The sequence below is a fragment of the Xenorhabdus sp. KK7.4 genome, from assembly GCF_963876465.1.
Taxonomy (GTDB): domain Bacteria; phylum Pseudomonadota; class Gammaproteobacteria; order Enterobacterales; family Enterobacteriaceae; genus Xenorhabdus; species Xenorhabdus stockiae.
Genome location: NZ_CAWNQF010000077.1, coordinates 1 through 49,391 on the forward strand (window position 1 = coordinate 1; position 49,391 = coordinate 49,391).

The following is a 49,391-nucleotide window of genomic DNA, read 5'->3' on the forward strand; positions in this document are numbered from 1 at the left end:
TCACTAGAATGCAAATGTCAGATTGCGATGCGCCTGTTAGGGCGCGGCAGGTAAGAGAGCCTTATAGGCGCATATGAAAAACCCCCGGCTATGCCGGGGGATACTTATTTTTATAAGAAATTACAATACGTAATTACTCAAATATTTGTGGTTTTGACATGCCGGATGTTGCGACATTTGTTGCAGAGTGACCACCCGCACCACCTTTCCCTTTGAATGGATGAGCAGGGCGCTCCCATTCACTAATAATGACTGGCTGTGCAGCCATATCCGGTGCCGGAGCCTTAGTCATTGGGGAGTAAGAGTGATGATTTTTTGCCACGATAACCTGAGACTCAGTAGCTTTTGTCTCTTTCGCTTTAACTTCTGCTGTCTGAGAGCATACTTCCGTTGCGACAGTCGGCTGTTCTTCATGATGTTCCTGTTCAGCGATAGAGTCCACAATGATAGGTTCAGCTACGTGAGCAACTTTTTCCTCAGAGTCATATTGCACTTTGTTAGGTGCAGTTTCAGCCTGATTTGAAACCTCATGGCTAACAACAGACTTGGTAGCTTCTTGAATAGACTCAATAGCTGATTCAACTGTTGATGGGATCACTGATTCAGGTTTCGCATCTTCATAAGCAACTGTGGTTTGTTCTGTAGCTTTAGTTTCTGCAAAAATAGGTGCTGGTTCAGCAGTTTTTGCAGCAACAGGTACTGGCATAATTTCAACAGCTTGTTCCGATGCTGCCTCTTCAATTATAGAGAGTTCTGGCTCAGAAGTCGTAGCCACTGGTGTAACAGGGTAACGAACCCAGACTTTACCAGATGCTAACTCAGGTGAAGCTACCGCGACTGCCAGAGGTACCGGTGACTGCGTCAGATTGCGTTCATCACGATAACGACGACGGCGTTGTCCACTAACACGCAAATGACGCGGTGAACGGCGGGAACGACGTGGCATGATGTTATCTTGCTGTTCGTTATTTTGCTGAGAACCAGACACAGCAGCGTTTTGTTCAGCAGTATCCTGAGCGATAGATTCATTTGCCGCGGCAGGTTGAGCTGTTGTTTCAGTTTCTGTATTGATAACAGCTGGAACAGCAGCTTTTTTCTCTTTTTCCGCGATTACAGGTACAGAATCAGATGTAACTACCGGCAGTGCCGCAATAGTTGTTTCTTCTTTCACGCTATCTGTAATACGAATCTTTTGCTCAAGCTGGCGACGCTGGCGTCGAGGCATAACAGGTTGACGTTCCTCGGTTTCTTCTTCCGGAACTTCAGGTTTAATTGCCTGTTGAGTCTTACTCTCCAACTGTTGCTGGCGTTTTTCTTCCTGACGGCGACGTTGGCGCTCTGCACGCTGCTCGCGACGCTGTTGCTGCTGAGCCTCACGCGCTTCATTATCTACCGCAGTATTATCCTGAACGTTATTTTTCGCCTGAGCATTACGACCTTTACGCTGCTCATCACGCTCGCGATTGTTACGATTTTCATTCTCGTTACGCTCACGACGTGGGTTTTGGCGGCGTGGATTACGGCGATCTGATGAACGACGATTATCATTGCCAGAAGGTCTCTTGGCTTTTTCCTGAGACTGCTTCTCTTCTTCGCCGCTGAATACTTTTTTCAGGGCATTTAAGAAGCGGCTGAATAGGCCAGGTTTTTCTGCTTTTTGATGACTATTTGCTTTGGTTGCGACTTTTTTCTCTTTTGTTTTTGCTGCGGCAGGAGCTGGAGCTTCAGCAGGCAAATCAAAAGTGGAAATAGCGGGCTGTTCAGGACGTTTACGTTCATGCTGCACATCTTCCTGAATATTTGCCATTTCTGTTTCATGAATCTGTGGCAACTGATAGCTCAGAGCCGAGATTTCTTCGCCTTTACGAACACGTAAAACGGAGAAATGCGGTGTCTGCATTTGATCGTTTGGTACGATAACAATACCAACGCCACCCTGACGGTGTTCAATCGCACTGACAGCTTTACGTTTTTCATTCAACAGATAGGAGGCAATCTGTACAGGAACAATAGCATGAACCTGATGAGTATTTTCTTTCAGGGCTTCTTCTTCTATCAGGCGAAGAATGGACAGAGAAAGTGACTCATTATCACGAATGGTTCCTGTGCCGCTACAACGAGGGCAAACATGGTGGCTGGATTCACCCAGCGATGGGCTTAAACGCTGGCGTGACATCTCCAGTAAGCCAAAACGGGAAATGCGGCCGATCTGAATACGGGCGCGATCCTGACGTACTGCATCACGCAGGCGGTTTTCAACCTCGCGCTGATGACGTACTGGTGTCATATCGATAAAGTCGATAACAATCAGACCACCAAGGTCACGCAGGCGCAACTGACGGGCAATCTCATCTGCGGCTTCCAGATTCGTATTAAAGGCCGTTTCTTCAATATCGCCGCCACGGGTTGCACGGGATGAGTTGATATCAATAGCAGTCAGGGCTTCAGTAGTATCAATGACAACAGAGCCACCGGAAGGCAATCTTACTTCGCGCTGGAAAGCAGATTCAATCTGCGATTCAATCTGGTAGTGGCTGAACAGCGGGACTTCACCGCTATACAGTTTAATTTTGCTGGCAAAATCAGGACGGCCGAGGGCAGTGATATGCTGGCGTGCCAAATCAAGAATTTTCGGATTATCGATGAGAATCTCACCAATATCGGGACGCAGGTAATCACGGAAAGCGCGTACAATAACGTTACTTTCCTGATGAATCAAAAAAGGAGCCGGATGGCTGTTGGCCGCTTTTTTGATAGCTTCCCAGTGTTTCAGACGAAAATTCAGATCCCCCTGAAGGGCTTCTGCGGATTTGCCGACACCAGCGGTACGAACGATAAGCCCCATACCTTCGGGTACATCAAGGGAAGAGAGAGCTTCTTTTAATTCGATACGATCATCACCTTCGATACGGCGTGAAATACCGCCAGCTCGCGGATTATTCGGCATCAGAACCAGATAACTACCTGCCAGACTGATAAAGGTCGTTAAAGCAGCACCTTTATTGCCTCGTTCTTCTTTATCTACCTGAACGATGACTTCCTGACCTTCTTTAAGGATATCCTTAATGTTAGGACGCCCATGAGCATGGTAATTATTTGGGAAATATTCACGTGCAATTTCTTTTATAGGCAGGAAGCCATGTCGCTCTGCACCATAATCAACAAATGCGGCTTCAAGGCTGGGTTCAATCCGTGTAATTTTACCTTTATAGATATTGGCCTTTTTTTGCTCGTGTCCAGGACTCTCAATATCCAGATCATAAAGACGTTGCCCGTCAACAAGGGCAACACGCAACTCTTCCTGCTGGGTTGCGTTGATTAACATTCTTTTCATTCTAACTTACTCATTATTTTTTACATTAGTATAGAGCCATGAGTAAAAAGAGGAGCATTTACTGGAAACCGATGGCCTCGTGTCTTTTACAAAACCGTCAGCCTCACGGCTATCGGTTGTATAGAGGCGCCTAAATGTCGGCGAGCCTGAATTTCATTTCTTTCATTGTAAGAAACGCAGCGCTCTTTGTTGGGAGATACTGTAATAAATTAGTACAGGTTTTACCCAATCCAGTAAGTAGCAACTCACAGCCCATAAATTGTTTGATTAAACATTACGTCTTACGCCATTGCTGCGTTTTTGTTCAAACAAACAGATAACAAACAATTTCAATCTGCCATTCATAGTTTAGTAAATCGTGGCCGGAAAGCATTATTCCATTGCTATTGGGGTGATAGCAAGGTGACTTTATCTCTTTAAGAGTTTTTTATCATGAAATAGTGATAAGTTGTTAATCTTTAGCCTTTATTCTAAGGCAATTTAATAATAAAGAATAAAAATATGGATATTATTTATACATGATTTAAAAATGAGTGGCACTCTGTTTGCGGGATAATTAAAATTGCGCCCATGAAAACAAATAATCAAGTTGTACAGTTTGTCACTATTGATGACGATGAGGCCGGCCAGAGAATTGATAATTTTTTGCTGGCTCGGTTAAAAGGTGTACCTAAAAGCATGATCTACCGGATCTTGCGTAAAGGTGAAGTTAGAGTCAATAAAGGAAGAATCAAGCCTGAATATAAATTGACAGCAAACGATGTTGTCAGAATTCCGCCTGTCAGAGTGGCGGAAAAACAGGAGGCTCCTGTTTCTGCCAAGTTGGGTAAAGTTGCCGCGTTGGCAGAATGTATTCTTTATGAAGATGATTATATATTGGTCATTAATAAGCCTTCAGGAACTGCTGTGCATGGTGGAAGCGGGTTAAGTTTCGGTGTTATTGAAGGATTACGGGCATTACGTCCCGAAGCTCGCTTTCTTGAACTGGTACACCGTCTTGACCGTGATACTTCCGGGGTTTTGTTGGTTGCGAAAAAACGTTCTGCTCTACGTTCACTGCATGAACAATTACGCCTGAAGCAAATGCAAAAAGATTATCTGGCCTTGGTACGTGGGCAGTGGCAGTCTCACTGCAAAGTCGTACAAGCTCCTTTGTTAAAGAATCTTCTGCAAAGTGGTGAAAGGGTCGTGAAGGTCAGCAGCGAAGGTAAACCTTCTGAAACGCGTTTTAAGGTGGAAGAACGTTACGAGTTTGCTACATTAGTGCGGGCCAGCCCTGTAACCGGGCGTACCCACCAAATTCGTGTACATACTCTGTATGCGGGGCATCCGATAGCATTTGATGATCGCTATGGTGATAAAGCGTTTGACGGGCAGCTTGCAGAAACAGGGATCAACCGGCTGTTTCTGCATGCCAGTTCACTGAAGTTTACGCATCCATCCAGCGGTGAAACGATGCGTTTCGAAGCACCAATGGATGCGGCATTACGACAATGCTTAAAAAAATTGCGACAAATATAATGCAATAATCATTTGCTTAATAATGTGCCGTCAGGGGGTTTACTCCCTGACGGGTAAGCATTTCAGCCAGTGTGATTAATGGCAGACCAACTAATGTATTGGGGTCTTTGCCATCTAGTTTTTCAAATAATGTGATCCCTAAGCCTTCACTTTTAAAACTGCCGGCACAATTAAACGGTTGTTCTTTTTCCAGGTAGCCGATGATTTCAGTATCAGTAAGTTCCCTAAAATGGACATGAAATAGTTCACAGCGAGTATCAGTACTCCCGGTTTTGCTATTGAATAATGTAATACCGGTATAAAAAGTGACACACTGACCACTGGCTTTTTTTAACTGTGCGAAAGCGTTCTCAAAATTATGCGGCTTTCCTGTTAATTCTCCATTTAAAATACAAACCTGATCTGAACCTATAATAAGATGACTGGAATAATCGTGTTGTAATGCTGTAGCCTTTTCTTGTGAAAGTCGCATCACTAATTGTTCAGGATTTTCATTCTCCTGTGGGCTTTCATCAATATTTGGTGCTGCACAGGTAAAAGGCAGGCCAATTTTTTCCAGTAATAAGCGGCGATATATCGAAGTTGATGATAAAACAATCGGAAGCATCATTTTTCCATAAAATACGTAGAGAAATATTTGCAGGCATTTTAAACTATGCACCGCTTATTAAGCGAATATTTGGTGGAAAGGTGCAGATGTGTGGCCTTTTTCTTTGACTATATCCCGTTACAAAGATAATATGCGCGCCTTATGCAGAAGGTAAAATTACCCCTGACCATTGATGCACTTCGTGCAGCCCAGAAAAGACTAGACTACACTGGCAGTTATTCTGCTGAACAGGTGTCTCGTCTTCTAGAATCGGTGGTCAGTGTGGATAGTGATGTAGATAACTCATTATCATTTCAGATTGATAATCAGCGTCTGGCAGTTGTAAAAGGGCATTCAGATGTGGATGTTACGCTTGCCTGTCAGCGTTGTGGTGGTAAATTCAGTCATCATGTTCACACAACGTATTGTTTTAGCCCGGTCGTCAATGATGAGCGGGCCGAAGCATTACCGGAAGAGTATGAGCCAATTGAGGTTAATGAATTTGGCGAAATAGATTTACTGGCAATGATAGAAGATGAAATAATTCTTTCTCTGCCGGTAGTTCCGGTACATGATTCTGAACACTGTGAAGTGTCCGACGCGGATATGGTGTTTGGTGTACTGCCTCCTGAAGCAGAAAAACCAAACCCATTTGCCGCATTAGCCAGTTTAAAGAAAAGTACTTAAGGAGTAAGGTCGATGGCCGTACAACAGAATAAACCAACTCGTTCTAAACGTGGTATGCGTCGCTCTCATGACGCACTGACTGCAACAAAAGTCTCTGTAGACAAAACTTCTGGTGAAACTCACCTGCGTCACCATGTGACTGCTGATGGCTACTACCGTGGCCGCAAGGTAATCAACAAGTAATTCAGCTAGTTATTAGCAAGTTGATATCTTGGCTAATCTAACCTTAGCGTTAGATGCTATGGGCGGGGATTTTGGTCCTCGCGTCACGGTGCCTGCTGCATTGCAGGCACTGGCATCTAATCCGCGATTAAAACTACTGTTGGTCGGTGACCCCGAAGCCATTTCTCCTTTGCTTGCAAACAAAAATGCCGAGCTGCTCAGCCGTTTGCAAATTATTCCTGCGGAACATGTTGTTGCCAATGATGTTAAACCGTCTCAGGCAATTCGTTCCAGCCACGGTACTTCGATGCGTATTGCACTAAATCTGGTGAAATCAGGTGAAGCGCAGGCGTGTGTCAGTGCAGGAAATACAGGAGTATTGATGGGGCTGGCTAAACTGATGTTGAAATCGATAGAAGGAATTGAACGGCCAGCCTTGGTGACGGTCATACCAAATCTGAAACAACAAAAAACAGTAGTATTAGATTTGGGCGCTAATATTAATTGTAATAGTCGTATGTTAGTGCAATTTGCCATTATGGGCGCTGTAATGGCAGAAGATGTTGCGGGTGTAAAAAATCCACGTGTAGCATTACTTAATATCGGGGAAGAGGAATCCAAAGGGCTGGATAATATCCGCGAAGCCGCCATAACCTTGCGGAATAGTGAGTTAATCAACTATATAGGCTATGTGGAAGGAAATGAGCTGTTAACGGGGAAAACAGATGTCCTCGTGTGTGACGGCTTCGCAGGTAATGTTACGCTGAAAACAATGGAAGGCGCGATCAGAGTGATTCTGTCTCTGCTTAAGTCACCGGAAGGGCAAAAGAAAAAATCGTCATGGTTGATGAAAATATTCAGGAAGTTTTTGCTTAAACTAATAGCAAAACGCTTCGGTCATCTAAACCCTGATCAGCATAACGGCGCAACACTATTAGGATTGCGTGGTATTGTTATAAAAAGTCATGGTGCCGCGAATGAAAATGCTTTCAAAGCTGCAATTGAGCAAGCTGTTCAGGCAGTAGAAAAGCAGGTTCCTGAAAAGATTGCAGCCCGACTGAATGCAGTATTACCCAAGAGTGAATAAGCATAAATGTATACAAAGATCTTAGGCACAGGCAGTTACTTGCCGTCTCAGGTGCGTACTAACGCAGATTTAGAAAAAATGGTGGATACGACTGATGAGTGGATTGTCACTCGAACTGGTATCCGTGAACGTCGTATCGCCGATGAAGGTGAAACGGTGGCAACCATGGGATTCAAGGCTGCTGAACAAGCCATAGAAATGGCAGGCATCGATAAAACGCAAATTGATTTAATAGTTGTTGCAACAACAACGGGAACGCATGCTTTTCCCAGCAGTGCCTGCCAGATCCAAAAACTGCTAGGCATTAACGGTATTCCGGCTTTTGATGTTGCGGCGGCTTGTGCCGGGTTTACATATGCATTGAGTGTAGTTGATCAGTTTATAAAAACGGGTGCAGCTAAATGTGCACTGGTTATTGGTTCTGATACGCTTTCCAAAACGGTTAATCCAGAAGATCGTGGTACCGTTATCCTTTTTGGTGATGCGGCGGGAGCGATGGTGGTAGGTGCTTCAGAAGAGCCTGGTATTCTGTCAACCCATTTGCATGCTGACGGTCATTATGGCGAATTATTATCAGTGCCTCATCATGATCGTCAAAAAATCGATACACCAGCATACCTTACGATGGTTGGCAATGAAGTATTTAAGGTTGCTGTGCGAGAATTAGCGAATATTGTCGATGAGACACTGGAAGCTAATGGTTTGGCTCATTCCCAGCTTGATTGGCTGGTGCCCCATCAGGCGAACTTACGTATTATTTCAGCGACAGCTAAAAAACTGAATATGACGATAGATAAAGTTGTTGTGACACTGGATCGTCATGGTAATACCTCAGCTGCATCTGTCCCGACTGCATTTGACGAAGCGATCCGTGATGGAAGAATTCAGCGTGGCCAACTTGTTTTACTTGAAGCATTTGGCGGTGGCTTTACCTGGGGCTCAGCGCTAGTACGTTTTTAACTTAACAGGATGATAAACATGTCTGATTTTGCAATGGTATTTCCCGGCCAGGGTTCTCAATCTCTTGGCATGCTAGCTGACTTAGCCGCGGAATTCCCGCTTGTAGAGCAAACTTTTGCAGAGGCTTCTGCGGTTTTGGGATACGATTTATGGGAGTTAGTCCAGCAGGGCCCAGCAGAAGAACTGAATAAAACGTGGAAAACACAACCTGCATTGCTGACCGCTTCTGTTGCTATTTGGCGGGTTTGGCAGCAACAGGGAGGGCAAAACCCTTCCGTGATGGCAGGTCATAGTCTTGGCGAATATTCAGCACTGGTTTGTGCTGGTGTCATTGAATTCCAACAGGCAATTAAGCTGGTTGAATTACGTGGAAAGTTGATGCAGGAAGCCGTGCCTGAAGGGCAGGGTGCTATGTACGCCATTATTGGTCTGGATAATGAATCCATTGCAAAAGCATGTGAAGAATCAGCGCAGGGACAGATTGTTTCACCTGTGAACTTTAATTCCCCGGGGCAGGTTGTTATTGCCGGCGAAAAAGAAGCTGTAGAACGCGCGGGTGCCGCATGTAAAGCAGCGGGAGCTAAACGTGCTCTGCCTTTAGCAGTCAGTGTTCCTTCACACTGTGCATTAATGAAATCCGCCGCAGACCAGTTAGCTGTTGCATTGCAGTCTGTTGAGTTTAAACAGCCGCAATTCCCTGTTATCAATAATGTTGATGTAAAAACAGAAGAATCTGCGGATACAATCCGGGCGGCGCTGGTGCGTCAGTTGTATAATCCGGTACGCTGGACAGAATCTGTTGAGTATATTGCCGCTCAGGGTATTGATAACCTGCTGGAAATAGGGCCGGGTAAAGTACTGACTGGCTTAACAAAACGAATTGTTGGTACTCTGAGTGCTGTAGCAGTGAATGATGTATCATCACTTACAATTGCTCTGAATAAATGACTGAGGAAAACATGGGCTTTGATGGAAAAATTGCACTAGTTACTGGTGCCAGCCGTGGCATAGGTCGAGCGATTGCAGAATTATTGGCTGAACGTGGCGCGCGTGTTATTGGCACCGCGACCAGTGAAAATGGAGCCGAGGCAATCAGCGCCTATCTGGGCGATAAAGGCAAAGGTTTTGTACTGAATGTCACAGATTCAGAATCCATTGAACAGGCACTATCGAATATTCGTGCTGAATTTGGTGAAATAGACATTCTGGTTAATAATGCGGGCATCACACGTGACAACTTGTTGATGCGCATGAAAGATGATGAGTGGCAAGGTATTGTTGACACTAATCTTTCTTCGATTTTTCGTCTGTCAAAAGCAGTAATGCGTTCTATGATGAAAAAACGTTATGGACGTATTATCTCCATTGGATCTGTTGTTGGAACAATGGGAAATGCAGGGCAGGCGAATTACGCGGCAGCGAAAGCAGGAGTTATTGGTTTTAGTAAATCACTGGCTCGTGAAGTCGCTTCTCGTGGCATTACCGTCAATGTTATTGCTCCCGGTTTTATCGAAACCGATATGACCAGAGCGTTGACAGACGAACAACGTGCGGGCATTTTATCTGATGTTCCTGCTAATCGTCTCGGTAATGCAAAGGAAATTGCCAGTGCTGTAGCGTTTCTTGCTTCTGATGAGGCCGCTTACATTACGGGTGAAACATTACATGTCAATGGTGGCATGTACATGATCTAAAAAATGAGCGAACCCGCTGTTTTTTTATGTATTTCTTATACAAAATAAGCAGTTAGTGGTTCGACCAGCCGGGATTTGGTTGCATCTTTTCCTGTATTTTATAAACTACGAAAACCATCGCGAAAGCGAGTTTTGATAGGAAATTTAATAGTATGAGCACTATCGAAGAACGCGTTAAGAAAATCATCGTTGAACAACTGGGTGTTAAAGAGGAAGAAGTTGTAACCACAGCTTCATTTGTTGATGACTTGGGCGCTGATTCTCTTGACACAGTTGAACTGGTAATGGCTCTGGAAGAAGAGTTCGATATTGAGATCCCAGACGAAGAAGCTGAAAAAATCACTACAGTTCAGGCTGCTATTGACTACGTTGAAAACGCAAGTAAATAAGCACATATACATAGGCGGTCGTTCGACCGCCTATGTTTTTTGTCTTACATTTTTTCCCTCCCTGGAGGATAACCGTGTCTAAGCGTCGAGTAGTCGTGACCGGACTAGGCATGGTATCTCCTGTCGGCAATACAGTAGAGTCTTCTTGGAACGCTGTTTGTACCGGACAGAGTGGTATCGGCCTTATCGAACATTTCGACACCGCTAACCATGCAACTAAATTTGCTGGTTTGGTGAAGAATTTTAATCATGAAGATTTCAATATTTCGCGCAAAGATGCACGAAAAATGGATTTGTTCATTCAGTATGGTATTGCTGCAGGTGTTCAAGCTTTTGAAGATGCAGGAATCGAAGTAACAGAAGCCAATGCTGGCCGCTTTGGTGCTGCTATTGGTTCTGGTATTGGTGGTTTGGGCCTGATTGAAGAGAATCACAGAACATTGCTTTCTGCTGGTCCTCGTAAAGTCAGTCCGTTCTTTGTACCTTCAACCATTATTAATATGGTGGCTGGCCATCTGAGCATACTATACGGCCTTCGTGGTCCTAGTATCTCTATTGCAACAGCCTGTACTTCTGGTGTGCACAACATTGGTCATGCAGCGCGTATAATTGCTTATAATGATGCTGATATCATGTTGGCAGGTGGTGCTGAGAAAGCAAGTACAGAATTTGGTGTTGCCGGGTTTGGTGCTGCCCGTGCACTGTCGACCCGTAATGATGATCCTAAAACCGCGAGCCGTCCTTGGGACAAAGATCGTGATGGATTTGTTCTGGGTGATGGTGCTGGTGTTGTTGTTCTTGAAGAATATGAACACGCCAAAAAACGCGGCGCAAAAATTTATGCTGAAGTCGTTGGCTTTGGTATGAGTAGTGATGCGTATCACATGACATCTCCGCCTGAAGATGGGGCAGGGGCCGCACTTGCTATGGAAAATGCCCTGAAAGATGCGGGTATTTCTTCAGAACAAGTGGGCTATATTAATGCTCATGGGACATCAACACCGGCGGGAGATCTTGCTGAGGCTCTGGCTGTGGAATCTGTCTTTGGTAAAGGCACTAAAGTATTAGTGAGTTCAACCAAGTCAATGACAGGCCACCTGCTGGGTGCCGCTGGTGCTGTGGAATCTATTTTCACAGTTCTTTCTTTGCAGGATCAAATTGTTCCTCCAACTATTAACCTGGTTAATCAGGACGAAAATTGCCGCCTGGATTTTGTTCCTGGCGAAGCACGTAAAGTTGAGGGAATGGAATATGCGTTGTGTAACTCTTTCGGCTTCGGTGGAACGAACGGTTCACTGATTTTCCGTAAGATGTAAAACACCCTATTTCTATAAAAAGCCTCAACTTATGTTGGGGCTTTTTTTATACTACGAATGTACCTTTTTGCACTGCTACCGCTCATATACTATTATAGCGCCCCTTATAACCTGAGGTTTTCACACCTTTTTATTTAAGAATCAGAAAGTAAGATGATGTATTGGATTAACGGCAAACCGCAAGATCAAATCTCGGTTAATGATCGCTCGGTACAATATGGCGATGGCTGCTTTACCACAATCAGAGTAGAGCAGGGTCAGGCAGCTTTTTTGCCTTTTCATATGAAACGATTACAAAAAGGTGTTGAAAGACTGTTTATGCCAGTACCGGATTGGGCAAAACTGGAAAACCATATTCAACAAGTTGTAACAGGATGTGAGTCTGGTGTTTTGAAAGTGCTCTTATCCAGAGGTTCGGGCGGACGCGGTTACAGCAGTGATGGTATTAATGAGACAAACCAGATCCTTTTACTAAGCCTCTATCCAGAGCAATATTACAGGCAACGGAAAACGGGTGTTGTATTGGGCCTTAGTCCTGTTGCTATGGGGATTAACCCTCATTTGGCGGGAATTAAGCATCTGAACCGTTTGGAACAAGTTCTGATAAAGCGGTTTATTGATCAGGAAAAGATCGATGAAGCGCTAGTACTTGATAGTGATGGTTTATTAGTTGAATGTTGTAGCGCTAATATCTTCTGGCGGAGAGGTAAAAATATCTATACGCCGGATTTGAGCCAGTGTGGTGTGGAAGGGATTATGCGACAGAAAATTATCCAACTACTGGAATGTAGTGATTACCATTTGTCATGTGTCATGCGTTATCCTGAAGCATTAGCTCACGCTGATGAGGTAATTATTTGTAATTCACTGATGCCTGTTATGGCAGTTAATCAGATTCAGGCACATAAAAATCAGCCTGCATGGAAATACCAATCCAGAGAGTTATATGAATATTTATTACCTGAATGTTTAAGCCTGTAATTCTGAGGGATATAAACTGTAGTGATTCAGCCAGCCGTTGAAAGGCAGATAAAAGTGGTAACCGAATGAAACTTAAAAAGCGCATTCTTATTCTACCTGGATTGATTATTCTTGTTGCAGCAATAGCATTTTTCTTTTTTATCAAAAAAGTGGAAAATTTTTCTGCTCAGAAGGTTAATCTGGCTCAGGATCTTATATTTACCTTACCGGCCGGAACGGGACGTATCGGCTTAGAAACGTTGTTAATTCAGCATAATTTAATCAAAGATAACGGCTTATTACCGTGGCTTTTCCGATTAGAACCGGAACTGATCAAATTTAAGGCAGGAACTTACCGATTACAGAAAAATATGTCAGTAAGAGACATTCTGCAATTGTTTGCCAGTGGTAAAGAGGTCCAGTTTACTATTCGCTTTGTTGAAGGCAGCCGTCTTTCTGATTGGTCAAAAATATTACAGAATGCGCCATACTTAAAACATATGGCTGAAGATAAAACGCCACAAGAACTGGCAGAATCGCTGGGTATGAAAATAGAGAGTCCATTGGAAGGATGGTTCTATCCTGATACTTACCTCTATACCGCAGGTACAAGTGATATAGACTTACTCAAGCGGGCCCACCAAAAAATGGTTATGGCTGTCGATCAGGAATGGAAAAACCGGGCTGAAAATCTACCGTATAAGAGTCCTTATGAGATGCTAATTATGGCCTCCATCATCGAAAAGGAAACTGCCGTAGATGCTGAACGCGCTAAAGTGGCTTCTGTATTTATCAATCGCCTGCGTTTAAAGATGCGGTTGCAGACTGATCCGACAGTGATATACGGGCTAGGGGATAAATACACCGGAACTATTTTCCGTAGCAGCCTGAGCACCTTTACGCCATACAACACTTATATGATTGAAGGGTTACCACCGACGCCGATTGCTATGCCGGGTCTTGCATCAATTAAAGCAGCGGCTCATCCGGCGGTAACAAACTATTTATATTTTGTCGCAGATGGTAATGGCGGCCATACTTTTACCACAAATTTAATAGAGCATAATAGAGCGGTAAACCTTTATCGCCAGAGATTGAAGCAGGATAAATGAACAGCAAATTTATTGTTATTGAAGGGCTTGAAGGAGCAGGAAAAACCACGGCTATCCAGACAGTGTCTGATACACTGAAACAATCCGGGATTTCTGATCTTGTTTTTACCCGTGAGCCGGGTGGAACACCATTAGCGGAAAAATTACGCCAGATGATCAAGCAAGGGATCGAAGGTGAAATATTAACGGATAAAGCAGAAGTTCTGATGCTTTATGCTGCCCGGGTTCAGTTGGTGGAGAATGTCATCAAGCCTGCACTGGCAAAAGGTTGCTGGGTTGTTGGGGATCGTCATGATATGTCATCTCAGGCATATCAGGGAGGCGGACGTAACATTGACCAACATTTATTGGCTTCACTACGTGAAGCAGCGCTCGGTGATTTTTCACCTGATCTGACTATTTATCTTGATTTACCGCCAGAGGTTGGCTTACAGCGTGCCCGCGAACGCGGTGAACTGGATCGTATTGAAAAAGAATCATTAGATTTTTTCCATCGTACCCGCACAAGATATCTTGAATTGGTCGCACAGGATAAATCCATCATAAAAATAGATGCAACGCAGCCATTGGAAAAAGTACAGGATGACATTCGTCAGGCTCTGCAATATTGGCTGGAAAAACAGGAAATACATGCATGAATTGGTATCCGTGGCTTAACCATGCATATCGTCAGCTGATTGAATCCCACCAACAGGGGCGTGGTCATCACGCTCTTTTGCTCCATGCTCATGAAGGTATGGGGGCAGATGCACTGCTTTATGGATTAAGCCGTTGGCTAATGTGTCAGAATAAACAGGGAATAAAAAGTTGCGGTAAATGCCACGGCTGTCATTTGATGTTGGCAGAAACACATTCTGACTGGCATGTACTCGCTCCGGAAAAGGGGAAAAGTACAATTGGTGTAGATGCAGTTCGTCAGCTCAGCGAAAAGCTTTATGAGTATTCTCAACAGGGGGGTGCCAAGATTGCGTGGGTACCTTCAACAGAATCACTGACTGATGCAGCCTCCAATGCGTTGTTAAAAACACTGGAAGAGCCGCCCGGTAATACCTATTTTCTATTGAGATGTCAGCGTCCGGCCAGCTTACTGGCAACACTGCGAAGCCGCTGTTTTTATTATCATCTGCCGGTTCCTGAAACCAAGATCGGTTTGCATTGGCTGCAAAAAAAACTCCCGACGATACCATCACAGGATATTCAGACAGCACTGAAACTGTCTCAGGGAGCACCTCTGGCGGCAAAACAGTTACTCCAGACTGAAAAATGGCAACAGAGAAATGTATTTTGTCAGGCTATCACGCAGGCACTACATAAATATGATACCTTGTCACTTTTGCCATTGTTGAATCGTGATGATGTACAACAGTCTTTGTACTGGCTAATCAGCCTGTTGTCTGATGCGGTAAAATGGCGTCAGAAGGCGCAAAATTACTGTATCAATCAGGATCAGCAGATGTTGATTCACCATCTGGCCTCCAGTCAAAGTGTGGAAAAATTGTTAAATACAGTTGATGATTGGATACGCTGTCGTCATCAATTAATATCCGTAGCGGGTATCAATCGGGAATTGTTATTAACTGAACAATTACTCAATTGGGAAGGGCAGCTTTGCTCCACTCGGTAATACATTTAAATATGGGCATATTATGTTTTTAGTTGATTCACATTGTCATCTCGATTGTTTAGATTATGAAACACTGCATAAAAGTGTGGATGATGTAGTGGCGAAGGCCGCAGAAAGAGATGTGAAGTATATGCTGGCAGTAGCGACCACATTACCCGGCTTCCTGCATATGAAAAACCTGATTGGTAAACGTGAAAACGTTTCGTATTCCTGCGGTATTCATCCGTTAAATCTGGATGAAGGATATGATTTTGATGAGCTTGCCCGTTTAGCTGCAGATAGTGATGTTATCGCAATGGGTGAAACAGGGCTGGATTATTATTATCAGAAAGATAACGCAGAATTACAGAGAACTTCATTTCGCCAGCATATCCGCATTGGTCGCGAATTAAATAAGCCGGTGATTGTTCATACCCGTGATGCAAAAGATGACACCCTGATGGTACTGCGGGAAGAAAAAGTGCAGGATTGTGGCGGAGTTTTGCATTGTTTTACTGAAGATAAAGAGACAGCCAAGGATTTACTGGATCTTGGCTTTTATATTTCGTTTTCGGGTATTGTGACATTCCGCAATGCCGAACAAATTCGTGAGGCAGCGAGGTTTGTTCCCCTTGATCGTATTCTGGTAGAGACTGATTCACCTTATCTGGCGCCGGTTCCTCATCGCGGTAAGCAAAATCAGCCTGCTTATGTACGTGATGTTGCTGAGTATATGGCAGTATTGAAAGGTGTCAGTCTTGAGGAATTAGCCGAAGTGACAACAAGGAACTTTTGTGATTTGTTTCATATCGACATTTAAGAACATTAAATGATAATAAAGGAGAAATGAGATGGCAGAAGAAACTATTTTTAGCAAAATCATCCGTCGTGAAATCCCATCTGATATCGTATATCAAGATGAGTTAGTCACCGCATTCAGAGATATTACACCTCAGGCACCAACTCACATTCTGATTATTCCTAATGTGCTGATCCCAACGGTTAATGATGTTATGCCGGAGCATGAGGCTGCATTAGGTCGCTTATTTACGGTTGCTGCAAAAATCGCAAAACAGGAAGGGATTGCTGAAGACGGCTACCGTCTCATCATGAACTGTAACCGTCATTCAGGGCAAGTTGTTTTTCATATCCATATGCATCTGGTTGGTGGGCATCCATTAGGCCCGTTACTGGCAGAATAACATTACTCACTGCCGTTTTTTTAATGCGGTCACTTGTAAGACGAGAAATATCCTGACAGCTGTAACCGGAGTAGATTAATGAAAAGAATTTTCTTGGTTGTATTATCAGCACTGTTGCTGGCGAGTTGTACACTGACATCCACACAACCGCCTGCTCCTGTTACACCTGCTGAACCAGAGCAAAAAACGGAACCCACTGAACCGCCGTTACAGAAAGTACCCCAGCCACCGAAAATCCAGTCAATTAACTGGAATAATATCGTTCAGCCATTAGTTGACCAGATGGCTAAAGCACATGGTGTAGAAGCGGGGAAAATACTGCTCGTTGATAATGTCAAAAATAATACGAGTGGTTCACTGAGAACACTTAAGGCAACTGACGCAATTACCGATGTGGTCAGCAAGACGCATGTTTTTCAGGTCGTGCCGAAAAATCAGGTTTACTACGCCCGACAGGCTCTGGGGCTGTCATCAGAAGATAGTCTGGCATCACGCAGCAAATCTATCGGTTTGGCTCGTTATTTGAATGCCGATTATGTCATCTATTCCGTGGCTTCTGGTGATACCCAACACCGTAAGATAAACATGCAGCTTATGCTGGTTAAGACGGGTGAAATACTCTGGTCTGGTAGCAGTGATATTAACTAAGTGATATTAACTAATAGTGAAGCTCTATCTGGAATGTTGCGTCAGAAGTGGCCTGACATTCCAGCAGAAAACTGGGAAATCAGGCCATTAACAGGGCTGACTCAGGGAAGCCACTATATCACGGATGGTGTACGTCAGATGGTAGGGCGTAAACATACATGGCACGGTGGTGCTCTGGGTGTCAATCGTCAAAGGGAACAGCGGATATTACGTAAATTATCTTTGACCGGCATCGCGCCTGATGTGATCGCAATGCACGGTAATTGGCTGTTACTGGAATGGCTGAAAGGAACAAAGGTCACAGCAGAAGAATTCGGTTTACCCACATTTCAACAGTCATTGGCGAACATTGTCGCCATTCTCCATAACCACGCACCATTGGGGTATTCCTTCCAACTCAAAGAACAATTAGCTTCCCAATGGCAATGTATTGATAACTCGCGGCTTTCTCCCAGTTGGTTGCAGCTGCATAAATTTTTTATATCAGCGAAAATGCCTGCGCCTTTGAAAATAGCACCTGCTCACATGGATATTCACCCTGATAATTTGATTATGACATCGGAAGGTTTGAAACTGATTGACTGGGAATATGCGGCGGATGTTGATATTGGTTTTTCATTAGCGGGGCTGTTTGAAGGGAATCAATGGAATGAGATGCAGCAGAAATTTTTTTTGAATTATTATTGTACTGACGCATCAGGATATAGTGATATCGTTTTATTGCAGCAAAAAATTAGGCAATGGAAACCGTGGGTCAGGTATATGATGCTGATGTGGTATGAAGTTCGCTGGCAGCAGACAAAAGATCCGCAATTTTTAGCTCTGGCTTATCCTTTGCGTCTGGATTTTAAGCTGACGTTTTAATACGAAGGTCGGTAATTCATAAGATGGTAACCAATAAATAGATAACTAATAAGAAGTGAGGAATATTATGGGTCCAGTAATGTTAGATGTTGTTGGTCATGAGCTGGATAGTGAAGAGCGCGAAATTCTGCAACATCCATTAGTGGGCGGTTTGATCCTGTTCACCCGCAATTTCCATGATACTCAGCAGTTGCGTGATTTGGTGCGCCAAATCCGTGAAGCCTCCCGTCATCGTTTAGTCATTGCAGTTGATCAGGAAGGAGGGCGGGTACAGCGTTTCCATGAAGGATTTACACGGTTACCTGCGGCTAAGTCTTTTGCCTGTTTGCATGACGAACTGATGGGTGGGCATTTGGCCGAAGAATCGGGTTGGCTGATGGCATCAGAGATGATTTCAATGGATATTGATATCAGTTTTGCTCCTGTACTGGATTTAGGCCATAAATGTACCGCGATTGGTGAACGCTCATTTCATGAAGAGCCTGAACCTGCGATGGTGATGGCTGAGCGATTTATCAGGGGAATGCATTCGGCTGGCATGAAATCGACGGGTAAACATTTTCCCGGCCATGGTGCAGTCATAGCGGATTCCCACAAAGAAACGCCAGTGGATAATCGCTCAATGGATGCAATTAGCTGTCACGATATGCTGATTTTCCGCGATTTTATCCAGCGTAACTTACTTGATGCAATTATGCCTGCACATGTTATCTATTCTCAGATTGATGATCGTCCGGCAAGCGCTTCCCCCTACTGGCTAAAAAACGTTTTACGCCAACAGCTGGGGTTTAATGGTGTTATTTTTTCAGATGACTTATCTATGGAAGGGGCTGCTGTTATGGGGGGTTATGCTGATCGGGCAAAAGCCTCACTGGAAGCGGGCTGTGATATGATTCTGGTGTGTAATAACCGTCAGGGGGCGACTAACGTACTAGATAATTTACCGATAGTTAACTCAGATAAGGTGGCACGGTTATATCATCAGGGAAGGTCGTTTAGTCTGGAAGAACTGAAAAAATCAGAACGCTGGCAGCGGGCAAATTTGCAATTAAATAATTTATGTGAACACTGGCTAAGCTGTGGCTAATCACTACTGATTTATCGCGATCAAACGAAAGGCAGGATTGTTACATTATGATCCTGTCTTTTGGTATTCCCTTTTTATTTATTACTTTTTGCGGTCTATTTTGGGACAACATTCTTCCTGTATTTCAATAAATAACCCTGCTAATCACATAATGTTAACAATGTAAATTATAAGTATTAATAAACTGGATTTAAGTCTGATTAATTAGAGTTGAGTACGTAAATTTTGTGATTGGTGTCTAATTAATCAAAAGAATTTAGCAGGGGTCATTTTTGGTATGACCTACTGACCAGCCGTGATATTCTGGCAATATTTTCAGTATGAAATTTATCATGAGTGATGTCATTTAAGAACGTTATTCAAAAAATCGTTTAGCGCTTTACATAACATTAGTTGTATTTTCAGTGGGGTAGTCATGACAACGCCAAAGACAAGAATTGTCATCATTGGTGGGGGTGCTGGCGGTTTAGAACTGGCAACACGTTTGGGACATAAATTAGGGCGCAAGCAAAAAGCCGAAATAACTTTGGTGGATCGCAACAACAGCCATTTATGGAAACCGTTATTACATGAAGTAGCAACAGGTTCTCTTGATGATGGTGTTGATGCACTGAGTTATCTTGCTCATGCAAGTAACCATTACTTCAACTTCCAATTAGGTACACTCACAAATATCAATCGTGAAGAAAAGAAAATCACACTGGCTGCAATTCGTGATGAAAGTAGTGATTTGTTAGTACCAGAGCGTGAGTTGGCTTACGACATTCTTGTTATGGCATTAGGCAGCCAATCGAATGATTTTGGTACAGCTGGTGTAAGAGACAACTGCATTTTCCTTGATAATCCGCAGCAGGCACATCGTTTCCATAATGAAATGCTGAACCTGTTCCTGAAATATTCTGCGAATCAATGCCCGGAAGAGAAAGTTAATATAGCGATTGTTGGTGGTGGAGCAACAGGTGTTGAGCTTTCCGCTGAGCTATACAATGCAGTTAAACAGCTAAACAGTTACGGTTTTGAAAGCCTGAATACAGATGCCCTGAATGTGACTTTGGTCGAGGCTGGCGAACGTATTTTACCAGCGTTGCCACCACGTATTTCTGGTGCTGCACACCAAGAGCTGACTAAACTGGGTGTTAAAGTCTTAACTAAGACAATGGTAACCAGTGCAGATGAAAATGGCCTGAATACTAAAGATGGCGAGCAGATCAAAGCTTCTTTGATGGTCTGGGCTGCCGGAATTAAAGCGCCAGATTTTATGAAAGAGATTGGCGGGCTGGAAACAAACCGTATCAATCAGCTGGTGGTGAAGCCGACTTTGCAGACAACACTGGATGAGACTATTTTTGCTATCGGTGACTGTGCATCCTGTCCGAAAAAAGAGGGCGGTTTTGTTCCTCCACGTGCTCAGTCTGCTCACCAAATGGCGAGCCGCTGCTATGACAACATTCTGGCTTTACTGAATGAAAAACCGCTGAAAGAATATGAATATAAAGATCATGGTTCTTTGGTTTCTTTATCTAAATTCAGCACTGTTGGTAGCCTGATGGGTAACCTGATGCGTGGCTCAATGATGGTAGAAGGTCGTATCGCACGTATCGTTTATATCTCTTTATACCGTATGCATCAGGTAGCATTGCATGGGTATATTAAAACAGGTCTAATGATGTTGGTTGGTGGAATAAATCGTGTGATCCGTCCACGATTGAAATTGCACTAATTTAACCAGAGTGGTTCATCTGAATTTGATTAATAATATATTCAATAAATTTCAGATGAACCACTAAACTTTCATTATTTTTATTCAATACTACGCTATTTATCATAACTCGTTTTCTTTCCATTTTTTTAATCAGGCTAATCCTTGTAATAAAACTAATTTTAGCTAGGTAACCATGACATAAAAATGTATGTTTTTCTGTTAGCATTGAAAAAATTCAGTAATGATAAAAATATTTAATGTAATAAAAACATAAAATTAATTTAAAATCTAAATTTGATTAATTTTAAATTCCCATAAATACAGTGAGTTAAAATTTTTTAATCACTAATCGAGTATGTTTTTGATTCCCGAAAATAGCTAAGGGATATGTTTAAGTAAGGAGTGTGGCAAATTATAAATATAATAACGTGTTATGCAAGTAAGCTAAAGGCAAGACAGTGTAGGATTTACTCTCTGATTGTTATTATTACTGTTGGTATCGCTATAATATTTTTTTCTAAAAAACCACAGCCTAAATATGCTCAGGTACTTTCTTCAGAACCTATCATAACTATAGGTTATGCACAAAAATATTATTGCAATGGGGCATTGGTGCCATTTATTAAAATATTTGGTAATACTGAAAGCAACCGCTTATCTGTATATAAAAATAGTCTATTTTTTTTCATCGAAAGATTAAATATAACAAGAGAATCTTATGCACTGAACTATTATGAATTAAAACATTGCATTGCATTTAAGATCCGGGAGCCGCGTATTATTGGGTATGATGTCATTTATACTATTGATAATAAGCCGGGAAAGGTAAGAGTGATACATAAACCAGATCAATCGATCCCATTGAATGGAAAGGGGAAGCTGATCCTTGCACCGTATTTGTAGAGGTGCTCCAGAAATGAAATATCTCCGGTCACATAGTTATTATATTCCCGGAGATAAGTATATAAGCTGAAATTTGTTTATATTTTAACGATATTTAAAGCAACAGTATTGATGCTATACCTGATGTTGCTCAAATGCCTCCAATAATGACTGAATAAACGATAAGCGTGCAGTTCTTTCAGTTAACTCGTTAATAAATTTCAGTTTAGAAGGCCCATCCAGTCGATAGATATTAGGCTGAGTCTGCAATAAGTTGATCAGATAGTGGGGATCCACTTTATTACTTTGACTAAATTCAATAAAGCCGCCTTTTTCATGGGCTTCAATACGTTTTATTCCTAGTTTCTGAGCCGTAAGGCGGATAGAAGCAGATTGTAATAAATGCCTGCCCGGATCAGGTAACATACCGAACCTGTCAATGAGCTCAACTTTTAATTCTGTCAGTTCATTGTCATTCTGAGCGCTGGCAATACGCTTGTAGAAAGACAGACGCATATTTACATCCGGGATATAATCATCGGGTAAAAGCACCGGAATACGTAGTTCTATCTCGGTTTGGTTGTTAGTTAAATCCTCAAGTGAAGGTTCCCGCCCGTTTTTGAGTGCATCAACCGCACTTTCTAGCAGCTCCATATAGAGTGTGAAACCGATACTTGCCATTTGACCACTTTGATCTTCACCCAGAAGTTCACCAGCTCCTCGGATTTCCAAATCATGAGTTGCCAGAGCAAACCCTGCTCCCAGATCTTCAAGTGAGGCAATTGCTTCCAGCCGCTTTTGCGCATCTGTGGTCATAGCTTTCGGGTGCGGAGTTAACAAATACGCATATGCCTGGTGGTGAGAGCGACCGACACGCCCGCGTAATTGATGTAACTGAGCCAGACCGAAGTGATCAGCCCGTTCAATAATAATGGTATTCGCTGTCGGAATATCGATCCCGGTTTCAATAATTGTAGTGCATATCAACACATTAAAGCGCTGATGATGGAAATCCGTCATGACACGTTCCAAGTCACGTTCACGCATTTGCCCGTGACCGACAACCATTCTGGCTTCAGGCACTAATTCTTCCAGCCGGCTTTTTGCTTTTTCGATATTTTCGACATCGTTATAGAGATAATAAACCTGACCGCCACGTAAGATTTCACGCAGAATAGATTCACGAACGACTAAGCTGTCATATTCCCGTACAAAGGTTTTTACTGCCAGCCGACGGGCTGGGGGAGTTGCAATAATCGACAGATCGCGCATTCCGCTCATTGCCATATTAAGCGTCCGGGGAATAGGGGTTGCTGTCATGGTCAGGACATCAACATCGGCACGGATAGCTTTGATACGCTCTTTATGACGGACACCGAAACGGTGCTCTTCATCCACAACCAATAAACCCAAATCCTTCCAGCGCAGATCACTTTGCAACAGTTTATGTGTACCGATGATGATATCGACTTTCCCTTCTGCTGCCATATCTATCACTTGCTGTTGCTCTTTGGCACTGCGGAATCGTGACATCACTTCAATGTGTACAGGCCAGTTGGCAAAACGATCGCGGAAATTATCGTAGTGTTGTTGGGCTAACAGAGTCGTTGGGACTAAAACAGCGACTTGCTTATTATTGTTGATAGCAGTAAAAGCGGCCCGCATTGCGACTTCCGTCTTACCGAAGCCGACATCACCACATACCAGCCTGTCCATCGCAATTGGCTGGCACATATCGCTCAGTACCGCATTAATGGCCTGTTCCTGATCGGGTGTTGTATCGAATAGAAAATTCTGGCAGAACAATTGATATTGTTCCCGGTCGTGCTTAAACGCAAAACCCGGTTTAATGGCTCGCTGAGCGTAGATATCCAGTAATTCAGCGGCAACATCACGGACTTTTTCTGCCGCTTTCTGACGCGCTTTATTCCATGCTTCACCGCCCAGTTTGTGCAGCGGTGCGCTTTCCTCTGCGCCTCCGGCGTAACGGCTGATTAAATGCAGAGATGAAACCGGCACATACAGTTTGTCTTCTCCGGCATAAGTCAGAATGAGATATTCAGCCTTAATGCCTCCGGCCTCGAGTGTTGTTAGCCCCTGATAGCGTCCGACACCATGTTCAAGGTGTACGACGGGCTGACCGGGACGGAGTTCAGCGAGATTACGGATCAGGGTATCGGTATTAATTGTGCGTCGGTTATCCTGACGGCGGCGGCTGACACGCTCACCAAGCATGTCACTTTCACAAATGAAGGCGAGTTTTTTCTCCTCATCTATAAAACCCTGTTCTGCGCTGCCCACCATTAAAAAGCATCCAGCCTCTTTAGCATCTTCCAGCTGATGTATTGTGGCCGGATGAATTTTTATGCGAGACAGTAACTCATTGACTGATTCCCGACGTCCTTCACTTTCCACTGAAAAAATGATCTTGCCACTGAACTGCTCGATAAAGCGGCGTACTTTATCTAAAGGCGCTTTATGATGAGCGGCAACGGAGATATCAGGTAAAGGCTGATAAGCCAGATTGATATTTCCGGCTTTCTTGGGCAACTCTTCATTTCTGATTTGGATGCGGGGCCATTTTTTCAGTTCGGCGAACAGCTTGTCGACGGGAAGCCAAATTTGGTCGGGAGGAAGTAATGGCCGCATCGGGTCAACTTTACGGCTCTCAAAACGCTGCTCGGTATCTTGCCAGAAACGTTCTGCCGTGTTCATCAAATCCTGCACAATAATCAGTGTATTTTCAGGCAGATAATCAAATAGTGTAGATAAAGGCTGTTCAAAGAATAATGGCTGCCAGTACTCAATGCCTGCGGGTAACATTTTTTTACTGACCTGCTGATAAATGTGTTCAGCATCCCGCCGGACATCAAACTTTTCACGCCACTGGCTGCGGAATAATTCAATGGCTTCTTTATCTGTTGGGAACTCATGGGCCGGCAGTAAGCTGATTTTTTCCACTTCCTCCAGCGTTCGCTGACTATCCACATCAAAAGTACGCAGGCTATCGATTTCATCATCAAAAAAATCAATGCGGTAAGGGTGCTCACTTCCCATAGGAAATAGATCGAATAAGGCACCGCGTGTGGCAAATTCACCATGTTCAAGCACTTGCTCAACGCTGCGATAGCCGGCCTGTTCCAGATTTGCCCGTAATTTATCACGCGAAATACGCTGCCCTTTATGCATGATCAAAGCATGCCCCTGAAGGTATTCGTGAGGGCAAACACGCTGCATCAATGTATTCACAGGCAGAATAAGTGCCCCTTCTGTCATAAAAGGTAGCTGATACAGGGTAGATAAACGATTTGAAATGATTTCCTGATGAGGGGAAAAACTATCGTAAGGTAGAGTTTCCCAATCTGACAACATGTTTATTGAAGTACGGGTAAATTGTGGAATTTCATCACGCAGCCGTAAGGTGTTCTGCATATCTTTTGTGACTAATAGCACAGGGCCAGAGTGACGTTCAATGATTTCAGCACATTCAATGGCACAAGCAGCACCGATCAGATGGCCTAACTGGCGGATATCACCGCGACGTTCAGGAAGTTGATAACGATATTTTGCGGACATAAGCGTTTGATGTGTTCTCTAAGATTCAGTCCATTCCCAACACATATTTAACCCAGTAGCCTTTACAATAAATACGCTGGCAGGTTGAGAGAAGTAAAAACAGAACCGGAATGTGAATGGCTCCATCATATAGTACAGCTGCTCTTTATTATCCCTGAACACATTGCTTTGGCAACAGCTGAGTGACAGATTTGCTGTCTGGCCTGAGGTGGTATATTAGCTCGTGTTAACAACAGGGCTTTTTTATCTTCAATTTCGAAGGTGCTAATCAAAACTTAATTAAACAGTGATAATATGTAATAAGTGAACGATATAGATTGAATTTTTTACAAAATACATATGCAAAAACAGAGATAAAATATGATCTTTTTCATTAATTTAATGCATTCAAATAACCCCCTTTGATACGGCGGATCCTATGTTTCAGTCTGTTTCATTATTTATCGGATTGCGCTATATGCGCGGGCGGGCGGTTGATAAATTTGGCCGCTTTGTTTCCTGGCTTTCAGCCATTGGTATTACATTAGGGGTGGCTGCATTAATTACCGTGTTGTCAGTCATGAACGGCTTTGAACGTTCACTGGAGGCCAGTATTCTGGGCTTTATGCCTCATGTCATTATTACTTCAGAAAATGGTTCAATTAATCCTGCCGAGCATCCGAAAAGTCAGCTTTCTGGCTTAAAAGATGTCACCCGTATTGAGCCGGTTGTTCAAGGAGATGTTGTACTGCAAAGTGCCCATAATGTGGGTGTTGGCGTTATGCTGGGTATTAAGCCTGATGAATATACGCCGTTGGCGGAATATACCGTCAATGTTGATCAGAGCCAATTGCAGCCCGGTCGCTATTTTGTGATTTTAGGTGAAAAACTGGCAGCAAGACTGGGTGTCAGGCGAGGTGATCAGATACGCATTATCGTGCCGAGTGCCAGCCAGCTTACCCCAATGGGTAGGATCCCAAGCCAGCGTTTATTTACAGTAGCCGGCACATTTTTTGCCAACAGCGAAGTTGATGACACTGAAATGCTGGTTAATCAGCAGGATGCCGCCCGACTTTTACGCTATCCCATTAATAATATTACCGGCTGGCGTTTATTTCTCACTGAACCATTAAAGGTAGATGAATTAAGTCAGCAGCCGCTGCCGAAAGGCTTGGTCTGGAAAGACTGGCGTGAACGTAAGGGGGAGTTTTTTCAGGCAGTACGTATGGAAAAAAATATGATGGGGTTATTGCTTAGCCTAATCATCGCAGTGGCTGCTTTCAATATTATCACTTCTCTTTCTTTATTAGTGATGGAAAAACAGGGTGAGATTGCTATTTTACAGACACAAGGGTTAACCCGTCGGCAAGTGATGACCATCTTCATGATTCAGGGAGCCGGAGCCGGCATTATTGGTGCTTTATTGGGAACGGGGTTAGGAATACTGCTTTCTAGTCAACTGAATAACTTAATGCCTGTTATCGGCCTGCTGGCAGAAGGTATTCAATTACCTGTTGCCATTGAACCCACTCAGGTGGCGATTATTGCCGTCAGTGCCATGTTAATCTCTCTATTATCTACTTTATATCCTTCCTGGCGCGCTGCTGCCACTCAACCTGCTGAGGCTTTACGTTATGAGTAATCAACCTTTATTGCTATGCCATCATTTGTATAAAAAATATCAGGAAGGGCAGGTTTCCACCGAGGTATTAAAAAACGTCACATTTTCCATGCAGCAAGGAGAAATGATGGCGATTGTCGGCAGTTCCGGTTCAGGTAAAAGTACTCTGTTGCACTTATTAGGAGGGCTGGATTCACCGACCTCCGGTGAAGTGATTTTCAAGGGGGAATCACTTAACAATATGTCGGCTTCCGGTCGGGCAGAATTACGGAACAGAGAAATTGGTTTTATTTACCAGTTTCACCATCTGTTGCCTGATTTTAATGCATTAGAAAATGTTGCGATGCCGCTATTGATCGGTAGTAAAAGGCTGCTTGGGGGGAAGAAGCAGGCTGAACAAAAAGCACGGGATATGTTGGCGGCAGTCGGGCTGGAAAAGCGGGCACATCATCGGCCTTCTGAATTATCAGGAGGTGAACGCCAACGGGTGGCTATTGCCCGTGCACTGGTGAACGAACCTTCACTGGTATTGGCAGATGAGCCGACAGGTAATCTTGACCAACGTAACGCTGACAGCATTTTTGAACTGTTAAAGAACCTGAATCAACAGCAGGGCACGGCATTTTTGGTTGTGACTCATGATCTGAAACTGGCTGACAGGCTGGCGCGTCAGGTAGAAATGCGTGATGGGTATTTACAGGATGAATTAACCCTGACGGGGGGAGTGTAATGGCAAATCTGCCTCTTGCATTACTTACTGCAATACGCTTCAGTCAGGGACGGCGCCGCGCGGGAATGGTTTCTTTAGTCTCAGTCATTTCAACACTGGGGATCATGCTGGGTGTGGCTGTGCTGATCATCGGTTTGAGTGCAATGAATGGCTTTGAGCGTGAACTTAAAAACCGGATACTTTCTGTTGTTCCTCATGGTCAGATTTATACGGTAGAACAACCTTTCCAGCACTGGAAATCAGCGCTTAAACAAATCAGGCAAACTCCGGGCATTGCAGGAGCTTCTCCTTATATTGAATTTACAGGTCTGATGGAGCGAGGAGATAAACTTCATGCTGTTCAGGTTCGTGGTGTTGATCCTGAGACTGAAGCCGAAGTCAGTACCTTGTATAAATTTGTCCGTGACGGCGCATGGCAGACATTTCAGGCGGGCAAACATCAGGTCATTCTGGGGCAGGGAGTCGCAAATTCCCTGAATGTGAAACAGGGTGATTGGCTAACAGTGATGATCCCAAACAGCGATCCAAGCCTGAAATTATTACAGCCTAAACGAATACGTTTACAAGTTACCGGTATTTTTCAGTTAAGTGGCATGTTGGATCATCGTCTGGCTTTGGTTCCGTTATCTGATGCACAACAGTATCTGGATTATGGCGATGCTATTACCGGCGTTGCTATTAAAGCAGACGATGTTTTTGCAGCAGAGAAGCGGGTTATAGCCGCCGGCAATGCAACAGGCAGGTATGTCTATATCAGTACATGGCTGAAAGACTACGGTTATATGTACAACGACATCCAGATGATACGGGGTATCATGTACTTAGCCATGATTTTAGTCATTGGGGTCGCCTGTTTTAATATCGTTTCAACACTGATTATGGCGGTCAAAGATAAGAGCAGTGATATTGCTATTTTGCGTACACTGGGGGCTAAAGATGGTCATATCAGGTCAATTTTCTTGTGGTATGGATTATTGACCGGAATGGTTGGCAGTATTATTGGCGCTATTGTCGGAATTTTCATGGCGCTTAATTTGACAGCTATTATTAAATGGATAGAGAAGCTGTCCGGGCATCAATTTCTTTCCGGTGATATCTATTTCATTGATTTTCTGCCGTCAGAATTACATACCATGGATATTTTCTATGTTTTGTTAACGGCACTGATCCTGAGCTTGTTAGCCAGTTGGTATCCGGCTCGTCGGGCCAGTAAACTTGATCCAGCGCGGATTTTGAGTGGTCAATGATATTCCAGAGTATTCACTATATCACTTAAGCGCGCTATCTTACGGAGTGAACTGAGCATAAGCGATGAGCTGAACACACCATGAATAAAGTTGTGGTAAGTGAACAGAAACTGAGGAAATGGTTCTATACCCTATGAATTTCAAGTTACCTCGTGGTGACGAGTGAGTAATCCCCTGAGAACATAGATAACAGTGTGGTCGGGGGAAAGAACGCAGCCAACAAAGAGGCAACTCGAAAGATGAGGTGTATAAAAGGATCATTCTGCGGAGACGTATAAATGCGTGTTATTCATCGGCTCAGTAAATTCCGTAAGAGTAGGCGACTACGAAATCAGAGGTTTCATCGGCAAATTTTTTACAGGGATATCCGTGTGGCAAATAAAATAAAGAAACCCCATGTGGTAGTACTGACCGGAGCGGGTATTTCCGCTGAATCAGGTATTAGAACGTTTCGTTCTTCTGATGGGCTATGGGAAGAACATCGTGTTGAAGATATTGCGACACCGGAAGGATTCAAACGTGACCCTGAATTAGTTCAGGCATTCTATAATGCGCGAAGAGAGCATCTACAGCAGGCGGAAATTAAGCCCAACGCCGCACACTATGCTTTAGCCGAACTTGAACAACAAATTGGCGATAATTTCCTGCTGGTCACACAGAATATTGATAATCTGCATGAGCGTGCGGGGAGCAAGCGTGTTCTCCATATGCATGGCGAACTACTGAAGGTGCGCTGCTGTCAGTCCGGGCAGGTTATTGAATGGACATCTCACCTGACAGTGGATGATCGCTGTCACTGTTGTCAGTTTCCTTCGTTACTGCGCCCTCACGTTGTGTGGTTTGGCGAAATGCCTTTGGGGATGGAACAAATTTATTCTGCTTTATCTGAGGCGGATATTTTTATTGCCATTGGCACTTCCGGTCATGTGTATCCTGCAGCGGGGTTTGTACATGAAGCGAAATTATCGGGTGCCCATACTGTTGAGCTTAATCTGGAACCCAGTCAGGTTGAGAGCATGTTTGATGAAAAACATTATGGCAACGCTAGCCAAATAGTTAATCAATATGTTCAGTCACTACTTCATCAGATGTCAGAATGAGAGATTTGCCCCAGCTACGTTGTCAGTTATGTGACTGGGGCAAACATTCAGGTTGTCCGGAATAGGGTTTAAAACCTACCGCATTCACCTGTGCGGTGGTTAATCATTAAAATACCAATAACCACTGTTTACCAGAGCAGTAAGCAGGCTGATAAACTGAACATCATCAATGGCATCACCCAAAATATCAGCATTGACAGTATCATACTGGCAAAGTGCATCAGCTGCCTGCAAATGAGATGTATCCATTAATTCGCCATTAACGAAGCAATTATCACCCACACGCAATACACGTAGTCCATTCAAACGATTCAGGCTTTCACCCTGTTTGAGCAGATCATAAATCTCATCACTTTCATATGGCGGTTCTGGTGGCGCGATATCCAGCTCATGGCGTGACTGAGAGATAAATTCCCCAAACCAGTTTTGGAACGTTTCCGGCTGTTCCAGTAAATCCTGCATCATGGTACGAAGAGTCGCCAGCTCGTTTGTCTGGATCAGTGCAGGATTATCACGGAATGCCAAATCAGGGTCACTGTAACGATGGCTACCCAATTCATTTGCCAGAACATAATCGGCAAAACCACTGAACAGTTCACGGGCATTTGGCGCACGGAAACCGACTGAATAATTCAGTGATGGTTCAATGGCATATCCTTCATGTGGAAAACCGGGTGGAATATAGAGAATGTCTCCGGGTAGCATCTCTTCATCAATAATGGCTTCGAAAGGCTCAACCTGTAATAAGTCAGGATGAGGGCAATGCTGTTTCATCGGGATCTTGTCCCCTACACGCCAGCGTCTGCGTCCTTCTCCTTGAATGATAAATACATCATATTGATCAAGATGCGGACCGACACCACCACCCGGAACGGAGAAAGAAACCATCAAATCATCCATTCTCCAGTCTGAAAGCACACGGAATGGCTTCATAAGGGCAGAAGAGGGGTGATGCCAGTGGTTAACGGCTTGTACGAGTAATGACCAGTTTTGGTCGCCTAAATGATCGTAACTTTCAAATGGCCCATGAGAAACTTCCCAGCGATCTTTTTTATGGCTGACTAAACGACTGTCAATTTCATTTTCCATCGCCAGTCCCGCCAGCTCATCGGGAGAAAGTGGGTCGGTAAATTGCTGGAAACCCTGTTTGATTAGCAATGGACGTTTTTGCCAGTGATTCTGCAAGAACGCCTGCCAATCCAGATTCAGCTGATAATTCATGGTGATATCCTGAGTGACAAGAAAATTTCAGGTCATTATAACGGATAGTCAATAGAGTTATCAGATTCGGATGAAATATTTCGAGGCCGCTCCCATTCTGTATTTATTGCGAGTATCCCTGCTGCCGATTAAGTGATAGCCATTTTGTATTAAGAAGAGAGGATAAGCTGTTGATACAGATTTTAGGTGATTTGCTGGTTGCGGAAAGTCACACTGACTTTTGCGCCTCCCAGATGGCTATTATCGATGCTGATATTACCGTCATATTGTTCTACAATTTCAGAGGCGATCGACAATCCCAATCCTTGCCCCGGACGCAGTGTATCGGCCCTCAACCCGCGTTCGAAAACGATATGACGTTTATTAGGGGGAACACCGGGGCCGTCATCATCAACAATGATGGTGAGGAAATTCTCACCCATCATGGCAGTAACATGAACAAACTCCAGACAGTATTTACAGGCATTCTCCAGAATATTCCCCATTACTTCCAGAAAATCATTCTTTTCACCCAGCCAGGTTAATTCAGGCGAAATATCTAAGGTAACATTGATCCCTTTGTGTTGATAAACTTTTATCAGTGCATTGGTCAGGCTATCAAGCAGGATGGGGACGGAAAATATTTTTTTCAGAATGAGGTTATGATCGTTGTATATATTGGCCCGATGTAAATAATAACCGATTTGTTGAGAAATTCTGTCAATTTGCTCAAGCATGACGGGTTCAGCCTGCTTAATGGTCATTTGCTTATTTGAGCGTAGAGAGCGCAGCGTAGATTGAAGCACGGCCAGAGGAGTTTTCAGGCTATGCGTCAGGTCTGATAATGTTGTTCGATATTTTTTATAACGTTGGCGCTCATTATCCAGTAAGGCATTCAGGTTCTTAATCAGGCCTTTTAATTCAGCTGGTGGATTTTCATCTAACTCTTGCCGTTCACCTTTTTCCAGGGAACGTATCTGAGTGATGAGTGATTTAATCGGGCGCAAACTCCAGTCCGCAGCAAGCCAGATTAATGGAATAATTAAAAACAGATTGGCAATCAATACATACCCGAACCATTCCCAAATTTTTTCTGACGGTTGAATATTTTGGGGTATGGTATTGATAACTACAATGGTTAATGCCGGAAGTTTATCCTTTGCCGGATAAATTTTGACGGCTACAGAATAAATCAGTAGTACTTTATCAGCATTGAGAATAGTGTCAGTTTTATTATTAACCGGATATTGACTCTGTGACTCAGAATATAGCTGAGGATGTATATCGGGATAATAAGTTTCTAATTCATATAAGCCGTCTTTTTTCAGCCAATTAGGATGAATCTTTTCTTCAAGTTCCGGTACATTATTCTGACGCCAGAGGATATCGCTTTTATCGTTATAAATCAGAGTTAATGAGCGATTTCCCATGTGGAAATTCTTGGGAAGATGAACAAATAACTTATTTTCTTTCCAACTGGCGAGTGAATAAAATAAATTACTTTGGTTACTGAGTATGGCATAAGTATCATTATCAAGACGCATTAAATAGCCAACAATTGCAACGACTCCATAGGGCAGAGTCAAAGAAAGAATAATGGCAGTTGCCGCCATGAGAAATCGTGCTCTCAGGGAGAAGAGATGAGTTCTCAGAAAATTAAACATGATGTTATTTCACATCAAAGCGGTAACCCTGACCACGGACTGTAACAATCACTTCGTCAGGCCATTCATTCAATATTTTTTTTCTCAAACGCCCCATTAATACATCAATTGTATGACTTTCACGTAATTCAGCGTCAGGGTATAACTGCCTCATTAATAATTCCTTACTGACAACTTTGCCATTATTACGCATCAAAGTTTCAATAATCGTATATTCGAAGGCAGTTAATTTTATCTTCTTACCATTAACAGAAAATTCCTTACGTGAAAGATCAATCAAAAAAGGTGGTAATTCCGCAACTTGCGATGCCAGCCCACTATTACGACGCATTAATGCCTGTATACGTGCATTAATTTCTTCCAATTGGAACGGCTTAGTCACGTAGTCATCTGCACCGGCATTTAATACGGTAACTTTTTCCTGCCAGCTTTCACGGGCAGTGAGAATGAGAATGGGTATATTAATATGATCGCTGCGCCAGCGTTTTATTAAGCTTAAACCATCTTCCCCAGGTAACCCCAAATCAATAATGGCAACATCAGGGTGATTCTCTTTCAGGTAATAATCGGCCTCTTTTGAGTCTTCAGCAGCATCAACCTGATGACCAATATCCCGAAGCTGTACTTTTAAATGATGACGAAGCAACGCATTATCTTCAACTATTAATATTCGCATAATGGTTCCTTATGCTAACCAGTAAAATTTATCAAATAAATCTTAAATAGCTAGATAGTCAACTATATGGATGGACTGAAATAAATTATAGATATGTTGTTATGATTAAACCAAGTATAGTAACTATTTAGTCTATTGTTGGTATGTTAATGAATGGATTGCTAAAAACAATAAGGTAAATCGAAAATAGTATATAACTTTGCGACTTATTTATACTTCATATAAGGTTACGCATTTTTTTAAAATGTGGACGGGAATTCCCATCCACATTTTATAAATAAAATCGTTTTATTTTAATTCATCAACCAGTAATTCAGCATAGCCGATATAATTGGCAGGAGTCATCGACTTAAGACGAGTTTTTTCTTCTTCTGGTAGTTCGAGACCATCGATGAAGTTTTTCATTCCTTCTGCATCAACACGTTTACCACGTGTAAGCTCTTTTAATTTTTCATACGGCTTCTCAATACCATAACGGCGCATAACCGTCTGAATCGGCTCAGCCAGTACTTCCCAGTTCTGATCCAGTTCGCTTAATAAATGTTTCTCGTTGACTTCCAGTTTATTCAGGCCTTTCATTGTGGATTGATATGCAATTAATGCATATCCCAGACCAACACCCAGATTACGTAATACTGTTGAGTCAGTCAGGTCACGCTGCCAGCGGGAAACAGGCAATTTACTGGCAAGATGGCCAAACACTGCGTTTGCCAGACCCAGATTACCCTCTGAATTTTCAAAATCAATCGGGTTAACTTTATGTGGCATGGTTGATGAACCAATCTCACCGGCAACTGTTTTCTGTTTGAAATGATTAAGAGCGATATAACCCCAGATATCACGGTCAAAATCAATCAGGATAGTATTGAAACGCGCAATACAATCAAACAGCTCTGCAATGTAATCATGTGGTTCAATCTGAGTGGTGTATGGGTTCCACTGAACACCCAGAGAAATAACAAATGATTCGCTGAACTGATGCCAGTTAATATGAGGATAGGCTGACAAATGGGCGTTATAGTTACCAACTGCACCATTGATCTTGCCTAAAATTTCAATTTGGCCAAGTTGGCGGAACTGACGCTCCATGCGGTAGGCAACATTTGCAAACTCTTTACCTACAGTCGAAGGAGTCGCTGGCTGTCCGTGGGTGCGTGACAGCAAAGGCAGATCACGGTATTCATGAGCCATACGCTTTATGGTATCGATTAACTGACGCCATTGTGGTTGCAGCACTTCCTCACGGGCCGTTTTAAGCATCAATGCATGTGACAGGTTATTGATGTCTTCGGAGGTGCAGGCAAAATGTATAAACTCAGCAACCTGATGTAAAGCAGGAATATGAGCGACTTTTTCTTTCAGAAAGTACTCAACGGCTTTAACGTCATGGTTAGTTGTACGCTCAATTTCTTTAATGCGTAATGCATCCTGTTCATTGAAATTTGTAATAATTTCATCCAGGTAAGCGTTTGCCTTTTCATCAAAAGCAGGAACTTCTGTGATTTCTGCTGTGGCAGCCAGTTTTTGCAGCCAACGTACTTCAACCTGCACGCGGAATTTCAGTAAGCCGAACTCACTAAAAATAGCGCGCAGTGCGCTAACTTTATCGCCGTAACGGCCATCAATAGGAGAAACAGCGGTCAGTGAGGATAATTCCATTGGTAGAAACTCCCGGATTTTATTTAACGATTTATTTAACAATTAATTCAATTAACAACGCGCAAGAATGTCTTTTGCCTGTCGGACTAGTCGTTGTCGGGAAAACATAAATTGCAGACGGCTACCGCCAACCTGCTGCCATAATACGGTACTGCGAATACCCGCCAGTAATGCCGCCCGGACTTTTGCCTGCACCAATGTGTTGCGCAGAATATCCGGCGAGCCTGTGACTTGGATGCGAGGCCCTAATGGGCTAATGACATCGACATAAATACCGGCAAGAGAATTGAGCATTCCCTCAGACATAGGTTCAAAATAAGCCTGCTGACGTTCTAGCTGGCTTATGCGTTTAGCTAATTCATCTGCTGCTGATGGGTTTTTACTGAGACGTCGCTCCAGTGCCATCAGACTTAAAGTATAGCGGGTCAGCTCTGCTGAGAGCCCACTATTTGTACCATTCAGCATTCCCATCACAGCATCAAGGCCGGTACGCAGGTTACCCGCCTCATTACCAAAGACATCCAGAGTAGATGTCGGATTCATATTCAGAACACTGTTGAGAGTTACTTCAAAAGCACCGGCATCACATTGCCCTTCATGGGCCAGCTGCTGTACCAGACGAGCTGACTGGCAGATACCTGCCAGCGCCAATGTAATGTCGTAATAATTTTTAGCCACGATTACTCCTGTATACGTTGTTCGATCACACCACCGCCGAGACAAATTTCGTCCTGATAAAACACAGCTGATTGACCGGGAGTGACAGCGGCAACGGGGCTGTCAAAACGAACCTCAATTTTATCTTCACTCAAAGGAATGACTGTGCAGGGAATATCCTGCTGACGGTAGCGCGTTTTTACCACGCAACGGATTTCTGTTTCCAGTGACTGGCGATCAACCCAATGCAGTTGTTGTGCAATTAAGCCGACAGACATCAGGCGGGGATGTTCATGACCCTGTGCAACAACAAGTATGTTATTTGCAACATCTTTATCAACAACATACCAGGGGTCTTCATTACCGGATTTAGTTCCTCCGATACCCAACCCTTTTCGCTGACCAAGTGTGTGGTACATCAGGCCGGTATGTTGCCCGATAGTCTGCCCGTCAACGGTAACAATCGGACCCGGCTGAGCTGGCAGATAGCGGCCCAGAAAATCGCGGAACTTACGCTCACCAATAAAGCAGATACCTGTAGAATCTTTTTTCTTCGCCGTAACCAGCCCAATTTCTTCGGCAATGCGGCGAACTTCAGGTTTTTCAAGTTCCCCGACCGGGAATAAACTTTTGGCAACCTGCTCATGACTCAGGGTATATAAGAAATAGCTTTGGTCTTTATTACCATCAAGGCCCCGAAGTAACTGACTAACGCCATCCACATCCCGACGGCGGACATAATGGCCGGTTGCAATGTAATCAGCACCTAAGTCTTCGGCAGCAAATTCTAAAAATGCTTTGAATTTAATTTCTTTGTTACAGAGAATATCCGGATTCGGTGTGCGGCCTGCTTTATATTCAGCAAGGAAGAGTTCAAATACGTTATCCCAATACTCAGCTGCGAAATTGATGGTGTACAGTTCAATACCCAGCTTGTCACACACCGCCTGAGCATCCTTAAGATCATCGGCGGCAGAGCAGTATTCCTCATCGTCATCTTCTTCCCAGTTTTTCATGAACAGGCCAGCTACCTGATAACCTTGTTGCTGTAGCAGGTAAGCGGAGACGGATGAATCAACACCACCGGACATTCCGACGATGACTTTTTTCTGGCTGTTATCTGACATGGGCATATCTCACTGCGGAAAAAAATAAACGCGGTACTTTAGCATGTTGACAGGCAAGGTGCATCAAACGTCTTTGTGCTCTTGTGATTTGCGTTTCATTTAATGGGAAATTATTTTGTGAAAGGGGAACCATAGCTATCCAGTATTGATAAGGGGTGAGCCTGATTTTCCAGATAATTACGGATACTTTCAGCAACTAATGGAGAACGCAGTTGTGGGCTGTTGATAATTTCTTCTGCGCTCAGCCAGTGACAGCAGTGGATATCACTATCCTGAGGATCGGTATCCACCGTTTTTTCTAGTTCAACCAGAAACAGAAAACGGATGAAGGGAGTTCCATCCGGGGCGACCCACTGATGTAACTTCAGTAATGCCTGTGGCTTAGCACGAATTCCTGTCTCTTCCCATAATTCGCGTTCAGCCGCCTCCAGTAATGTTTCATCAGCTTCAAGGTGACCCGCAGGCTGGTTCCAGCGAGGTTTGCCATCAATAAGTTCTTCAACAACCAAAAATTGATTTTTGGCATGTACTATGCAAGCAACGGTGATATGTGGACTAAACAAAATCGATCTCTCTCCATTCTCCGGGGGATAAATCCCCTAGCTGTAATGAACCCATACTAAACCGGATAAGACGTAATGTTGGAAAACCAACATGGGCTGTCATTCTGCGTACCTGACGGTTACGGCCTTCAAAAAGCGTGATTTTCAGCCAGCTGACAGGGATGTTTTTTCGTTCCCTAATTGGCGGAGTTCGCTCCCAAAGCCATACAGGTTCTTCGACTAATTCTGCTCCGGCGGGAAGTGTAGGGCCGTCTTTCAGGGTAATACCGTTGCGGAGTTTACTCAGTGCAACTTCATCCGGTATTCCTTCTACCTGAACATAATAAATTTTGGCCGTTTTTTTGTTGGGCTGCGTTAATTTGGCTTGCAACTTTCCATCATTAGTCAGAACCAGTAACCCTTCACTATCCCTATCTAGCCGTCCTGCGGCATAAACATCACTAAAAGGAATAAAATTCTTTAAGGTTGTTCTTCCTATTTCGTCAGTGAACTGGGGCAGAACATCGTAAGGCTTATTAAATATCAACACCCGACGCGGGCCCGCTATTCTTTTTGTGGCATTGGTATTTTTTCTTTGACTGAATCGATTAAGTTTACGTTTTTTAAAAGAGAAATTTGTCATGATAAGTTATTGCACAAAGTGAAGGGCAATATTATACCTGAAATCTGCGCCATTGGCGTTTGCAGAATATTCAAGTAATATTGACACGTCCCTTACAAAAAATTAACAAGGCATTGCGCTTACTTGAAAGGAGAGGTTAATGGAAAGCAAAGTAGTTGTTCCGGCGGAAGGTAAAAAAATTACTATTGATACCAAAGGTAAATTAAACGTTCCGAATAACCCGGTAATCCCTTATATCGAAGGGGATGGCATTGGTGTTGATGTAACGCCGGTCATGCTGAAAGTGGTTGATGCTGCGGTTCAGAAAGCATATAGCGGTGAGCGCAAAATTTCCTGGATGGAGATTTATACGGGTGAAAAATCTACACAGGTTTACGGTAAAGATGTCTGGCTGCCGGAAGAAACACTTGATTTGATCCGTGAATATCGGGTTGCTATTAAAGGCCCTCTGACAACGCCTGTTGGCGGTGGAATCCGTTCTTTGAATGTGGCACTTCGCCAACAGCTGGATTTATATGTCTGCCTGCGTCCGGTTCGCTATTATCAAGGGACTCCAAGCCCTGTAAAACACCCTGAATTAACTGATATGGTGATTTTCCGTGAAAACGCGGAAGATATTTATGCGGGTATTGAGTGGAAAGCCGGGTCTGCGGAAGCGGATAAAGTGATTAAATTCCTGCAGGATGAAATGGGCGTTTCTAAAATCCGTTTCCCTCAACAGTGTGGTATCGGTGTGAAACCATGCTCGGAAGAAGGTACTAAGCGTCTGGTACGTTCTGCGATTGAATATGCAATTGATAACGACCGTGAATCAGTGACTCTGGTTCATAAAGGCAACATCATGAAGTTTACTGAAGGTGCCTTTAAAGACTGGGGTTATGAATTAGCGCGTACAGAATTTGGCGGTGAACTGCTGGATGGCGGTCCATGGGTGAAAATTAAGAATCCTAAAACCGGCAAAGATATCATCATCAAAGATGTAATTGCCGATGCATTCCTGCAACAAATTCTGCTGCGTCCGGCTGAATATGATGTTATCGCTTGTATGAACCTGAATGGTGATTACATTTCTGATGCGCTGGCAGCACAAGTGGGTGGTATTGGTATTGCCCCGGGTGCAAACATTGGTGATGAGTGTGCTCTGTTTGAAGCAACACACGGTACAGCACCTAAATATGCCGGTCAGGATAAGGTAAACCCAGGTTCAGTCATCCTCTCCGCTGAAATGATGCTGCGCCACATGGGATGGTTCGAAGCTGCTGATCTAATCGTTAAAGGTATGGAAGGTTCGATTGCTGCCAAGACCGTGACTTACGATTTTGAGCGCCTGATGGAAGACGCTAAACTGCTGAAATGTAGTGAATTTGGCGATGCTATTATTTCTCATATGTAATAGTCATTGATTGAAATAAATAACGGGGGCTTAATAGTTCCCGTTTTTTTATTCTTACGGAAGAAACGGTTATCAAAAAGTTATCAAAACAAGTTATCAAAACCCAGTAAATTTTAAACGCATCAGATCACAATTTTTATCCAATCCTTACCTCCGTCATCGTGATATTTATCGGTCTGTTGTTGCGTTTTGTGTCCTAATAAATTCTTCGTATTAATGCCTTGCTCACGATATAGGCGCTCTGATAATGAACGCTGTTCATGGAAAGTGGCTGTAGTTCCTTCGCCCCTGTCAATGTCTGTTTTGTCACGTGCTTTTTTGAAATTTGTTGTTAGTGTATTGGCTGTCACTTTTTCTCCGCGCTTAGATTGCGATGTGATGTGAAAATAGTGAATTAAATAGGGACTAACAACACGATCACGGCATCGTGCTACCACCTCCCTAAGAGAGGTATTCAGTGCGTTGCAGCGTAACGCCAGTGGGATAGCTAACCTGACACCTGTCTTTTCTTGAGAAACATGAAGGTGATCATCCCAAACATCACTAAATTTCATTTCAGATATATCACCTAATCTTTGACCTGTTACGATAGCTAACAGCATTGCGTTACCCATGTATTTGTGCTGATTATCAGCAATTGAAAATATTTTTTGCCATTCTTCAAGATTTAAGCGTTGACGAGAGACTTTTCTCTTTGGTTGCTTAGTGGCTAATGCAGGGTTATACCCCGGAGGGACTTCACCGGCATGCTGAGCTTCTTTAAATACATCAATCAAAACAGAGCGGACAACCTGAGCCATGCGAGGCTGACCGGCGACTTTATATTCATCTAATATTCCAGCTATATCTCTGGCATCTACAGCAGGAAGAGGCTTCATCGCTAAAGATTGTCTCATTAGGTCCACTGGCTTACGTTTCTGCTTGAAGGTATTGAGTTTTATATCGCCCGTCTCTAAGCGTTCCTCCTGAATTTTCCAATACCTATCCAACCAAGTATTAACCGTAATTTCTTTGCCTTTGATTTTTGCAACACGATCACTGATTGCCATAACCTGACGACTGCGTTGTTCCGCTAATCTACTATTAGCCTCGATAGCAATTTCTTTTGCCTCCTGCTCATTGTCACCCAAGGCATGATACTTTCCTGTGATAGGGTGACGATAACGCCAATACACCTTGTTAGCTTTACGGCTAAATAATGGGTATAGATTGGGAATATTGAGATTATTTTTCCGAGGTCGCGCAGCCATCACTTAAGATCCTCTGTAGTTTGGGATTATCTGACTTATTGATAATCGGTGTCGCTAAGTTACCAACCAGCTCGGCATCTTCTCTAACCCTCCAGATGCCACCTTCTTTTTTTGCTGGTGGGCAGAAATGACCATTTCTAGCATAACGTTGTAGGGTGCTTAAACTAGGCGGTCGGCTTCTGTACCTATCGCTTGCCCACTCATCAAGAGTTAACATTTGCATATTTTATCCTCATTTTTGCTCACCGAAGCAATCCCTTGCCACCTTCCTTCTTGCGTTCTCGAATTCGTTAGTCATTGGTGATGAATTTAGCCTCACTAATAAATTCGATATTATTTTGGGGTGACTCATTCCCCCATAAATGCCAGCCTTCAACTGTCTCACGGGCAAATAATTCAATGCGGGGAACATCACCGTATAATTGCTCTAACCTGTGGTGAGCTTCTCTCGGCTTTTGACTATGTTCACCCAGGCACGAATAAATAACCTGCTTCACACTGGCGCTTTGTCGGGGTAGTCCATTACCCCTGATAGCGATTAACATATCTTCTGAGTTACTACGGGTATAATTACCCCCGTTCATCCGTGTTTCAGTATTCAGCAACTCCATGAAATCCCAGCTATCGAACAGCTTTTCTTCCTGAATAGCCCTATCGATACGATCCATCGCTAGCTTATTCAGCTTGACCCATGTGAACAGCTTCATGGTCTTAACTGTAAATCCCCATGCTTCAGATAACCTGATAGCTTCCAGTGCAAAATTCCCCGTGTACCACATACAGAGTACAGCGTTTTCAGCAGCTATTTGTTCTATGGGGAGTCGAGTGAGGGAATAAAAATCAGTGGTGGTATAGTGGTTATTAGCAGCTCCGTTACTGGCGGCGTTATTATATTGCCACGGGGGATCAGCTACTATGAGGCTGTATTTCATTCTCCATATCCTTCATGTGAAGAAATATAACCATTGCTGCCTTATATGGATTATCAAGAGTACATTCTATTTCACCATCATTAGTTGCAAATTCGAATTTCTTATCTTGGAATATTAAGCTAATGCCATTATTGATAATAATTGGCATGGCATCTTGTGGATTATTGCACGGATCGAATTCTCTTCCTTTCTTGCTGGTGAATCCTTCGTAGCTATGATTGGATGGCACAACCCAAATTACGTAGTCTGATTCATTATCATAATACATATAATTAGATATGTTCATTCTTTCAGTTATCATCTTATTAATTTCAAAATCTGATAATTTACTGTAGTCAATATTATTACTCACCCAAACCTCCTACATATACGCTCTGCTTTCTTACACATATCAGTATCAAACCAGCCGAAGTGACAGGTGTTGAAGCTGATGTCCAGTTGACGTGCTAACCATTGATACGCTTCCGTGCGCTCTAAATTACGACTCCTGACGACATCATCGAAATAACGATGCGCCGAGGCTCTAGCCTGACGAGTTTTCTTATCCGCCAGTGACCCCATCGGGATATCGGTTTCTGGGTGAATACTGACACGCGCACCACATGTCCAGCAGTGGTATAACCAAGGCCAGCGGTTGTCATGGATGCGTTTAAAGACATTCAGATGATGCTCAATCATCACGTGCCTGCCACAATATCGGCAGTGGGTCGGAATGGGGTAGGGGTCGTTAACTCTGAGGATTGCTTTTGGATTTGGGTTCCATGGGGTATACATGCAACCTCCTTAATGCTGCTTTCACGGCATTACATACCAATTAAATGTTTGTGCATTTACCAAATTAGAACACCATTTCGCAAAGAGACATCATCAATATCTACCCCTAGCTCTTTTGCAACCTCATCCTTTAGTGATAAATACTCTTCATTGAAATTTTCAGATGTGATAGTTGCGGTGTGAATTTCCTTACCAATAAAATAGAACTCACCAGAAAAATAAGAGCCATGCCGCGCATAGCCTTCACAAATTAAATCTTCAACCTCTTCATCGCTAATGCTTACATTTTCCAGTTCAGTTCCGACAATTAGCTTTGAATCATAATTAGTAGACATAAATAATCCTCCCGCCGCACAGCAGCGTAGTGATAGGGTGTAGGGTTAAAGAGTTCTGTTTGGATTGCCGAGCACAAACACTCGGTGCTGAAAATCGGTAGGTAGGTAAATGCTTCCCCTTGATACCCGTTCACGATTTTTAGGGTTCTTTCTGCTTTTTCTGCCTGATTCTTTATGGCATTCAACACAGCATTTATTTCTAACGTACCTCAATGTATGACCTAACTTACACGGCTTACCTTCAAAATATTTATTCGGTTCCTCGGTCATTGGCTTGCGTCTCCGTGAGCAATAATTCTGGCACATATTGTTTAATGAATTGAACCAAACCAGCCGCAGACTCCATGACATCGCTGTGAATATCGGGATAGCGGTAAAAGGTGACAGGCATAAATTCCTTTATCCTATAAAGCACCGGCTCTCTTGCAGGTTGATACTTATGGAATAGATTGCAAGTAAAGCGATTCATGCCGAACCAATCCAGATAGCATCGCCATTGCATGGAGTCTGTGTAACTTTCTGGATTTAACTGAGCAGTGAGTTTGTGATCGTAAATTGTTGTGCTGTCCATTGCATCGACCACGCCAACAAAGGTCACAGGTTCACCTTCGACAACGGAGGGCTTTTCCAGCTTTCGTTCCCTGATATCAGGTAAAGTCAGCTCACCCTCCATTTCAGTGAAATCAAACATGAATCGTCCTGATTCAACAGTTGTTAGTTCACCCTGAGTGGCATTTTCAAGCACACTATGAAAAGCCGATCCTGCTTCCATCGCCTCAGTGGGGGAGGTTTTTTTTAGCAGATAATCAACCAGCTCGTTAACTTCCGTATCTGGATTGACTGACCACCTGCGATAAGCCTCGATATTGGTCGCTGATAATCTGATCATGCCGCCACCTTGATATATTTCCCACTTTCTTTACTGAACTCGAATCCTTTATGGAGGGCAATTTCATTAAGAATGCGCTTATGCTCTGTTGGTGCATCCTTAAAGTGCTCTACCGCATCAGCAAAATCTTTTTCTGTTTCCAGTAGTTCCATGTCAGCGCGGATAAGCGCGAATGCTTCTTGAGCCTGTCTAGCCTCCTCTGACTGTTTGTTTAGCTCGCCCTTAGTCGCTTTGATAATCTCCGCAAAGTAATCAGGACTGGTACTGAAATGAGGCACTTCCTGTACAGGCAATTGAGCGGGGTTTTTACCAAAACCAGATGCGCTGGGATTAAAATCCAGCATTCTCTTTGTATTATTACCGGTTCCTTCAATACGGATGCGGCCCATCACGTCGGCGACTTTATAAATTTCACCTTTAGAACCACCTATGAATATCCAATCTTTCCACCAAGTCTTCACCGACTTGCTTTTCCTCCATGTGAGCAATCAGAATGATGTCCTTACCAAAGGATTTAAGCAGATTTAACCAGCCTGAAAATCCGGCCTTCAATGCCCCGAATCCCTGCAAAGATAACTGACCACCATACCCTTTAAATTTGGGGTTCTTGCGGATTAGTTCTGCTGCGAGACAGTCCAGTGCCCGTCCTGCGGTATCAACCACTATCGTTTGGTAGGGTTTCAAGTCCGATTCAGCGATTTGTTCAACTTCTCCCCAGCCGCTCACCTGAACGGTGTCTTTACGAAACTGTGAGCGGTGAGCGCCTTTATCAAAGTCCAGCAGAAGCGGAGAGTCTGCGGTAAATGCCATTGATGTTTTACCAAGTCCGGGCGGAGCATAAATACAGGTGATTAAGTTTTTGACTTCAATAGGCTGAGTTGCTTTGATAATTTTTAACGCCATGATTGTTTTTCCTCTTGTTCTTCTGCTGCTCGACATAAATCAAACAGCCAGTCGTTATGCTGATCCAATAGTTCAGACCGCTTATCACCAGCCATTTTTAACAAAGCGCTGACCTCATCTGACAGAGTTTTACTTGATAACTTACCTAAACGCTCGTTAGCCTGCTTATCCAGATATTCATCGATAGCATTCTGATGTGCTGCTTTCTCCTCCTGCTGTTCCCATGCCTCATCTTGGCTGGCATAAGGGCCACGGTCGTATCTCATACAACCTCCTCAATCATATGCTGAGCGATAGCCATAAGTTCACGATAACTAAAACCTGCTTTCTTCATTTCTTCCGCAATACGTTCTGTATCACAATGGACTCTGGCATAAGAGAACATGTCGCTAATATCCAGATTTGAACGACTGGCAATTTCTTTGAATGGAATATCAAATTGCATGTCACCTAGATCGTGATAACGGATAATGACTCGCCCGTTAGATACCCGCTCATCTTTTAGTACATATTGGAAATTTATTGACGGCAACATAATGACCTCCGTTAAGCTGGAATAAGCACAACAATTGAAATAAGGAATAGGGCGAGACGGCGCTTCCATGTGCGCCTGTTCCTGACTGCTTGTGGTTTTTTGGGGATGACTGCGCACCCGTCGAACATGTTATTACGCATGTAAGAAGCCCTCGTTAATGGAAACGATGCGTTATTTTTGGGTTGGATTATTTAGAGGTTAAGGAAATAGCGTACTCAGATATTAAATCAGCGTGAATGTGTTTAGGCATTGTTATTTATTCCTGTTCTGCCGTGGTTCTAATTTGGTTAATGATGCTTTGGCATTTATCGAGAGCTAACAACAGAGTTTCTTTATCAGCACCGACTAATGTTGAACACTCTCCGTTATCAACATATTTAAATACAATGTCTTCATTATTTGTTTCATCTTCAACCCACATTTTTAGTTTTAATGACATGATGTAGATTCCTATATTCAGCTAATAAAAAGCCCCGCATTTGCGAGGCTGGTGATTGGTTATTTAATAAATGAATTTAAATAGCACCATCAACAAAAATACAAATGTTGGTGGAAATGCAAAGAATATAGCTAATATTGAAAATATTATTTTGCTAAATCTTGTTTTAAATAAACAAGCTAAAAGTATGAAGATTATCCCTATAGGAATAGTAATCCACCAAGCGAAACTAAATAGATAAAAATAAGTTTCAAAAAGCAAAACTATTGTTCTTACCACTTCATCCACACATATTCCCTCATGAACCCATTGTCGAATCCATGAATATATCAGAGTAACTCACCACAGCCCACTCGGAAATGAGCTAGTTACTACTTTTCGTTTTGCAGATAGCCCGTTCCGTTGCAATGAGGACACTGTTCAATCGGTGCATTGATAGTGCTCATCAACTCCGATAAGAAATTATCAATCATTTCTTTTAGTTCCCACTCATTACTTGCAGAGAAACCCTTGATGGCTGTATAGCCCTTGTAGTTCTGTTGTTCGTGAGTCATTTCGTAAATGGATATTTCTTTTGATTTTACTGTTTTGAAATGCAGCTTCTGTCTTTGCTTTTTAGTTCTGGCAAAAATATCGCGATAAGAGTGTGTATAAGGTTCGAGTAAGGGTATTATCTTTTTAACCTCAAAACAGAAATCATAATCACTAGTTATTCTAGCAAGCTCTGGATTTATATTATCCTTAACGTGCTGACGAACAAGATCATACATCTCTTTTGATGATATCTCGCACGGGCTGTTGGCTCGTAATGGGGCAGGAACGATAATGCGATCTATGAGAGAATGCTTTATGTTCTGATTTGTTACGCTGTATTGTTGTTCTGAAAAATCGTATTTTCTAACCGCTGGATAGTTAAATTCAGGGGCATCTTTAAAGTTATCAACTTCACATACCAAATTAAACTCAACATTAATTGGCATTAAATAATTTGGAACTATGTCATAAGTCAGAGAATAAAGAGAATCTAGTATAGATTTATCAAGTTCATCACTATCTCCATATGGAATTTCTAGTGGTAATTTTGAACTTTTAAGCTCTTCATCTTTTAATTTAAAGCGCTTATTTTGTCTTTCACCAGTAATCAACCTTTCTACTTTTTCTGGATATGACGGTATTTCAAACCAGTTTTTCGTAAATGACCGTTTAGGTTCGTGACCATCAAATAAAAGCTTATCTACTTGTGTTGTATGATAGTCGAAATTATAACCACTAGTCTCATTGCAGTCGGTAATAAAACACTTCCCAATGTTAGTTTTAATGATGTTTATTTGTAACACTTTTTTATCTTCCATCTTCACACCCTCGCAGTAACCCCGCCCGACTCCAATCGACGGCGGGATTTGGTTTTGGTTGATACTGGTTTAGATGGAGCGTCGTTAACTGTCGTAATAAAGCTGGTTAATGCGTTAACAGTGTCGCGTTCCGGTTTTTCGGTTAGGTATTTTGATATCAAAATGTTTCTAATGAAAAATAACAAGATAATATTTACACTCCAATATTGGAGGATATCTCAAATTTTAATTAACCAACTTATTCCATTCGCGAAATTTTCCTATATAATTACCAGTTCTCTTTAAGAACCCACTTTGACGACAAGCTACTGGTGAACCCTAGCAAATCGAAATAGCGCCGAGAATTTTTCTTAGGCAATCGGGACATCCCGTAAAGGCTCACTGACCAAGATGCTCTGTCGTATCAATATCATCTATATAAGAATGGATGATATCTCTGTTCATTTGCTACATTTTACCAACTTTAAAGTATCGAATGAATATCAAAAAATTTCTCAAAAATACTCGTATTATGTGCAGTGTTTGACATTTAGAAAGCTTTTATCATGGAAATTGATAATAGCGAACTAAACCCTAGCAGTGATTGTTGATTTACTATTTTGATGCTTAGTTGAATAAAGTGCTACTTCACTGATGCAACAATTATTGAAACTTGGAACTGACTCTTGTGGTTCGTCATTTTTTATAACCTGAACAATTAATTTAGCTATCGCGTTTGCGCTGTCATTCTGTTGTTTGCGCTTGAGTGTTAATACCTTGCGTGGCTCAGTTTCAATGCCGAACGCTTTATCAATGATATTTTCCAGAGTTTTTATTTCAGATTGACGGATATTTTCTTCTAACCGATGACGGGTCATTAAATTACCGCGTTCCAGATGGCGCTGCATTTTGGAACTTAAACGACCAGTCTTAGATAAAACAGTGATACGTTCCATTTGATTACCCCTAATTAGTAATTTTTGGGGCGTAGTTAATGAACTACGAGTCTGTTTAAAAATCTGCACTCCACAAAAAGGGGCTGCAAACTTTCCAGCGAGACTCTGTGCCTATCCTAGATTCTGCTAACCACGCCCCAAAAATCACTTTGGGAAGGGACTCTCCACACGGGCGGAGCATTCATTGTAGATATTGCTTTAGTATCGAATCATCCAGTTATTCATGTGCCACTGGCGGCTACTTCGTGGGCGTCCTGCCTGTTCGATGATTAAAGTATACATAACGTATACGTAAAGGTAAGTACATTTTGTATACTTTATTGATGATCGACGTTTACCAATTGATTTATAAAGATAAAAATGATTAATTAAGATATGCATTGTGATTTAGGTTGTTAATTACACAAAGAAAGGAAAGAATCAGAGAGGCACAAAAAAGCCCTCACGAAGAGGGCTATAATTAGAATAATATTTCATAAGACTATGATTTACAGATAAAAAATCTTATGTTAACTTGCTTTATTGCCACGTTTTGCCAACATCTCGGCGAAAATTGCATCAAAATGTGCAGACTTTGCTTTTAATTCGCGCAAGAAACGATCTGCTTCTTCTGATGGCAAGTTATCAAATAAAGCTAACAATTCTTTCTGCTGTGTTGTCAGTTGTGATTTAGGTTCAATATCTATAGTGCTTAGCGATAAAGTTTGGATATCGGAAATCGTGCCATCTGAATTCAAAATAACTTTATTAATTCCTATAAAATCCAATATTGCTGCGATTTCTTTGAGGGACGGTTCCCTTCTGCCGTTTAACCAATGACCTACCGCACCTCTAGTTACTCCAAGGTGTTCAGCTAATTTATCATATGTAATGCCTGTGACCTTCATGTGGTCTTTGGCCATATCAAACCAGTTCATATTCATAACTAAATTATACAATCCGTATACAAAGTTTAGGACTCACAATAAGTACCTTCCTGTTGCTATTTTGAATACAATATGTATACTTTGATTTTGAAAAGGAGGTTCCATGAATAAATTGCGTTTATACCGTGAACGGCTTGGATTAACTCAATCAGAATTAGCCGATCTCGTAGGATGCACTAGAGGAGCGATATGTCATTACGAAACTGGACGCAGAGGAATAGATCTTGCGTTGTGCCGTAAATTTGTCGAGATATTTAACACCAACGGCGCAATTGTTTCACTGGATGACATATTCCCCCCTAAGGCAGCTTAATTTTAACTATTTACAATGAATGCTCCGCCCGTGTGGAGAGTCCCTATCATCATTCTTCTGTTGGTAGGCTAAACAATAACAAACCTCTTTAAGAGGTCAGACTGCTGACAAACCGCGTTGAAAATAACGCGGTTTGTTGCCTTCATTATAAATCCTTATCTTTCGATTTTTCCTGCCTCATCCCTAAACAATCCT

53 protein-coding genes are annotated in these 49,391 nt (G+C 42.9%); 27 read left to right on the forward strand and 26 right to left on the reverse strand.

Annotated features, from left to right (window positions below; translation table 11 throughout):
- Positions 1-133: 133 nt before the first annotated feature.
- Complete coding sequence (gene rne, locus AACS90_RS12575) at positions 134-3,334, reverse strand: ribonuclease E (RefSeq protein WP_099122987.1); 3,201 nt, start codon at positions 3,332-3,334, stop codon at positions 134-136.
- A gap of 570 nt (positions 3,335-3,904) precedes the next feature.
- Between rne and rluC the strand changes: the two genes are divergently transcribed.
- Entirely contained in the window at positions 3,905-4,855 is a 951-nt protein-coding gene (gene rluC / locus AACS90_RS12580) for a 23S rRNA pseudouridine(955/2504/2580) synthase RluC (protein WP_099122988.1), read from the forward strand.
- A gap of 16 nt (positions 4,856-4,871) precedes the next feature.
- On the opposite strand, the gene AACS90_RS12585 is transcribed toward rluC, so the two are convergent.
- The gene (locus AACS90_RS12585) at positions 4,872-5,462 is read right to left on the reverse strand and encodes a Maf family protein (RefSeq protein ID WP_099122989.1); all 591 of its coding nucleotides are present in this window, start codon (positions 5,460-5,462) and stop codon (positions 4,872-4,874) included.
- A gap of 144 nt (positions 5,463-5,606) precedes the next feature.
- Here AACS90_RS12585 and yceD point away from each other — a divergent pair, with 144 nt between their 5' ends.
- From yceD to umoD, 19 genes are all read left to right on the forward strand, one after another.
- On the forward strand, positions 5,607-6,131 hold the full coding sequence (yceD, locus tag AACS90_RS12590) for a 23S rRNA accumulation protein YceD (protein ID WP_099122990.1): 525 nt from the start codon (positions 5,607-5,609) through the stop codon (positions 6,129-6,131).
- A gap of 12 nt (positions 6,132-6,143) precedes the next feature.
- Complete coding sequence (gene rpmF, locus AACS90_RS12595) at positions 6,144-6,314, forward strand: 50S ribosomal protein L32 (protein ID WP_099110961.1); 171 nt, start codon at positions 6,144-6,146, stop codon at positions 6,312-6,314.
- Positions 6,315-6,342: 28 nt separating this feature from the next.
- Positions 6,343-7,380, forward strand: a complete 1,038-nt coding sequence (plsX, locus tag AACS90_RS12600; protein ID WP_099110960.1) for a phosphate acyltransferase PlsX — start codon at positions 6,343-6,345, stop codon at positions 7,378-7,380.
- Positions 7,381-7,386: 6 nt separating this feature from the next.
- Complete coding sequence (locus AACS90_RS12605) at positions 7,387-8,340, forward strand: beta-ketoacyl-ACP synthase III (RefSeq protein WP_099122991.1); 954 nt, start codon at positions 7,387-7,389, stop codon at positions 8,338-8,340.
- A gap of 18 nt (positions 8,341-8,358) precedes the next feature.
- Positions 8,359-9,288: an ACP S-malonyltransferase gene (gene fabD, locus AACS90_RS12610; protein WP_099122992.1), complete on the forward strand. Its 930-nt coding sequence runs from the start codon at positions 8,359-8,361 to the stop codon at positions 9,286-9,288.
- 11 nt (positions 9,289-9,299) lie between these two features.
- The gene (gene fabG / locus AACS90_RS12615) at positions 9,300-10,034 is read left to right on the forward strand and encodes a 3-oxoacyl-ACP reductase FabG (protein ID WP_099110957.1); all 735 of its coding nucleotides are present in this window, start codon (positions 9,300-9,302) and stop codon (positions 10,032-10,034) included.
- A 152-nt stretch (positions 10,035-10,186) separates the two neighbouring features.
- On the forward strand, positions 10,187-10,423 hold the full coding sequence (gene acpP / locus AACS90_RS12620; RefSeq protein WP_099110956.1) for an acyl carrier protein: 237 nt from the start codon (positions 10,187-10,189) through the stop codon (positions 10,421-10,423).
- A gap of 74 nt (positions 10,424-10,497) precedes the next feature.
- Positions 10,498-11,739 (forward strand): beta-ketoacyl-ACP synthase II, encoded by a 1,242-nt coding sequence (fabF, locus tag AACS90_RS12625; protein WP_099122993.1) that lies wholly within the window; start codon positions 10,498-10,500, stop codon positions 11,737-11,739.
- 156 nt (positions 11,740-11,895) lie between these two features.
- Positions 11,896-12,720: an aminodeoxychorismate lyase gene (gene pabC, locus AACS90_RS12630; protein ID WP_193757261.1), complete on the forward strand. Its 825-nt coding sequence runs from the start codon at positions 11,896-11,898 to the stop codon at positions 12,718-12,720.
- Between the two features lie 65 nt (positions 12,721-12,785).
- Positions 12,786-13,811, forward strand: a complete 1,026-nt coding sequence (gene mltG, locus AACS90_RS12635) for an endolytic transglycosylase MltG (RefSeq protein ID WP_099122995.1) — start codon at positions 12,786-12,788, stop codon at positions 13,809-13,811.
- Positions 13,808-14,449 (forward strand): dTMP kinase, encoded by a 642-nt coding sequence (tmk, locus tag AACS90_RS12640; protein WP_099122996.1) that lies wholly within the window; start codon positions 13,808-13,810, stop codon positions 14,447-14,449. Before mltG ends, tmk begins: the two co-directional genes overlap by 4 nt.
- Positions 14,446-15,435 carry a DNA polymerase III subunit delta' gene (holB, locus tag AACS90_RS12645; RefSeq protein WP_099122997.1) on the forward strand — a complete coding sequence of 330 codons (990 nt, stop codon included), beginning with the start codon at positions 14,446-14,448 and terminating at the stop codon, positions 15,433-15,435. The genes tmk and holB overlap by 4 nt, the downstream gene beginning before the upstream one ends.
- A 22-nt stretch (positions 15,436-15,457) precedes the next feature.
- On the forward strand, positions 15,458-16,234 hold the full coding sequence (locus AACS90_RS12650) for a metal-dependent hydrolase (protein WP_099122998.1): 777 nt from the start codon (positions 15,458-15,460) through the stop codon (positions 16,232-16,234).
- Between the two features lie 31 nt (positions 16,235-16,265).
- On the forward strand, positions 16,266-16,616 hold the full coding sequence (hinT, locus tag AACS90_RS12655) for a purine nucleoside phosphoramidase (RefSeq protein WP_099110949.1): 351 nt from the start codon (positions 16,266-16,268) through the stop codon (positions 16,614-16,616).
- A gap of 78 nt (positions 16,617-16,694) precedes the next feature.
- Entirely contained in the window at positions 16,695-17,264 is a 570-nt protein-coding gene (gene lpoB / locus AACS90_RS12660) for a penicillin-binding protein activator LpoB (protein WP_099122999.1), read from the forward strand.
- Positions 17,265-18,128, forward strand: a complete 864-nt coding sequence (locus tag AACS90_RS12665; RefSeq protein ID WP_099123000.1) for a phosphotransferase — start codon at positions 17,265-17,267, stop codon at positions 18,126-18,128.
- A gap of 67 nt (positions 18,129-18,195) precedes the next feature.
- Positions 18,196-19,215 (forward strand): beta-N-acetylhexosaminidase, encoded by a 1,020-nt coding sequence (gene nagZ / locus AACS90_RS12670; RefSeq protein WP_099123001.1) that lies wholly within the window; start codon positions 18,196-18,198, stop codon positions 19,213-19,215.
- Positions 19,216-19,630: 415 nt separating this feature from the next.
- Positions 19,631-20,935, forward strand: a complete 1,305-nt coding sequence (locus tag AACS90_RS12675) for an NAD(P)/FAD-dependent oxidoreductase (protein WP_099123002.1) — start codon at positions 19,631-19,633, stop codon at positions 20,933-20,935.
- 384 nt (positions 20,936-21,319) lie between these two features.
- Complete coding sequence (gene umoD, locus AACS90_RS12680; RefSeq protein WP_099123004.1) at positions 21,320-21,820, forward strand: UmoD family flagellar biogenesis regulator; 501 nt, start codon at positions 21,320-21,322, stop codon at positions 21,818-21,820.
- 114 nt (positions 21,821-21,934) lie between these two features.
- Here the strand turns inward: umoD and mfd are convergent, their stop codons facing one another.
- Positions 21,935-25,375: a transcription-repair coupling factor gene (mfd, locus tag AACS90_RS12685; RefSeq protein WP_099123005.1), complete on the reverse strand. Its 3,441-nt coding sequence runs from the start codon at positions 25,373-25,375 to the stop codon at positions 21,935-21,937.
- Positions 25,376-25,793: 418 nt separating this feature from the next.
- Between mfd and lolC the strand changes: the two genes are divergently transcribed.
- The 4 genes from lolC to cobB all read left to right on the forward strand — a co-directional run bounded on the left by lolC (position 25,794) and on the right by cobB (position 30,052).
- Complete coding sequence (gene lolC / locus AACS90_RS12690; protein WP_099123006.1) at positions 25,794-26,996, forward strand: lipoprotein-releasing ABC transporter permease subunit LolC; 1,203 nt, start codon at positions 25,794-25,796, stop codon at positions 26,994-26,996.
- Complete coding sequence (lolD, locus tag AACS90_RS12695) at positions 26,989-27,705, forward strand: lipoprotein-releasing ABC transporter ATP-binding protein LolD (RefSeq protein WP_099110941.1); 717 nt, start codon at positions 26,989-26,991, stop codon at positions 27,703-27,705. The genes lolC and lolD overlap by 8 nt, the downstream gene beginning before the upstream one ends.
- On the forward strand, positions 27,705-28,952 hold the full coding sequence (gene lolE / locus AACS90_RS12700; protein WP_099123007.1) for a lipoprotein-releasing ABC transporter permease subunit LolE: 1,248 nt from the start codon (positions 27,705-27,707) through the stop codon (positions 28,950-28,952). Before lolD ends, lolE begins: the two co-directional genes overlap by 1 nt.
- 278 nt (positions 28,953-29,230) lie before the next feature.
- Positions 29,231-30,052 (forward strand): Sir2 family NAD+-dependent deacetylase, encoded by an 822-nt coding sequence (gene cobB, locus AACS90_RS12705; RefSeq protein WP_099123008.1) that lies wholly within the window; start codon positions 29,231-29,233, stop codon positions 30,050-30,052.
- Between the two features lie 99 nt (positions 30,053-30,151).
- Here the strand turns inward: cobB and AACS90_RS12710 are convergent, their stop codons facing one another.
- From AACS90_RS12710 to rluE, 8 genes are all read right to left on the reverse strand, one after another.
- Complete coding sequence (locus AACS90_RS12710; protein ID WP_099123009.1) at positions 30,152-31,273, reverse strand: ribosomal protein uL16 3-hydroxylase; 1,122 nt, start codon at positions 31,271-31,273, stop codon at positions 30,152-30,154.
- A gap of 182 nt (positions 31,274-31,455) precedes the next feature.
- The gene (gene phoQ, locus AACS90_RS12715; RefSeq protein ID WP_099123010.1) at positions 31,456-32,916 is read right to left on the reverse strand and encodes a two-component system sensor histidine kinase PhoQ; all 1,461 of its coding nucleotides are present in this window, start codon (positions 32,914-32,916) and stop codon (positions 31,456-31,458) included.
- 4 nt (positions 32,917-32,920) lie between these two features.
- On the reverse strand, positions 32,921-33,592 hold the full coding sequence (gene phoP, locus AACS90_RS12720; protein ID WP_099110936.1) for a two-component system response regulator PhoP: 672 nt from the start codon (positions 33,590-33,592) through the stop codon (positions 32,921-32,923).
- Positions 33,593-33,880: 288 nt separating this feature from the next.
- Positions 33,881-35,251, reverse strand: a complete 1,371-nt coding sequence (gene purB, locus AACS90_RS12725; protein WP_099123011.1) for an adenylosuccinate lyase — start codon at positions 35,249-35,251, stop codon at positions 33,881-33,883.
- A gap of 51 nt (positions 35,252-35,302) precedes the next feature.
- Positions 35,303-35,929 (reverse strand): high frequency lysogenization protein HflD, encoded by a 627-nt coding sequence (hflD, locus tag AACS90_RS12730; RefSeq protein ID WP_099123012.1) that lies wholly within the window; start codon positions 35,927-35,929, stop codon positions 35,303-35,305.
- A gap of 2 nt (positions 35,930-35,931) precedes the next feature.
- On the reverse strand, positions 35,932-37,035 hold the full coding sequence (mnmA, locus tag AACS90_RS12735; protein WP_099123013.1) for a tRNA 2-thiouridine(34) synthase MnmA: 1,104 nt from the start codon (positions 37,033-37,035) through the stop codon (positions 35,932-35,934).
- A gap of 110 nt (positions 37,036-37,145) precedes the next feature.
- Positions 37,146-37,598, reverse strand: coding sequence for an NUDIX hydrolase (locus tag AACS90_RS12740; protein WP_099110932.1), 453 nt, complete (start codon positions 37,596-37,598; stop codon positions 37,146-37,148).
- On the reverse strand, positions 37,591-38,220 hold the full coding sequence (gene rluE, locus AACS90_RS12745) for a 23S rRNA pseudouridine(2457) synthase RluE (RefSeq protein WP_099123014.1): 630 nt from the start codon (positions 38,218-38,220) through the stop codon (positions 37,591-37,593). The genes AACS90_RS12740 and rluE overlap by 8 nt, the downstream gene beginning before the upstream one ends.
- A gap of 139 nt (positions 38,221-38,359) precedes the next feature.
- Between rluE and icd the strand changes: the two genes are divergently transcribed.
- Positions 38,360-39,613: an NADP-dependent isocitrate dehydrogenase gene (icd, locus tag AACS90_RS12750; RefSeq protein ID WP_099110930.1), complete on the forward strand. Its 1,254-nt coding sequence runs from the start codon at positions 38,360-38,362 to the stop codon at positions 39,611-39,613.
- Positions 39,614-39,735: 122 nt separating this feature from the next.
- Here icd and AACS90_RS12755 read toward each other — a convergent pair whose 3' ends face one another.
- From AACS90_RS12755 to AACS90_RS12810, 12 genes are all read right to left on the reverse strand, one after another.
- Positions 39,736-40,863 carry a site-specific integrase gene (locus tag AACS90_RS12755; RefSeq protein WP_099123015.1) on the reverse strand — a complete coding sequence of 376 codons (1,128 nt, stop codon included), beginning with the start codon at positions 40,861-40,863 and terminating at the stop codon, positions 39,736-39,738.
- A complete protein-coding gene (locus tag AACS90_RS12760; protein ID WP_099123016.1) occupies positions 40,838-41,086 on the reverse strand; it encodes an excisionase in 249 nt (82 codons plus the stop codon). Before AACS90_RS12760 ends, AACS90_RS12755 begins: the two co-directional genes overlap by 26 nt.
- Positions 41,087-41,153: 67 nt before the next feature.
- Entirely contained in the window at positions 41,154-41,795 is a 642-nt protein-coding gene (locus AACS90_RS12765) for an MT-A70 family methyltransferase (protein WP_099123017.1), read from the reverse strand.
- On the reverse strand, positions 41,770-42,147 hold the full coding sequence (locus AACS90_RS12770) for a phage protein NinX family protein (RefSeq protein WP_099123018.1): 378 nt from the start codon (positions 42,145-42,147) through the stop codon (positions 41,770-41,772). Before AACS90_RS12770 ends, AACS90_RS12765 begins: the two co-directional genes overlap by 26 nt.
- On the reverse strand, positions 42,144-42,569 hold the full coding sequence (locus AACS90_RS12775) for a zinc-finger-containing protein (RefSeq protein ID WP_099123019.1): 426 nt from the start codon (positions 42,567-42,569) through the stop codon (positions 42,144-42,146). Before AACS90_RS12775 ends, AACS90_RS12770 begins: the two co-directional genes overlap by 4 nt.
- Positions 42,570-42,625: 56 nt before the next feature.
- Positions 42,626-42,904 carry a hypothetical protein gene (locus tag AACS90_RS12780; protein ID WP_099123020.1) on the reverse strand — a complete coding sequence of 93 codons (279 nt, stop codon included), beginning with the start codon at positions 42,902-42,904 and terminating at the stop codon, positions 42,626-42,628.
- A 250-nt stretch (positions 42,905-43,154) separates the two neighbouring features.
- Positions 43,155-43,793, reverse strand: coding sequence for a hypothetical protein (locus tag AACS90_RS12785; RefSeq protein WP_193757259.1), 639 nt, complete (start codon positions 43,791-43,793; stop codon positions 43,155-43,157).
- A complete protein-coding gene (locus tag AACS90_RS12790) occupies positions 43,790-44,254 on the reverse strand; it encodes a hypothetical protein (protein ID WP_241538294.1) in 465 nt (154 codons plus the stop codon). Before AACS90_RS12790 ends, AACS90_RS12785 begins: the two co-directional genes overlap by 4 nt.
- The gene (locus AACS90_RS12795) at positions 44,211-44,696 is read right to left on the reverse strand and encodes an ATP-binding protein (RefSeq protein ID WP_241538295.1); all 486 of its coding nucleotides are present in this window, start codon (positions 44,694-44,696) and stop codon (positions 44,211-44,213) included. Before AACS90_RS12795 ends, AACS90_RS12790 begins: the two co-directional genes overlap by 44 nt.
- Positions 44,687-44,962 (reverse strand): hypothetical protein, encoded by a 276-nt coding sequence (locus AACS90_RS12800; protein WP_099123022.1) that lies wholly within the window; start codon positions 44,960-44,962, stop codon positions 44,687-44,689. Before AACS90_RS12800 ends, AACS90_RS12795 begins: the two co-directional genes overlap by 10 nt.
- Positions 44,959-45,300, reverse strand: coding sequence for a hypothetical protein (locus AACS90_RS12805; protein ID WP_099123023.1), 342 nt, complete (start codon positions 45,298-45,300; stop codon positions 44,959-44,961). The genes AACS90_RS12800 and AACS90_RS12805 overlap by 4 nt, the downstream gene beginning before the upstream one ends.
- Before the next feature lie 187 nt (positions 45,301-45,487).
- A complete protein-coding gene (locus AACS90_RS12810) occupies positions 45,488-45,670 on the reverse strand; it encodes a hypothetical protein (RefSeq protein ID WP_099123024.1) in 183 nt (60 codons plus the stop codon).
- Between the two features lie 70 nt (positions 45,671-45,740).
- Here AACS90_RS12810 and AACS90_RS12815 point away from each other — a divergent pair, with 70 nt between their 5' ends.
- On the forward strand, positions 45,741-45,911 hold the full coding sequence (locus AACS90_RS12815) for a hypothetical protein (protein WP_193757260.1): 171 nt from the start codon (positions 45,741-45,743) through the stop codon (positions 45,909-45,911).
- A gap of 130 nt (positions 45,912-46,041) precedes the next feature.
- Here the strand turns inward: AACS90_RS12815 and AACS90_RS12820 are convergent, their stop codons facing one another.
- From AACS90_RS12820 to AACS90_RS12830, 3 genes are all read right to left on the reverse strand, one after another.
- Complete coding sequence (locus AACS90_RS12820) at positions 46,042-47,022, reverse strand: hypothetical protein (RefSeq protein WP_099123025.1); 981 nt, start codon at positions 47,020-47,022, stop codon at positions 46,042-46,044.
- A gap of 566 nt (positions 47,023-47,588) precedes the next feature.
- On the reverse strand, positions 47,589-47,957 hold the full coding sequence (locus AACS90_RS12825; protein WP_099123026.1) for a transcriptional antitermination N peptide: 369 nt from the start codon (positions 47,955-47,957) through the stop codon (positions 47,589-47,591).
- A 509-nt stretch (positions 47,958-48,466) separates the two neighbouring features.
- Positions 48,467-48,874, reverse strand: coding sequence for a helix-turn-helix domain-containing protein (locus AACS90_RS12830; RefSeq protein WP_241538296.1), 408 nt, complete (start codon positions 48,872-48,874; stop codon positions 48,467-48,469).
- A gap of 112 nt (positions 48,875-48,986) precedes the next feature.
- On the opposite strand from AACS90_RS12830, the gene AACS90_RS12835 reads away from it, so the two are divergent.
- Entirely contained in the window at positions 48,987-49,196 is a 210-nt protein-coding gene (locus AACS90_RS12835) for a helix-turn-helix transcriptional regulator (RefSeq protein WP_099123028.1), read from the forward strand.
- Positions 49,197-49,391: the final 195 nt, after the last annotated feature.

Bases quoted from the DNA above. Each gene is read 5' to 3' on its own strand.
- rne (WP_099122987.1), bottom strand. From the start codon at position 3,334: ATGAAAAGAATGTTAATCAACGCAACCCAGCAGGAAGAGTTGCGTGTT.
- rluC (WP_099122988.1), top strand. From the start codon at position 3,905: ATGAAAACAAATAATCAAGTTGTACAGTTTGTCACTATTGATGACGAT.
- AACS90_RS12585 (WP_099122989.1), bottom strand. From the start codon at position 5,462: ATGCTTCCGATTGTTTTATCATCAACTTCGATATATCGCCGCTTATTA.
- yceD (WP_099122990.1), top strand. From the start codon at position 5,607: ATGCAGAAGGTAAAATTACCCCTGACCATTGATGCACTTCGTGCAGCC.
- rpmF (WP_099110961.1), top strand. From the start codon at position 6,144: ATGGCCGTACAACAGAATAAACCAACTCGTTCTAAACGTGGTATGCGT.
- AACS90_RS12605 (WP_099122991.1), top strand. From the start codon at position 7,387: ATGTATACAAAGATCTTAGGCACAGGCAGTTACTTGCCGTCTCAGGTG.
- fabD (WP_099122992.1), top strand. From the start codon at position 8,359: ATGTCTGATTTTGCAATGGTATTTCCCGGCCAGGGTTCTCAATCTCTT.
- fabG (WP_099110957.1), top strand. From the start codon at position 9,300: ATGGGCTTTGATGGAAAAATTGCACTAGTTACTGGTGCCAGCCGTGGC.
- acpP (WP_099110956.1), top strand. From the start codon at position 10,187: ATGAGCACTATCGAAGAACGCGTTAAGAAAATCATCGTTGAACAACTG.
- pabC (WP_193757261.1), top strand. From the start codon at position 11,896: ATGTATTGGATTAACGGCAAACCGCAAGATCAAATCTCGGTTAATGAT.
- mltG (WP_099122995.1), top strand. From the start codon at position 12,786: ATGAAACTTAAAAAGCGCATTCTTATTCTACCTGGATTGATTATTCTT.
- tmk (WP_099122996.1), top strand. From the start codon at position 13,808: ATGAACAGCAAATTTATTGTTATTGAAGGGCTTGAAGGAGCAGGAAAA.
- holB (WP_099122997.1), top strand. From the start codon at position 14,446: ATGAATTGGTATCCGTGGCTTAACCATGCATATCGTCAGCTGATTGAA.
- AACS90_RS12650 (WP_099122998.1), top strand. From the start codon at position 15,458: ATGTTTTTAGTTGATTCACATTGTCATCTCGATTGTTTAGATTATGAA.
- hinT (WP_099110949.1), top strand. From the start codon at position 16,266: ATGGCAGAAGAAACTATTTTTAGCAAAATCATCCGTCGTGAAATCCCA.
- lpoB (WP_099122999.1), top strand. From the start codon at position 16,695: ATGAAAAGAATTTTCTTGGTTGTATTATCAGCACTGTTGCTGGCGAGT.
- nagZ (WP_099123001.1), top strand. From the start codon at position 18,196: ATGGGTCCAGTAATGTTAGATGTTGTTGGTCATGAGCTGGATAGTGAA.
- AACS90_RS12675 (WP_099123002.1), top strand. From the start codon at position 19,631: ATGACAACGCCAAAGACAAGAATTGTCATCATTGGTGGGGGTGCTGGC.
- mfd (WP_099123005.1), bottom strand. From the start codon at position 25,375: ATGTCCGCAAAATATCGTTATCAACTTCCTGAACGTCGCGGTGATATC.
- lolC (WP_099123006.1), top strand. From the start codon at position 25,794: ATGTTTCAGTCTGTTTCATTATTTATCGGATTGCGCTATATGCGCGGG.
- lolD (WP_099110941.1), top strand. From the start codon at position 26,989: ATGAGTAATCAACCTTTATTGCTATGCCATCATTTGTATAAAAAATAT.
- lolE (WP_099123007.1), top strand. From the start codon at position 27,705: ATGGCAAATCTGCCTCTTGCATTACTTACTGCAATACGCTTCAGTCAG.
- cobB (WP_099123008.1), top strand. From the start codon at position 29,231: ATGCGTGTTATTCATCGGCTCAGTAAATTCCGTAAGAGTAGGCGACTA.
- AACS90_RS12710 (WP_099123009.1), bottom strand. From the start codon at position 31,273: ATGAATTATCAGCTGAATCTGGATTGGCAGGCGTTCTTGCAGAATCAC.
- phoQ (WP_099123010.1), bottom strand. From the start codon at position 32,916: ATGTTTAATTTTCTGAGAACTCATCTCTTCTCCCTGAGAGCACGATTT.
- phoP (WP_099110936.1), bottom strand. From the start codon at position 33,592: ATGCGAATATTAATAGTTGAAGATAATGCGTTGCTTCGTCATCATTTA.
- purB (WP_099123011.1), bottom strand. From the start codon at position 35,251: ATGGAATTATCCTCACTGACCGCTGTTTCTCCTATTGATGGCCGTTAC.
- mnmA (WP_099123013.1), bottom strand. From the start codon at position 37,035: ATGTCAGATAACAGCCAGAAAAAAGTCATCGTCGGAATGTCCGGTGGT.
- rluE (WP_099123014.1), bottom strand. From the start codon at position 38,220: ATGACAAATTTCTCTTTTAAAAAACGTAAACTTAATCGATTCAGTCAA.
- icd (WP_099110930.1), top strand. From the start codon at position 38,360: ATGGAAAGCAAAGTAGTTGTTCCGGCGGAAGGTAAAAAAATTACTATT.
- AACS90_RS12755 (WP_099123015.1), bottom strand. From the start codon at position 40,863: ATGGCTGCGCGACCTCGGAAAAATAATCTCAATATTCCCAATCTATAC.
- AACS90_RS12760 (WP_099123016.1), bottom strand. From the start codon at position 41,086: ATGCAAATGTTAACTCTTGATGAGTGGGCAAGCGATAGGTACAGAAGC.
- AACS90_RS12765 (WP_099123017.1), bottom strand. From the start codon at position 41,795: ATGAAATACAGCCTCATAGTAGCTGATCCCCCGTGGCAATATAATAAC.
- AACS90_RS12775 (WP_099123019.1), bottom strand. From the start codon at position 42,569: ATGTATACCCCATGGAACCCAAATCCAAAAGCAATCCTCAGAGTTAAC.
- AACS90_RS12780 (WP_099123020.1), bottom strand. From the start codon at position 42,904: ATGTCTACTAATTATGATTCAAAGCTAATTGTCGGAACTGAACTGGAA.
- AACS90_RS12785 (WP_193757259.1), bottom strand. From the start codon at position 43,793: ATGATCAGATTATCAGCGACCAATATCGAGGCTTATCGCAGGTGGTCA.
- AACS90_RS12795 (WP_241538295.1), bottom strand. From the start codon at position 44,696: ATGGCGTTAAAAATTATCAAAGCAACTCAGCCTATTGAAGTCAAAAAC.
- AACS90_RS12800 (WP_099123022.1), bottom strand. From the start codon at position 44,962: ATGAGATACGACCGTGGCCCTTATGCCAGCCAAGATGAGGCATGGGAA.
- AACS90_RS12805 (WP_099123023.1), bottom strand. From the start codon at position 45,300: ATGGAAGCGCCGTCTCGCCCTATTCCTTATTTCAATTGTTGTGCTTAT.
- AACS90_RS12810 (WP_099123024.1), bottom strand. From the start codon at position 45,670: ATGTCATTAAAACTAAAAATGTGGGTTGAAGATGAAACAAATAATGAA.
- AACS90_RS12815 (WP_193757260.1), top strand. From the start codon at position 45,741: ATGAATTTAAATAGCACCATCAACAAAAATACAAATGTTGGTGGAAAT.
- AACS90_RS12820 (WP_099123025.1), bottom strand. From the start codon at position 47,022: ATGGAAGATAAAAAAGTGTTACAAATAAACATCATTAAAACTAACATT.
- AACS90_RS12825 (WP_099123026.1), bottom strand. From the start codon at position 47,957: ATGGAACGTATCACTGTTTTATCTAAGACTGGTCGTTTAAGTTCCAAA.
- AACS90_RS12830 (WP_241538296.1), bottom strand. From the start codon at position 48,874: ATGAACTGGTTTGATATGGCCAAAGACCACATGAAGGTCACAGGCATT.
- AACS90_RS12835 (WP_099123028.1), top strand. From the start codon at position 48,987: ATGAATAAATTGCGTTTATACCGTGAACGGCTTGGATTAACTCAATCA.